The 56,193-nt window shown below is 72.7% G+C and carries 50 protein-coding genes; 35 read left to right on the forward strand and 15 right to left on the reverse strand.

The window, feature by feature from the left end:
• A partial coding sequence (locus tag U874_RS0100005) for a 2-oxo acid dehydrogenase subunit E2 (protein WP_029987251.1) occupies nt 1–1,032 on the forward strand: 1,032 nt, incomplete at its 5' end.
• Here the strand turns inward: U874_RS0100005 and U874_RS14550 are convergent.
• Nucleotides 1,029–1,802 (reverse strand): TetR/AcrR family transcriptional regulator, encoded by a 774-nt coding sequence (locus U874_RS14550; protein WP_025132494.1) that lies wholly within the window; start codon nt 1,800–1,802, stop codon nt 1,029–1,031. The two genes, U874_RS0100005 and U874_RS14550, sit on opposite strands and share 4 nt — an antisense overlap.
• A 116-nt stretch (nt 1,803–1,918) precedes the next feature.
• On the opposite strand from U874_RS14550, the gene U874_RS0100015 reads away from it, so the two are divergent.
• From U874_RS0100015 to U874_RS0100030, 4 genes are all read left to right on the forward strand, one after another.
• Complete coding sequence (locus U874_RS0100015) at nt 1,919–4,789, forward strand: efflux RND transporter permease subunit (RefSeq protein WP_025132495.1); 2,871 nt, start codon at nt 1,919–1,921, stop codon at nt 4,787–4,789.
• Nucleotides 4,786–6,924 carry a hypothetical protein gene (locus U874_RS0100020; protein ID WP_025132496.1) on the forward strand — a complete coding sequence of 713 codons (2,139 nt, stop codon included), beginning with the start codon at nt 4,786–4,788 and terminating at the stop codon, nt 6,922–6,924. Before U874_RS0100015 ends, U874_RS0100020 begins: the two co-directional genes overlap by 4 nt.
• Before the next feature lie 232 nt (nt 6,925–7,156).
• A complete protein-coding gene (locus tag U874_RS0100025; RefSeq protein WP_025132497.1) occupies nt 7,157–8,122 on the forward strand; it encodes a quinone oxidoreductase in 966 nt (321 codons plus the stop codon).
• Between the two features lie 189 nt (nt 8,123–8,311).
• A complete protein-coding gene (locus tag U874_RS0100030) occupies nt 8,312–9,865 on the forward strand; it encodes an HNH endonuclease signature motif containing protein (RefSeq protein WP_081809829.1) in 1,554 nt (517 codons plus the stop codon).
• 43 nt (nt 9,866–9,908) lie between these two features.
• Here U874_RS0100030 and U874_RS0100035 read toward each other — a convergent pair whose 3' ends face one another.
• The gene (locus U874_RS0100035; protein WP_025132499.1) at nt 9,909–10,958 is read right to left on the reverse strand and encodes a biotin/lipoate A/B protein ligase family protein; all 1,050 of its coding nucleotides are present in this window, start codon (nt 10,956–10,958) and stop codon (nt 9,909–9,911) included.
• A 97-nt stretch (nt 10,959–11,055) separates the two neighbouring features.
• A complete protein-coding gene (locus tag U874_RS0100040; protein WP_025132500.1) occupies nt 11,056–11,718 on the reverse strand; it encodes a TetR/AcrR family transcriptional regulator in 663 nt (220 codons plus the stop codon).
• A 443-nt stretch (nt 11,719–12,161) separates the two neighbouring features.
• Between U874_RS0100040 and U874_RS0100045 the strand changes: the two genes are divergently transcribed.
• From U874_RS0100045 to U874_RS0100055, 3 genes are read left to right on the forward strand one after another with little or no spacing between them, the layout of a single operon-like run.
• The gene (locus U874_RS0100045) at nt 12,162–13,883 is read left to right on the forward strand and encodes an amidohydrolase (protein WP_025132501.1); all 1,722 of its coding nucleotides are present in this window, start codon (nt 12,162–12,164) and stop codon (nt 13,881–13,883) included.
• Between the two features lie 20 nt (nt 13,884–13,903).
• Nucleotides 13,904–15,412 (forward strand): APC family permease, encoded by a 1,509-nt coding sequence (locus U874_RS0100050; protein WP_025132502.1) that lies wholly within the window; start codon nt 13,904–13,906, stop codon nt 15,410–15,412.
• A gap of 2 nt (nt 15,413–15,414) precedes the next feature.
• Complete coding sequence (locus U874_RS0100055) at nt 15,415–16,605, forward strand: Xaa-Pro peptidase family protein (protein WP_025132503.1); 1,191 nt, start codon at nt 15,415–15,417, stop codon at nt 16,603–16,605.
• Nucleotides 16,606–16,626: 21 nt separating this feature from the next.
• Here the strand turns inward: U874_RS0100055 and U874_RS0100060 are convergent, their stop codons facing one another.
• From U874_RS0100060 to U874_RS0100070, 3 genes are all read right to left on the reverse strand, one after another.
• Complete coding sequence (locus U874_RS0100060; protein WP_025132504.1) at nt 16,627–17,496, reverse strand: alpha/beta fold hydrolase; 870 nt, start codon at nt 17,494–17,496, stop codon at nt 16,627–16,629.
• Between the two features lie 118 nt (nt 17,497–17,614).
• The gene (locus tag U874_RS0100065) at nt 17,615–19,255 is read right to left on the reverse strand and encodes an amidohydrolase (protein WP_025132505.1); all 1,641 of its coding nucleotides are present in this window, start codon (nt 19,253–19,255) and stop codon (nt 17,615–17,617) included.
• A gap of 104 nt (nt 19,256–19,359) precedes the next feature.
• The gene (locus U874_RS0100070; protein ID WP_051582723.1) at nt 19,360–20,565 is read right to left on the reverse strand and encodes an MFS transporter; all 1,206 of its coding nucleotides are present in this window, start codon (nt 20,563–20,565) and stop codon (nt 19,360–19,362) included.
• Between the two features lie 128 nt (nt 20,566–20,693).
• On the opposite strand from U874_RS0100070, the gene U874_RS0100075 reads away from it, so the two are divergent.
• Nucleotides 20,694–21,305 (forward strand): TetR/AcrR family transcriptional regulator, encoded by a 612-nt coding sequence (locus U874_RS0100075; protein ID WP_025132507.1) that lies wholly within the window; start codon nt 20,694–20,696, stop codon nt 21,303–21,305.
• A gap of 14 nt (nt 21,306–21,319) precedes the next feature.
• Here the strand turns inward: U874_RS0100075 and U874_RS0100080 are convergent, their stop codons facing one another.
• On the reverse strand, nt 21,320–21,850 hold the full coding sequence (locus U874_RS0100080; protein WP_025132508.1) for a flavin reductase family protein: 531 nt from the start codon (nt 21,848–21,850) through the stop codon (nt 21,320–21,322).
• Nucleotides 21,847–22,353 (reverse strand): NADPH-dependent FMN reductase, encoded by a 507-nt coding sequence (locus tag U874_RS0100085; protein WP_025132509.1) that lies wholly within the window; start codon nt 22,351–22,353, stop codon nt 21,847–21,849. The genes U874_RS0100080 and U874_RS0100085 overlap by 4 nt, the downstream gene beginning before the upstream one ends.
• 255 nt (nt 22,354–22,608) lie before the next feature.
• On the opposite strand from U874_RS0100085, the gene U874_RS0100090 reads away from it, so the two are divergent.
• From U874_RS0100090 to U874_RS0100125, 8 genes are all read left to right on the forward strand, one after another.
• Nucleotides 22,609–23,862, forward strand: a complete 1,254-nt coding sequence (locus U874_RS0100090) for an LLM class flavin-dependent oxidoreductase (protein WP_051582724.1) — start codon at nt 22,609–22,611, stop codon at nt 23,860–23,862.
• Nucleotides 23,859–25,313, forward strand: a complete 1,455-nt coding sequence (locus U874_RS0100095) for an NtaA/DmoA family FMN-dependent monooxygenase (RefSeq protein ID WP_025132511.1) — start codon at nt 23,859–23,861, stop codon at nt 25,311–25,313. Before U874_RS0100090 ends, U874_RS0100095 begins: the two co-directional genes overlap by 4 nt.
• Nucleotides 25,310–25,969: a GNAT family N-acetyltransferase gene (locus U874_RS13965; protein ID WP_025132512.1), complete on the forward strand. Its 660-nt coding sequence runs from the start codon at nt 25,310–25,312 to the stop codon at nt 25,967–25,969. The genes U874_RS0100095 and U874_RS13965 overlap by 4 nt, the downstream gene beginning before the upstream one ends.
• Nucleotides 25,966–27,033, forward strand: a complete 1,068-nt coding sequence (locus U874_RS0100105; RefSeq protein WP_025132513.1) for an amino acid ABC transporter permease — start codon at nt 25,966–25,968, stop codon at nt 27,031–27,033. The genes U874_RS13965 and U874_RS0100105 overlap by 4 nt, the downstream gene beginning before the upstream one ends.
• 78 nt (nt 27,034–27,111) lie before the next feature.
• Entirely contained in the window at nt 27,112–27,939 is an 828-nt protein-coding gene (locus U874_RS0100110) for an amino acid ABC transporter ATP-binding protein (protein ID WP_025132514.1), read from the forward strand.
• 102 nt (nt 27,940–28,041) lie between these two features.
• Entirely contained in the window at nt 28,042–29,049 is a 1,008-nt protein-coding gene (locus U874_RS0100115) for an ABC transporter substrate-binding protein (protein WP_025132515.1), read from the forward strand.
• A 41-nt stretch (nt 29,050–29,090) separates the two neighbouring features.
• The gene (locus U874_RS0100120) at nt 29,091–30,185 is read left to right on the forward strand and encodes a transporter substrate-binding domain-containing protein (protein ID WP_025132516.1); all 1,095 of its coding nucleotides are present in this window, start codon (nt 29,091–29,093) and stop codon (nt 30,183–30,185) included.
• Nucleotides 30,182–32,353: an FAD/NAD(P)-binding domain-containing protein gene (locus U874_RS0100125; RefSeq protein WP_025132517.1), complete on the forward strand. Its 2,172-nt coding sequence runs from the start codon at nt 30,182–30,184 to the stop codon at nt 32,351–32,353. Before U874_RS0100120 ends, U874_RS0100125 begins: the two co-directional genes overlap by 4 nt.
• On the opposite strand, the gene U874_RS0100130 is transcribed toward U874_RS0100125, so the two are convergent.
• Both U874_RS0100130 and U874_RS0100135 read right to left on the reverse strand, forming a co-directional pair.
• Nucleotides 32,354–33,010 (reverse strand): response regulator transcription factor, encoded by a 657-nt coding sequence (locus U874_RS0100130; protein ID WP_025132518.1) that lies wholly within the window; start codon nt 33,008–33,010, stop codon nt 32,354–32,356.
• Nucleotides 33,007–33,924 carry a hypothetical protein gene (locus U874_RS0100135; RefSeq protein ID WP_025132519.1) on the reverse strand — a complete coding sequence of 306 codons (918 nt, stop codon included), beginning with the start codon at nt 33,922–33,924 and terminating at the stop codon, nt 33,007–33,009. Before U874_RS0100135 ends, U874_RS0100130 begins: the two co-directional genes overlap by 4 nt.
• 170 nt (nt 33,925–34,094) lie before the next feature.
• On the opposite strand from U874_RS0100135, the gene U874_RS0100140 reads away from it, so the two are divergent.
• Nucleotides 34,095–34,835: a hypothetical protein gene (locus U874_RS0100140; protein ID WP_157834189.1), complete on the forward strand. Its 741-nt coding sequence runs from the start codon at nt 34,095–34,097 to the stop codon at nt 34,833–34,835.
• Nucleotides 34,836–34,846: 11 nt separating this feature from the next.
• On the forward strand, nt 34,847–36,061 hold the full coding sequence (locus U874_RS0100145; RefSeq protein WP_025132521.1) for a hypothetical protein: 1,215 nt from the start codon (nt 34,847–34,849) through the stop codon (nt 36,059–36,061).
• Here U874_RS0100145 and U874_RS0100150 read toward each other — a convergent pair.
• Nucleotides 36,024–36,863 (reverse strand): DUF1684 domain-containing protein, encoded by an 840-nt coding sequence (locus U874_RS0100150; RefSeq protein WP_025132522.1) that lies wholly within the window; start codon nt 36,861–36,863, stop codon nt 36,024–36,026. The genes U874_RS0100145 and U874_RS0100150 overlap by 38 nt on opposite strands.
• A 107-nt stretch (nt 36,864–36,970) precedes the next feature.
• Between U874_RS0100150 and U874_RS0100155 the strand changes: the two genes are divergently transcribed.
• From U874_RS0100155 to U874_RS0100170, 4 genes are all read left to right on the forward strand, one after another.
• A complete protein-coding gene (locus tag U874_RS0100155) occupies nt 36,971–37,600 on the forward strand; it encodes a GNAT family N-acetyltransferase (protein WP_025132523.1) in 630 nt (209 codons plus the stop codon).
• A 4-nt stretch (nt 37,601–37,604) separates the two neighbouring features.
• A complete protein-coding gene (locus U874_RS0100160; RefSeq protein ID WP_025132524.1) occupies nt 37,605–38,009 on the forward strand; it encodes a cytidine deaminase in 405 nt (134 codons plus the stop codon).
• Between the two features lie 127 nt (nt 38,010–38,136).
• Nucleotides 38,137–39,579 (forward strand): DHA2 family efflux MFS transporter permease subunit, encoded by a 1,443-nt coding sequence (locus U874_RS0100165; protein ID WP_051582733.1) that lies wholly within the window; start codon nt 38,137–38,139, stop codon nt 39,577–39,579.
• A gap of 50 nt (nt 39,580–39,629) precedes the next feature.
• Complete coding sequence (locus U874_RS0100170; protein WP_025132526.1) at nt 39,630–39,953, forward strand: thiamine-binding protein; 324 nt, start codon at nt 39,630–39,632, stop codon at nt 39,951–39,953.
• A gap of 60 nt (nt 39,954–40,013) precedes the next feature.
• Here U874_RS0100170 and U874_RS0100175 read toward each other — a convergent pair whose 3' ends face one another.
• Both U874_RS0100175 and U874_RS0100180 read right to left on the reverse strand, forming a co-directional pair.
• Nucleotides 40,014–41,036 carry an NADP-dependent oxidoreductase gene (locus tag U874_RS0100175; protein WP_025132527.1) on the reverse strand — a complete coding sequence of 341 codons (1,023 nt, stop codon included), beginning with the start codon at nt 41,034–41,036 and terminating at the stop codon, nt 40,014–40,016.
• Nucleotides 41,037–41,093: 57 nt separating this feature from the next.
• Entirely contained in the window at nt 41,094–41,480 is a 387-nt protein-coding gene (locus U874_RS0100180) for a DUF1304 domain-containing protein (RefSeq protein WP_025132528.1), read from the reverse strand.
• Nucleotides 41,481–41,581: 101 nt separating this feature from the next.
• Here U874_RS0100180 and U874_RS0100185 point away from each other — a divergent pair, with 101 nt between their 5' ends.
• From U874_RS0100185 to U874_RS0100240, 12 genes are all read left to right on the forward strand, one after another.
• Nucleotides 41,582–42,340 (forward strand): TetR/AcrR family transcriptional regulator, encoded by a 759-nt coding sequence (locus tag U874_RS0100185; protein ID WP_025132529.1) that lies wholly within the window; start codon nt 41,582–41,584, stop codon nt 42,338–42,340.
• Nucleotides 42,333–43,328, forward strand: coding sequence for a hypothetical protein (locus tag U874_RS14935; RefSeq protein ID WP_198525793.1), 996 nt, complete (start codon nt 42,333–42,335; stop codon nt 43,326–43,328). The genes U874_RS0100185 and U874_RS14935 overlap by 8 nt, the downstream gene beginning before the upstream one ends.
• A 111-nt stretch (nt 43,329–43,439) precedes the next feature.
• The gene (locus U874_RS0100195) at nt 43,440–44,111 is read left to right on the forward strand and encodes a GntR family transcriptional regulator (RefSeq protein ID WP_115651467.1); all 672 of its coding nucleotides are present in this window, start codon (nt 43,440–43,442) and stop codon (nt 44,109–44,111) included.
• 1 nt (nt 44,112) lies between these two features.
• Entirely contained in the window at nt 44,113–45,045 is a 933-nt protein-coding gene (locus U874_RS0100200) for an SMP-30/gluconolactonase/LRE family protein (RefSeq protein ID WP_025132532.1), read from the forward strand.
• Between the two features lie 346 nt (nt 45,046–45,391).
• Nucleotides 45,392–46,933: an ABC transporter substrate-binding protein gene (locus U874_RS0100205; protein WP_025132533.1), complete on the forward strand. Its 1,542-nt coding sequence runs from the start codon at nt 45,392–45,394 to the stop codon at nt 46,931–46,933.
• A gap of 1 nt (nt 46,934) precedes the next feature.
• The gene (locus U874_RS0100210; RefSeq protein ID WP_025132534.1) at nt 46,935–47,897 is read left to right on the forward strand and encodes an ABC transporter permease; all 963 of its coding nucleotides are present in this window, start codon (nt 46,935–46,937) and stop codon (nt 47,895–47,897) included.
• Nucleotides 47,890–48,759 carry an ABC transporter permease gene (locus U874_RS0100215; RefSeq protein ID WP_025132535.1) on the forward strand — a complete coding sequence of 290 codons (870 nt, stop codon included), beginning with the start codon at nt 47,890–47,892 and terminating at the stop codon, nt 48,757–48,759. Before U874_RS0100210 ends, U874_RS0100215 begins: the two co-directional genes overlap by 8 nt.
• Complete coding sequence (locus tag U874_RS0100220) at nt 48,756–50,486, forward strand: ABC transporter ATP-binding protein (RefSeq protein ID WP_025132536.1); 1,731 nt, start codon at nt 48,756–48,758, stop codon at nt 50,484–50,486. Before U874_RS0100215 ends, U874_RS0100220 begins: the two co-directional genes overlap by 4 nt.
• Complete coding sequence (locus U874_RS0100225) at nt 50,483–51,934, forward strand: hypothetical protein (RefSeq protein WP_025132537.1); 1,452 nt, start codon at nt 50,483–50,485, stop codon at nt 51,932–51,934. The genes U874_RS0100220 and U874_RS0100225 overlap by 4 nt, the downstream gene beginning before the upstream one ends.
• Before the next feature lie 95 nt (nt 51,935–52,029).
• Nucleotides 52,030–52,872, forward strand: a complete 843-nt coding sequence (locus U874_RS0100230; protein ID WP_051582725.1) for an SDR family NAD(P)-dependent oxidoreductase — start codon at nt 52,030–52,032, stop codon at nt 52,870–52,872.
• Nucleotides 52,869–53,969 (forward strand): mandelate racemase/muconate lactonizing enzyme family protein, encoded by a 1,101-nt coding sequence (locus tag U874_RS0100235; RefSeq protein WP_025132539.1) that lies wholly within the window; start codon nt 52,869–52,871, stop codon nt 53,967–53,969. Before U874_RS0100230 ends, U874_RS0100235 begins: the two co-directional genes overlap by 4 nt.
• A 99-nt stretch (nt 53,970–54,068) precedes the next feature.
• Nucleotides 54,069–54,887, forward strand: coding sequence for an SDR family NAD(P)-dependent oxidoreductase (locus tag U874_RS0100240; protein ID WP_025132540.1), 819 nt, complete (start codon nt 54,069–54,071; stop codon nt 54,885–54,887).
• 90 nt (nt 54,888–54,977) lie between these two features.
• On the opposite strand, the gene U874_RS0100245 is transcribed toward U874_RS0100240, so the two are convergent.
• Nucleotides 54,978–55,319 (reverse strand): nuclear transport factor 2 family protein, encoded by a 342-nt coding sequence (locus tag U874_RS0100245; protein WP_025132541.1) that lies wholly within the window; start codon nt 55,317–55,319, stop codon nt 54,978–54,980.
• Between the two features lie 65 nt (nt 55,320–55,384).
• Entirely contained in the window at nt 55,385–56,152 is a 768-nt protein-coding gene (locus U874_RS0100250) for an SDR family NAD(P)-dependent oxidoreductase (RefSeq protein WP_025132542.1), read from the reverse strand.
• Nucleotides 56,153–56,193 lie beyond the last annotated feature (41 nt).

The following is a 56,193-nucleotide window of genomic DNA, read 5'->3' on the forward strand; positions in this document are numbered from 1 at the left end:
GCTGCTGCTGCTGCTGCTGCGCCCGCCCCTGCCGCGCCCGCCCCTGCCGCGCCCGCCGCTGCTGCGCCCGCTGCTGCTGCGCCCGCCGCTGCTGAGGCGCGCGAGCCCGGTGCGCGGGTCTTCGTGAGCCCGCTCGTGCGGAAGCTCGCGCGCGAGCGCGGGCTCGACCTGTCGGCCGTGCGCGGCACGGGCCCCGGCGGGCGCATCGTGCGCCGCGACATCGAGGCGCTGGGGGCCGCGGAGCACGCCGCGGGAACGGCGCCCGCTCCTGCTGCCGCACCGGCTCCCGCGGCCGCGGGATCTCCCGTCGGGGGATCTGCCGTCGCGGGATCCGCGGTCGCCGGATCCGCCGCCTTCGAGGACGTGCCCCACACGGGGATGCGCCGGGCCATCGCCCGCCGCCTCACCGAGAGCAAGAGCACTGTTCCCCACTTCTACCTCGTGGCGCACTGCCGCGTGGACGCCCTCCTGGCGCTCCGCGCGCAGATCATCGAGACGACGGGCACCCGCGTCTCGGTGAACGACCTCGTGGTGAAGGCGGTCGGCGCGGCGCTCCGCGACGTCCCCGAGGCGAACGCGATCTGGACCGACGAGGCCACCCGGCGCTTCACCGGCGTCGATATCTCGGTCGCGGTGTCGGTGCCGGGCGGGCTCCTCACACCCGTGGTGCGCGGTGTCGAGCGGCTCTCGGTGGGCGAGCTCGGGGCCGCGATCCGCGACCTCGCCGAGCGCGCCCGCGCGGGCAAGCTCCGGCAGCAGGAGCTCGAGGGCGGATCCTTCTCCGTGTCGAACCTCGGGATGACCGGCACGAGCGAGTTCGCTGCGATCCTGAACCCGCCGCAGTCGGGGATCCTCGCCGTCGGTGCCGCCGAGCCGCGCCCCGTGGTTGAGGCCGACGGCAGCCTCGGCGTCGCGACCATGATGACCGTGACGCTCTCCGCCGACCACCGCGTGCTCGACGGCGTGCTCGCCGCCGAGTGGCTCGCGGCGTTCACGAAGCGGATCGAGCAGCCCCTGTCGCTGCTAGTCTAGGCGGGGTCCGCGTGCGCGCGGCGGGGGCGGTGCGCGCCCTCGCCGCCGTCCGCGTGCGGCTCGATCTCCTCGGTGAGGGCGAAGAGCAGCTCCGCGAGGCGATCGCCGAGCGCGTCGAGGGCGCTCGACGGGTCGGCGCCCTGCAGCGCCGCCGCGCGGAGCGCCTGCTCGTACACGCCGCTCAGCACGGGCATGGCCCGCTCCGCCGGGATCACGAAGCGGCGACCCGCCGCGGCGAGCACGCGCTCCACGACGCCGGAGATGCTCGCGTAGAAGTCGTCCATGAAGTCGTGGTGGCCGGGTGCGAGCGAGGGGTCGCGCATCGCGAGCAGCAGGAACTCGGCCTCGAGCACGAACCATGCCGTCGCGTCGTCCGAGGGGGCGAAGAACTGCACGATGTAGCCGGCGGCCTCCGTCGGTGAGACGCAGCCGTTGCGCTCGCGCAGGGTCGGCTCGAGCTCGATCGCCTTGTCCGCGAGGTCGACCGCCCGGCGCTCGAACTCCCGGGTGAGCAGCTCGAGGAACAGCTGCTCCTTGCTCTCGAAGTTCGAGTAGAACGCGCCTCGGGTGAACCCGGCGCGGGCGCAGATCGCCTCGACCGCCGCGCCCTGGAGCCCCTCCTCGGCGAAGACCTCGACCGCCGCGTCGAGCAGGCGGGTGCGGGTCTCCTGCCTGCGGGCGCTCGGCGCAGCCTCGCCCGGGGCCGGTGTCGGAGCCGCGGCCGCCGTGCGACCGGGGGTGGTCGCGGTGTGCTCGGGTGCGTGGGTCATGGAGGCTATTTTCTCACGTTCAGGATGCTTCAAGCGGGGTACGGATACATTAGTGTATCGAAACGGATGCACTCGTGTATCGAACCCCGTCAGCGACCGGAAGGCCCCTCCCGCTCATGTCGACCCTCCTGTACGCGATCGGCCGGTGGGCCACTCGCGCGCGCAAGCTCGTGCTCATCCTGTGGATCGCGCTGCTCGCACTGCTCGGGGCGGGCGCCGCCGTCTTCGGGCAGGGCGCGAACGCGCCCATCACGATCCCCGGCACCGAGTCGCAGGAGGCCATCGACGCGCTCGGCCGCACCTTCCCCGAGGTGAGCGGCACGAGCGCGACGATCATCGTCGTCGCAGCCGACGGCGCGAGCGTCGCCGACGCGCCCTACCGCGACCTCATCACCGACGCCGCGGATGCGCTCGCCGACGTCCCCACCGTGATCGCCGTGCAGACCCCGTTCAGCGAGCAGGCGAGCGGCGGCCTCGCCGAGGACGAGAGCGCCGCACTCATCCGGGTCCAGCTCGACGCGCCGTCCGGCAGCATCCCCGACGCGACCGTCGAGGGGATCGAGGACGCCACCGCCGACATCCGCGCGGCCCTGCCCGAGGGCGCCGAGACGTCCTACGGCGGCGACGCGTTCTCCGCCGCGATCCCTGGGATCTCGCCGACCGAGGCGATCGGCGTCGTGATCGCGTTCATCGTGCTCGTGCTCACCCTCGGCTCGCTGATCGCCGCGGGCATGCCGCTCCTCATCGCGATCATCGGCGTGGGCGTCTCGATCGCCGGTCTCTTCTTCGTGACCGCCTTTGTCGACCTCACCTCCACGACGCCGATGCTCGCGCTCATGCTCGGCCTCGCCGTCGGCATCGACTACACGCTCTTCATCGTGAGCCGCCACCAGGAGCAGCTGCGCTCCGGGGTGCCCGTCGAGGAGTCGATCGCGCGCGCCACCGCGACCTCCGGTTCCGCCGTCGTATTCGCCGGCCTCACCGTCATCATCGCGCTCGTCGGCCTGTCGGTCGCCGGGATCCCCTTCCTCACGGCCCTCGGTGTCGCCGCGGCTGCAGCCGTCGCCGTCGCCGTGCTCATCGCCGTGACGCTCACGCCCGCCGTGCTCGCGATGGCCGGCACCAGGATCCTCCCGAAGCGGCACCGCCGCGCACTCGCGGAGGGCGCCGGCGGAGGAGCAGACGCCGAGTCCGTCGCGCCCCCGAAGGCGTCGCGCGCCGACCGCTTCTTCGCCGGGTGGGTGCGCGCCGTCACGCGGCGCCCCATCGTTACGATCCTCGGCGTGCTCGTGGTGCTCGGCCTCGCCGCCGTGCCCGCCCTGCAGCTGCGCCTCGCCCTGCCGAACGCCACCTCGCTCGCCGTCGACGACCCCGCCCGCGTCACCTACGAGCTGACGGGCGAGCACTTCGGCGAGGGCGCGAACGGCCCGCTGCTGCTCACCGGATCCATCATCTCGAGCACCGATCCGCTCGGGCTCATGGAAGACCTCGCCGACGAGGTGCGCGCCGTCCCCGGCGTCGCGGAGGTGCCGCTCGCCACCCCGAACCAGGGGGCCGACACCGGCATCATCCAGGTCGTCCCCGAGGAGGGCCCCCACGCGGCCAGTACCGCCGACCTCGTGCACGAGCTCCGGGAGCACCACGACGAGTGGCAGGAGAAGTACGGCGTGAGCCTCGCCGTGACGGGCTTCACCGCCGTCGGCATCGACGTCTCCGAGATGCTGCTGCAGGCGCTCGTGCCGTTCGGGATCCTCGTCGTCGGGCTCTCCCTCATCCTGCTCGCCATGGTGTTCCGCTCCGTCTGGGTGCCGATCAAGGCGACGCTCGGCTACCTCCTCTCCGTCGGCGTGGCCTTCGGCGCGGTCGTCGCCGTGTTCCAGCTCGGCTGGTTCGCCGATCTGCTCCACGTGCCCTCCGCGGGCCCCGTGCTCAGCTTTATGCCGATCATCCTGATGGGCGTGCTCTTCGGCCTCGCGATGGACTACGAGGTCTTCCTCGTCGCCCGCATCCGCGAGGAGTACGTGCACGGCGCCGATGCGCAAACCGCGATCCAGCGCGGCTTCGTGGGAAGCGCGAAGGTCGTCACCGCGGCCGCGCTCATCATGTTCGCCGTGTTCGCCGCGTTCGTGCCCGAGGGCGACCCCAGCATCAAGGTGATCGCGCTCGGCCTCGCCGTCGGCGTCTTCGTCGACGCGTTCGTGGTGCGCATGACCCTCGTCCCCGCCGTCCTCGCGCTCCTCGGCGACCGCGCCTGGCAGATGCCGCGCTGGCTCGCGAAGGTGCTCCCCTCCTTCGACGTGGAGGGTGAGGGCCTCGCCCGCGAGCTCGCGCACGCCGAGTGGCCGGCCGACCGGCCCGACGCCGTGATCGCGACCGAGCGCGTCCAGCTCGCCGGCGGCCGCGCCGTGCCGGATCTCCGTGTCGCCGCGGGCGACGTGCTGCTCCTCGACCCGCGGGATCCCGCGAGCCTTCCGCTCGCCGAGGCGATCGCCGGCCGCGCCCCCGTCGTGCTCGGCACGGCGAAGGTGACGGGGCTCCTCCTCCCCGAGCGCGCCGGATCGGTGCGGGCCCGCTCCGGCTGGGCCGAGCCCGGCACGCTCCGAGACACGCTCCGCGACCGCCCGGCGCTCGTCGTCCTCGACCTCCGCTCGGCCGCGGAGGGCCCGATCCCGCTCGACACGGTCGACGGGATGCGCTCCGCCCTCGCGGCCCGCGCCTCCGAGACCGCCCGCGGCAGCATCTCCGAACTCGTGCTCGTCGTGCTCGGCGAGCGGGAACTCGCGGAGCGCGTGCTCCCCGACGGGGCCCGCCTGCTGCGGCCCGCCGATGCGGGACCCGCTGAGCCTGGGATCGCTGGTGCTGGTCCCGCTGGTGCTGGTCCCGCTGGTGCCGGGTCCGCTGGTGCCCCGCCCGCACCGGTGCCGCCGTCCCCGACAGATCCGGCCGCCGCCCCCACCACCACGATCCTCGAAGGAGGCGCGCGATGAGCGCCGCACTCGCTCGGCTCTCCGGGCGCAAGCCCGTCCGCTGGACCACCCTACTCGGGCTGATCCTCGTGCCCCTCACCGTCGCCGGCGTGCTGCTATGGGGGCTCTGGAACCCCACCGAGCGCCTCGACTCCGTGACGGCCGCCGTCGTCAACCACGACGAACCCGTCGAGGTGAACGGGCAGCTCGTGCCGCTCGGCCGGCTCCTCGCGGGCGAGCTGATCGACGCGGGCGGCGGCGCCGGCGCGGCAGAGGGCACGAGCGACTCGGGATCGACGGCGGACGACGCCGATGATCCCGCGCAGAACTTCACCTGGGTGCTCACGGACGAGGACGACGCCGACGCGGGGCTGCGGGACGGCCGCTACACCACGGTCGTGACGATCCCCGAGAACTTCTCCGCCGCCGCGACCTCGACCTCCGGGGACCCCGATGACGCCGAGACCGCGACGATCGACATCCAGGAGAGCGAGCGCGGCCGCCTCATCGACACCGCGCTCTCGCAGGCGGTCACCCAGACCGCGACGAGCCTGCTCAACCAGCAGCTCGGCGAGCAGTTCGTTGGCGGCGTGTTCGTCGGCATGACCGAGCTGCACCGCGGCATCGGAGACGCGGCCGACGGTGCCGAGCAGCTCGCCGACGGCGGCACGCAGCTTGCGGGCGGCGCGAAGGAACTCGCGGACGGCACCCAGCAGCTCGCGGACGGCACCCAGCAGCTCTCGAGCGGTGCGCAGCAGCTCGCGGGCGGCGCGGGCGAGCTCGCCGGCGGGGCCGGGCAGCTCGCGAGCGGCGTGGGCGAGCTCTCGGCGGGCCTCCGCAGCTTCGCGACCGGCGATGGCACGGCCGAGAACCCCGGCGCCGCGGGCTACGCTGCCGGAGTGCGGCAGTTCGTATCGGGTGACGGCACCGCGCCCGGCCTCACGAACTACCTCGCCGATGTCGACGCGTACTCGACCGGGATCGGCAGCCAGCTCGGCCTCGTGCGAGACAGCATCGAGCAGCTCGCCACGATCGACGTCAACGCGCTCGTCGCCGGCCTGCCGCTGCCCGAGGGCGTCGACCCCGCCGTCGTCGCCGCGGCGCTGCAGCAGGCGCTCGGCGCGCTCGATACGGAAGAGGTCAAGAACGGGCTCACCTCTCTCGACCAGCTCATCGCCGCGAGCGACGGGATCGCCCAGGGCGCCCGCGGCTACGGCGCTGCGGGTGAAGGCATCGCCTCCGGCGCTGAGAGCCTCGCCGGCGGTGCTGCAGGGCTCGCCTCCGGCGCCGAGCAGCTCTCGGCCGGCGCGTCCGCACTGGCCGGCGGCGCGTCCGAGCTTGCGGGCGGCGCGAACGGCCTCGCCTCGGGCACCGCCGCGCTCGCGGAGAACACCCCCGCGCTCGCGGAGGGCGCTGGCAAGCTCGCCGAGGGCGCCGACCAGTCGGCGCAGGGCAGCGCGGAGCTCGCGAAGGGCCTGGGCGAGGCCGCCAGCGGGATCCCGAACTACACCGAATCCCAGCGCGACAAGCTCGCCGAGGCCGCTATCGCCCCGGTGCAGTCGAAGGGCGGGAGCGACGAACTGTTCAACGCCTCGGGCGTTCCGCTCTTCGCGGGCATCGCCCTGTGGGCGGGCGCGCTCGCCTCGTTCCTCGTGCTCGCACCGCTCTGGCGCCGCACCCGGGAGGCCGCGCGCGGCATCGGCTTCATCACGCTGCGCAGCGCGCTGCCCGCGCTCGGGCTCGGCGCCGCTCAGGGCGCGATCGCCGGGCTGATCCTGCCGATCGCGCTCGGCTACGACTTCGCGCAGGGCGCCGGCTTCTTCGGACTCGCGCTGCTCGCGGGCATCGCCTTCGCGCTCCTGGTGCAGGGGCTCTCGGCGCTGCTCGGCGGATTCGGGCGCTTCATCGCCTTCGTGCTGCTCGTCGTCGCCTTCGCGGTCGGGATCGTCTCCACCGTGCCGGCGCCGCTCGCCGCAGTGGGCGACCTCAGCCCGATCGGGGCCGCGCTCGGAGGATTCCAGGCGATCGCGACCGGCGCCGCCGGGGCCGGTGGTGCTGCGGCGATGCTCATCCTCTGGGCGCTCGCCGGGCTCGCGCTCACCGCGTTCGCCGTGCATCGCGCGCGGAAGGCCGAGCGGGAGGGCGCTGCGGGGTAGGTGCGGGGTGGTTTCGGGGCGGACGCGGGCCGCAGTGAGGAGCTGCGGGGTGGTCGCGGGTCGCAGTGAGGAGCTGCGGCGCGGCCGCGGGCGTCGCGGGGAGCCGCGGAGCGGCCGCCGGTCGCCGGTCCGCATGGGCGTCCCGGCCGGGTGCCTCCGAGTGTTTCGGCCTGTTGCGCCCCGGATCGATGGTGCCTGGTCCCGCTGACCGACGGGGCGTATCCTCGGGAGCATGACGCGCGCGATCGTTGCCCAGGCTACCGGCGGACCCGAGGTGCTCACCCTCGAAGAGGTGACCCCTCCCGAGGCGGGAGCCGGCGAACTGCTCGTCGAGACCGCGGCGGTGGGGGTCAACTTCATCGAGACCTACCAGCGCTCCGGGCTCTACCGCGTCCCGTTCCCGTTCACGCCGGGGGCGGAGGCCGCTGGGCGGGTCATCGCCATCGGGGCCGGGGTGGCCGGCTTCGCCGAGGGCGACCTGATCGCCACCGCCGAGGCCCATGCAAGCTACGCCGAGCGCTTCGTGGTGGCGGCTGAGCGCGCGGTCCGTGTTCCCGAGGGCATCGCGCCCGAGACCGCGGCTGCCCTGCCCCTCCAGGGCCTCACCGCGCACTACCTCGCAACGTCGGCGGCGCGTCCCGAGCCCGGGGACACCGTTCTGGTGCACGCGGGGGCCGGTGGTGTGGGGCTGCTCCTCACCCAACTCCTCACCGCCCGCGGCGTGCGCGTGCTCACCACGGCCTCGACTCCCGAGAAGCAAGCGCTGAGCCGCGAGGCGGGCGCCGCCGAGGTGCTCGACTACGCGGGCTTCGCAGAGCGCGCTCGCGAGCTCACCGACGGGGCGGGCGTGGCCGTCGTCTACGACGGGGTCGGGAAGGACACCTTCGACGACTCGCTGCGCGCCCTCCGCGTGCGCGGCACGCTCGTGCTCTTCGGCGCGGCCAGCGGACCCGTGCCCCCGTTCGACCTGCAGCGGCTGAACGCCGGCGGCTCGCTCTCCGTGACGCGCCCCTCGCTCGGGCACTTCCTGCGTACCGCTGAGGAGCGTGCCTGGCGCTATGGCGAGCTGTTCTCGGCGATCGCGGCGGGGACGCTCGACGTCCGGATCGGCGCGCGCTTCCCGCTCGCGGAGGCCGCGGATGCTCACCGTGCGCTCGAGGGGCGCGCGACCACGGGCAAGGTGATCCTGCTGCCGTAGTGTGCGGGGGCGTGGTGCTGGTGCTGTTGCTCTTTTTGTTGTTGCTGGGCTGATCTGGTTCGTTCCGGTTCGTGCTCGGCGCCTCCGCGCCCCGCTCACAGGAGAGGGTTCGTAGGAACTGGCGGGGTGGGCCCGCGCAGCCTGTGGAGAGTGGCGGTGGGGGCCTGGGAGGTGTGGCTTACTCCTGGGATGGAACTGTTTGATCGTGCTGCAGCCTCTGGCCCCGCTCCCGCGCTGGCCGGGGCGGTCGTGGGCGCGGGCATGGCCGCCCCCGGGAGCGATCCAGCCGCACGCTCGGCGCGAATCGACCAACGCAGTGCTGCACTGAGCGAACTCGAGGAGATCGAGCGCGAACGGCGTCGGCTGGACGCCCGTCAGTTGCGCGTGCTGGCGGCGGCCCTCGATGCGGCGGTCGGAGCAACTCGTGATCCGGATCCGGAGGGGGCCGCCGGGTCAGAGGGAGCCGATGCTGCGGCTGGTGCGGTGCCCGGCGCGGTGCCCGTCGACCGAGAGATCGCGTTCCGCTCGCTCCGCCTCGAGATCTCCGTCGCGTTGCGACTGAGCGAACGGGCCGTCGAGCGCCTGCTCGACACGGCGCAGCGCATGACCACCCAGTACCCCGCCGGCACGCGGGCGCTCGAGAACGCGGAGGTCGCGCTCGCCCACCTGCACGTGATCGCCGAGGAGGGGCGGATCATCAACTCCGGTGAGCCCGAGGCCGATGCAGATCGGCGGGATCGCTACGCTGCGGAAGTCCTCACCATTGCGCCGCACGAGACTCCGAACCGGTTGCGCCCCATCGCGCGGCGCCTTGCCGCGGAGGTCGCGGGCGCGGATCTGACGGCCCAGCACACGCACGCGGTGCGCCAGCGCAGGGTCTGGCTCGTGGCGCGAGACGCCGGAATGGCCGATCTCACGGCCTATCTGCCGGCGGTTGAGGCTTCGGCCATCATGGACCGCTTGAACCAGCTCGCCCGCGAAACTGTGGTGGCCGAAGCGGAGGGGAGCGCGCCCCGCGCGTCCGGAGGAGGGCCGCAGACCTCCGGAGTTGCCGAGGCATCCGGCGCTGCGGCGGCTGTCGCGGCAGCCGGAGCTGCTGCGGACGCGGGTGCGGTAGGTCCGGCGGGTGGGCATGAGGCCGGGATCGCGACCCTGCCGCGACGGACGAGGGACGAGGTCCGCGCCGATGCGCTCGTCGACCTGCTCCTCGGGCGCCCGGGCGACACCGCCGAGCTCGCTACTCGTGTGCAGGGTCGCGTGCAGATCATCGTTCCCGGGAAGCTCGTGGGATTCCCCGGCGCTGGAAACGTTGCCGAACTCGTCGGGCACGGCCCCATCGATACGGACACCGCAGCTGAGGCGATCGCGTCCGCGACCTCAACGGAACGCATCCTGGTCGACGAAACGGGTGGCGTCCTCGCCGTCGACCGATACCGTCCGAGCCCTCGCATGAAACGGCTCCTCGCCGCCCGAGACCTCCACTGCCGCGCGCCCGGCTGCCGAGCCCCCGCATTCCGCTGCGATCTCGACCACACCATCGACGCCGCGCTCGGCGGCGCGACGAGCACCGACAACCTCGCCCACCTCTGCCGCGGTCATCACCTCGTGAAGCACCATGGCGGGTGGACGGTCACTCAGGATCCCGACGGAACCCTGCACTGGAAGAGCCCGACCGGCAGAGTCGACACCGACGTACCGCCGAGCCGGCTCAGATTCCGACGATCAGCGGGGCCGCCGGAATGACGCGTCGGCGTGGGAAGCCGGTCCCGTTCTCAGCCCCAGGAGCCTAGGGCACCCGGCGCACCCACTCCTCGGTCTCGAACTTCTGCTCCACCAAGCGTTCCGCCGCGTCCCACTCGCCCTCGGTGACCGCGCTCTCGGTGCCGCCGTGGCGGCGCTTGAACACATCGATCATCTTCGAGATGATCTCCTCGCGCGGAAGCCCGGTCTGGCTCCTGAGCGGATCGACGCGCTTCTGCGCACTCGTGGTCCCCTTGTCGGAGAGCTTCTCCCGCCCGATCCGAAGCACCTGGGTCATCGCCTCGGCATCCATGTCGTACGCCATGGTGACGTGGTGCAGCACTGCTCCGGAACCGAGCCGCTTCTGTGCCGCGCCGCCGATCTTGCCCTGCGGGCTCGTGATGTCGTTCAGCGGCTTGTACTGCGCATCGATGCCGAGCGACTGGAGCGCTTCGAGTACCCACTCGTCCAGGTAGGCATAGGAATCGGCGAAGCTCATCCCGCGGACGAGCTCGCCCGGCACGTACAGCGCGTAGGTGATGCTCGCCGCTGGCTCCATGTACATTGCGCCGCCGCCCGAGATGCGGCGTACGATCTGAGCGCCGTGCGCCGCCGCCTGCTCCTCGTCGACCTCGTTCTGCACCGACTGGAAGCTGCCGATGATCACTGCCGGTTCGTTCCACTCCCAGATGCGCAGAGTCGGGCCGCGCAGGCCCTCGCCAACGGCCGTCGTGAGCACCTCATCGAGTGCTGCGTTGAGCACTGGGGTGATCGGACGCTCATGCACGATCTGCCAGTCGTAGTCGCGCCAGTGCGCGGCGCCGGTGATCGCGCGACGGATCGCGACGCCCACAGACGCGGGGGTGAAGCCGAGGAGGTGGACCTCGCTCGGAAGCGCGTTCTGAATGGCCTCGCCGAACTGCTCGATCGTGCCATTCGGGCTCATCCCCTCGACCGCGCCATTGATGCACGCCAGCGCATCATCGGGCTCGAGGAAGAAATCGCCGGACAGGCGGAAGTCGCTGATCTGGCCGTCATTCAGTTCGAAGTCGACGACAACGAGTTTGCCGCCGGGGACCTTGTACTCGCCGTGCATGCTCATGCTCTCAGAGTACGCCTCCCGCGGGGTTCCGGCGAGGGCTTCCGAGGGGAGAAGCGCAGGACGGAAGCCTCAGAGTGGAACAGCGCGCAGGTCAGCTCGTGGAGGTGACAGCGCTCGCGCGCTCGGCGACCAGCTCGTCGAGGCGGTCTCGAAGGCCGGTCACGAGCACCTCGAGCCCGAGGTTGAAGGTGCGCCGGGCTCGACCGGAGTCTCCGCTGGATTCGGCGAGCAACTCGCGCAGGAGCGGCGTGTCCTGGTCCACATGTGGCTGCACCATCTGCACCGGCGCGACGAGGTCGAGCACGGAGCCCATGATGAAGCTCTCGATGATTGTGAGGACGGCGAGGATCTCGGTGCGCGGCCAACCGACCTCGAGCAGGGCCGCGGTGATTGTCTCGTACTGGGCGATCAGTTCGGGAGCCTGGACCGGATTGGTGGTGAGTAGCGGGATCGTCTCGGGGTGCTTCACGAACGCGTCTGCGTATGACCGGGCCCACGCCGTGAGTGCTTCGTCCCAGGGCTGGTCGTCGAATGCGCTGCAGTCGATCTCCGCAACGACGCGCGAGCGCACGCGTTCGATGATGTACTGCTTGCTCGGCACGTGGCTGTAGAGCGAGGGTGCGCTGATGCCGAGCTTCTTCGCGAGCTTCGCAAGCGTGAACGTGCCCGAGGGCTCATCGTGGATCAGGGCCAGCGCGGCCTCGATGATGCGCTCCTCGGTGACGTGCTGGCGCACCCGGCGGGGGCTCGTCATGGACACCTTCTTCGTCGATCGCTTCGGTCGCGTCCCACGCTAGCACCCGGTTCGGGCGGAGGATCCTTCCCCCGCAACCGGGGACTGCCGGGTTCCGGCCGTCGGGCGCGGCTGCTGCGGTGCCAAGCCCGCAGGACACTGCGATGCCCGACTCCGAGAGTTCTCCGGAGCGGGGCGGGGAGCAACTGCCAGAGCCCATCACGCTCCAGTCCACGCACCGTGTCGCACCCCGCAGCCACAAAGAACCTAACGACATTTGGAAAACCTAATCACGTTAGGTACACTGGCTCCCGACGCAACGCGCGGGAGCGCACGAGCGCACGAGCGCACGAGCGCACAAGCGCACGAGCGCACAAACGCACAAGCACAACCGCGCAGCGGTCCCGCAGCGCAAGAACACATCAACGCAACAACGCAATGACGCAACAAGAGAGCTGGGTGCGATGACGCAAACACATCGTGTGGTGACGGGTGGCCGAGTGTGGGACGGAACAGCGTTCGCACCCGCGACCCTGGTCCTGGAGGGCGCGCGCATCGCGCGCATCGTCCCCGCAGGGGAACCGTTGCCGCTGAGCCCTGAGACCCGGCAGCACGATGCCGCCGGTGCCGCGATCTTCCCCGGCTTCGTCGATGCCCACGCTCACCCGCTCATCGGCGGGACGGAGTTCGCGGGGGCGCCGGTGCGCGCGGCGGGGTCGGTCGATGAGGCCCTCGAGATCGTCGCGGCCTTCGCGGACGCGCACCCGGAGTTGCCGTGGATCGTCGGCGAGGGGTTCGACTTGAGTATCGCGGAGGGCGGCCTGTTTCTCGCGAGCGACCTCGATCGGGTCGTCCCGGATCGGCCGGTGGCGCTCCGATCGAGTGACATCCACACGATGTGGGCGAACTCGCGCGCACTGGCGGCGGCCGGAATCGATGCGGCGACCCCGGACCCGGAGGACGGGGTGATTGAGCGCGACGCGTCGGGCGCCCCCTCGGGCACGCTCCGTGAGTGGGGCGCGTTCATGCCCCTGTACCGCGCGCTCCCGCGCCGCACCCCGGAGGAGACTGCGGAGGCGCTGCTGCGCGGGCTGCGCGTGCTCAGCGCGGAGGGGGTCACCACGGCGCAGGACGCGTGGGTCGAGCTCGAGGATCTGGACGGCTACCTGCTCGCCGCGCGGCGAGGTCTCCCGCTCCGGCTCAACCTCGCGTTCCGCGCGACGCCGGAGGGGTGGCGCGAGCAGCTCGCGCACTTCGCGGAGGCCCGCGCGGTGATCGAGGAGCTCGGGGTGCCGGATCTGACCGCGCGCACGGTGAAGTTCTTCGCCGACGGGATCATCGAGGGCGGCACCGCCCACGTCTCCGAGGCGTACCACGGCACGTCGTGCTGCGGCCTCCCGGCCTGGGACCCCGAGACGCTGGCTGAGGCGGCCGCCGCCTTCGATCGGCTCGGATTCCAGCTCCACATCCACGCGATCGGGGACGCCGGGCTCACGAGCGCGGTGGATGCGATTCTCCGCGCGGACGAGGAGAACGGTGCGCGGGATCGCCGCCCGGTCATCGCGCACGCGCAGCTCGTGGAGGCGGCGGATCTCGCCCGGCTGCGAGAGGCGGAGATCACCGTCGCGATCCAGCCCTACTGGGCGAAGCTCGATTCCGTCGTGCGCCGGCTCACGAACGGCCGGCTGCGCGGGGAGCGCGAGCAGCGGCAGTACCCGTTCGAGACGATGCGTCGGGCGGGGGTGCGCCTCGCCTCCTCGAGCGATTACCCGATCACCACGCCGAGCCCGCTGCACGCTCTCGCCGTCGGAATGAGCCGGGACGAGCGGGGGGATCTCGCCGCGTCCTGGCTTCCCGCGGAGCGGCTGAGTTTCGACGACGCGCTCCGGGCGGCGACCGTCGATGCCGCCTACACCCAGTTCGCGGACGGGGTCCGCGGGCGCCTCGCCGCGGGATTCGACGCCGACTTCGTACTGGTGGCGGGGGTGTCGGATCAGCCGACTCCCGCGGAGCTCCTGTCCGCCCGCGTCGTCGCCACGTGGCGGGGCGGGATCCCGGAGACAGCCTCGCAGTCAGGGATCCCGGAGACAGCCTCGCAGCGAGGGATCCCGGAGCCCACCACCCCGCCCGTCCACCCCGTTCCCCCGGCGCTGCTCCCGCAGCCCGCCACCCTGCCGCAGCACTAACGGTCTCGAAGGAGAGCCCCATGTCCACATCAGTCGATGTCCACCGCAGTGATCCGGCGACCGCGTCGCCGCCCGAGGGGATGAAGCGAGAGTTCACCCTCTGGTCGGCGTTCTCGCTCGCGTTCGTCTTCGTCTCGCCGATCGTCGCGATGTACGGCATCTTCGGGCTCGGGCTCGAGACGGTCGGGCCGGCGTTCTGGTGGGGGTGGGTGGTTACCCTCACGGGCCAGCTCACCGTCGCGATCGCGCTCGGCGTGCTCGCTTCGCGCTGGCCGCTCGCGGGCGGCGTGTACCAGTGGTCGCGTCGCCTGGTCAGTCAGAAGTACGGCTGGTTCGCCGGGTGGGCCTACACCTGGGCGCTCCTGATCGCGCTCAGCTCGGTGTCATACTCGGGCTCGGTGTTCATCGCGATCCTGTTCGGGCTCGACGCGAGCTCGCCCGCGGTGCTCGTGCCGTTGTCGGTGGCCTTCCTCGTGGTGACCACGCTCGTGAATATCTCGGGCCGCGCCGTGGTCAAGGCGGTCGCTACGGCCTGCATCGTTGCGGAGATCGTCGGTTCGGTGGGTGTCGCGGTGTACCTGCTGCTGTTCGGGCGGGAGCAGGATCCGAGCTTCCTGACCGAGGGGCTCGCCGCCGCGCCGGAGACGCCGTTCATGATGACCCCGTTCGTGCTCCTCGTCGCGATCGCGGGCTGGTCGTTCCTCGGCTTCGAGAGCGCGAGCAGCATTGCGGAGGAGGTGAAGAATCCGCGCCACGCGGTGCCGCGGGCGATCGTGTTCTCCCTGCTGGGGGTCGGCCTCGTGATCCTCTTCACGAGCTTCGCGATCCTGCTCGCGATCCCGGATCTGCCGCAGATCCTCGCCGCGTCCGAGGGGGATCCGATCATCGCGGTGCTCGCGTACCATTTCCCGCCCGTGGTCGTCGATGTGATCCTCGTGCTCTTCATCATCGCCTTCCTCGCGAGCCTCGTGGGGATCCAGGCCGCGGCCTCGCGGCTCGTCTGGGCGAATGCCCGCGAGGATGAGCTCCCGGCGGCGGCGTGGCTGAAGCGGCTCCGTGGCGAGGGCGGGCTGCCGGTCAACGCGATTCTCGTGACGGGGCTGGCCGCGATCGGGGTGCTCCTCGTGCTGCAGAACGACTACGCGAACACGCTGCTCGTCTCGTTCACGACGGTCGGCTTCTACGTCGCGTTCGCCTTCCCGGTGGTCGGCCTCGCCTACGCGCGGATCCGCGGCACCTGGCACCCGGGCGAGCGCCTGTTCATGGGGCGCGCGGGCACGGTGATCTCCTGGATCGCGCTCGTGTGGCTCGCCCTCGAGATCACGAACGTCCTCTGGCCGCGCGAGGCGCCCGAGCTCTGGTGGGTCAACTTCGCGCCGCTGATCGCCTCGGTGGTGGTCGCGGGAGCGGGGGTGCTCGTGTACCGGCTCTCCCCGGTCGGCCGCGGCCACGTCGCGCCGTCGTCGGAGCTCTCCGCGCGCACCGATTTCACGCCGACCGTCCCGAACACCTCACGAGAAGGAGAATGACCATGAGCCGTCTGTACCGCTGGCCGGAGTACGATGCCGTCGCCCTGCACCGGGCACGGTTCGCGCGGGTGGAGTCCGTCATGCGGGAGCAGCGCGTCGATGCGCTGCTTCTCGTCGGGCCGGATCACATCCGCTACGCGACCGATTTCCGCGCGCACCTCACGAACGAGTCCGAGTGGTTCGCGGCGCTCGTCCACAGCGATGGCGAGGCGGAGCTCTTCCTCCCCTACATCGATGAGACGGCGAGTGCGCCGTACCCGGATCTGCCCTGGATCTCCCGGGTGCACGCGATCGCCTCGTGGTCGGCCGCGACGGCGAATCCGCGCACGTGGGTGCGGGTCGTCGCGGGCGCGCTCGCGGCGCTCGGCGGCGCTCGACGCATCGGCGTCGACGGGGTGGATCAGACGCTGCTCGCGGGGCTCTGCGAGGCGCACCCCGATCACGAGTTCGTGTCGGTGACGACGGCGCTCCACCGCGTGCGACGGGAGAAGCACCCGATCGAGGTGGAGCTCCTCGAAGCGGCGTCGCGGGTGAACGCGGGCGCGATGGAGGCGGCGCTCGGGGCCGCCCACGTCGGCGGGACGGATCACGATGTGCTCGCCGCGGCGATGAACTACCAGCAGGCCGCTGGCGTCGAGTTCGTCACCCACTCCGTCTGTAACCTGCGCAACGGCAGCGGCGACTGGTTCGCGGCCGGCCGCCGCTTCGCGGAGGGCGACCCGTTCTTCTTCGACATCGGCTGCTACGGCGCGGGCGGCTACGCCTCGGACGCCGGGCGGAGCGGCTTCGTGGGGGAGGGGCGGGAGGAGCACCTCGCCGCCTACGAGCACCTGCTCACGGCGCACCGGATCGCTCAGAGTCTCGCGGTCCCCGGCGCGAAGGCCTCGACCCTTCTGGCCGCCTGCAACGAGTACCTCGAGGGGCACGGCCTCGGGCGCACGCCGTACGCGATCGGGCACGGGGTGGGGCTGCGGATCTGCGAGCTGCCGACGCTCTTCTCCCCGGGGCTCATGGATGAGGACGTCGAGCTGATCGAGGGCGAGGTCATCGCGCTCGAGCCGGAGACCACCGTCGTGGTCGACGGGGTCGAGACGGTCCTGAAGATCGAGGACAACTTCGTCGTCGAGGCCGCGGGGCTGCGACAGCTGACGAACGTTCCGGACGCGAGCGAGTTCGTCGGCGCGGACGGCTGACCGACCGGGTCGCGGCGCGAGCTATTCCGCCGCGACCCGCTCGAGCATCCAGGTGGTGATATCCGCGATGATCTCGTCGCGGTTGGTCTCGTTGATGATCTCGTGCCGCGCCTCGGGGTACAGCCGCAGGGTGACGTCGCGAAGGCCGCGCGCCCGGTAGGCGGCGGCGAGGCGCTGCAGGCCGTCGGCGCGGCTCAGCGGGTCGGCCGCGCCCGCGGTGATGAGGAGCGGCAGATCGGGATCGAGTCCGGCCGCGGGGGTGCCGAAGAGCCGGAGCCCGTCGGCGATCCCGAACAGCTTGATGATGTCGGCCTCGAAGCACAGCGGGTCGGCGATGAAGGCGTGGGCCACGGCGGGCTCGCGGCTGAGCCACTCGAAACCGTTCGCGGTGGCGCCGGCCCAGGAGGCGTTGAGGTCGCCGCTCTCCATGAACCGCGGCGTGCGGTACGCGGAGCCGGAGAGCACGAGGGCGTCCCAGGCGCGCGGGTGGGCGTTGAGGATCCGCTGCGCCATCAGGGAGCCCCAGGAGTGGGCGAACATGATGAGCGGCACGCCGGGGGTGCGCTCGCGCGCGAGGTCGGTGAGCTGGAGGATCTCGGCCTCGGTCGCGCGGAGGCCGCCGGGCCCGAGCTTGCCGAGGCGGCTGAGGTCGCCGCCGTGCTGGCGGCGCCCGGTCTCGCCGTGGCCGCGGTGATCGTCGGCGACGACGGTGAAGCCAGCCTGCGTGAGGTGGCGGGCGAAGGCGTCGTAGCGCAGCGCGTGCTCGCCGATGCCGTGGGCGATCTGCACGATGCCGATCGGCTCGGCGGCCGCCCACTCGTAGGCGCTGATGGTCACGCCGTGCGCGTCGTCGTAGCTGAACTCGGTGGGGCCACTCGCTGCTGCGCTCATGCCCCCATTCTGCCCCGCGCGGGCGCGGTGCGCACCCCGGGATCTCCCGTGCGCGCGCCCCGGAAACCCCGGGGTGCGTGCCCCGGAACCCCCGGGTGCGCACCCGCCCGAGTACCCCCTACCGCTGGTGCGCGACCGCGCCGTCGACGAGCGTGAGCGTCGCCCCGGTGCCGAGGAGTTCGGCGGGCGCTCCGACGAGCGGGTCCGCCGCCCACACCGCGATGTTGGCCCGGTACCCGGAGGCGATGCGGCCGAGCTCGTCGGCACGGCCGGTCGCGGCTGCGGCCCCGAGCGTCAGCGCTTCGAGCGCCTGCGCCGGGGTGAACACGCGCTCGGGCTGGTAGGCGGCGCGGCTGCGGTCGAGGGCGGATTCCGCGGTGAGCGCGATGAACAGGTTGTCGGGGGCGACGTGCGGCGCGGTCGGGGCGTCGGTGCCGAGCGCGAGCGCGACGCCGGCCTCGCGGAACTTGTGCCACGGGAAGCCGGTGTGCGCGCGCTCGTCGCCGAGCACGGCCTGCCAGTTGTCGAGCACGGCGGGATCGCAGTGCACGGGCTGCATCGACGCGGTCACGCCGAGTGCGGCCATGCGGGCGATCGTGTCGTCCGCGACGTACTCGAGGTGCTCGACGCGCGCGCGGCGGTCGGCGCGCGGCCCGTTGACGCGGATGCACTCCTGCACCATGTCGAGGGCGATCGTGCTGGCCTCGTCGCCGATGGCGTGGAGCGCGAGCTGGAGCCCGGCGGCGTCGGCGGCCACGGCGACGGGGAGGGCGAACTCTCGCTCCCAGATCGGGCGGGGCAGCGCGCCGTTGGCGTACGGGGCGCGCATGCTGGCCGTGCACGCATCGATCACGCCGTCGAGGATGAACTTCACGCCGACGATGCGCAGCCAGGTGTCGCCGTAGGCGGCCGAGATCTCGTCGCGGATGCGGGCGATCTCGGCGATCTGCGCGACGTCGGTCTCGAGGTCGCCGGAGGCGGTGAGCAGCCAGTGCGCGTTCACGGGGAAGGGGAGCCGCCCGTCGCGGTCGAGCAGGCGGCGGTAAGTGACGACCTCGGCTTCGCCGAAGGACATCTCGGTCGCGCCGGTCACGCCGGTTTCGAGGTACGCGTCGAAGGCGGCGGCGAGGTAGGTGTCGCTGTCCTCCTGGCTGCGGACCGCGTCGAGGTAGCCCCAGGCGTAGGTCATGGCTGCGGTCTCGAGGAGGAACCCGGTGGCGTCGCCGTTCGCGTCGCGCACGATCTCGCCGCCGACGGGGTCGGGGGTCTCGCGCGTGATCCCCATGGCCTCGAGCGCGGCGGAGTTCACCCAGACCGAGTGGAGGTCGTTCGCGTCGAGGATCACGGGCACGTCGGAGACGACGGCGTCGATCATCGCGGCGGTGGGCTGGGCGCCGTCGGTGAAGATGTCGAAGAGCCAGCTGGTGCCGAGCAGGCGCGGGGCGTCGGGGGCGGCGGCGCGGGCCGCGGCGAGGCGCTGCTGCACCTCTTCCAGGGTCTTCGCGTCGCGCAGCTGCACCTTCGAGAGCGATTCGCCGAGCATGAGCATGTGCGCGTGGCCCTCGACGATGCCGGGCGTCACGACCGCGCCGCCGAGGTCGACCTCGGCGGCCTCGGGGCCGGCGGCGAGCCGCACGGAGGCGAGGTCGCCCGCCGCGAGCACCCGGTCGCCGCGCACGGCGAAGCACTCGCGCGGCGCGACCGCGGCGTCCCCCGTGAAGACGGTGGCGTTGCGGTAGATGGTGGTCTCGGAGCTCATGTGTCTCGCTTTCGTTCGATCGGGATCGGGCGGGCGCCGGGGTGCGGCGCGTCCGCGGGTGAGGAAGGGCCTGCTGCGATCGTACGCGGTACGGCCGTGCGCGGTCAGGCCGCGCGCTCAGCGGCGCGGGCGAGCGCCTGCTCCGCGCCCACGGACACGCGGGCGATGAGCACGGTGGGCACGATGACGAGGAAGCTCACGAGCCCGGTGATGAGCGTGAAGCCGGGGATCCCGATCCCCTCGATGAGCGCGCCGCCGATGAGCGGCGCGAAGCTCGAGCCGACGAGGTAGGCGCCGAGTAGCGGCCCGGACCAGCGGCCGCGCGCGTCGAGCCCGGCCGCGGTCGCGATGAAGAGCGCGAACGCGAAGGCGTAGATCGTGTTCACGGCGATGATGAGCGCGGCGAGGAGCAGGGGGTCCGTGGCGAAGCCGATGGCGATCTTGCAGGTGCCGCCGAGCGCCAGGGCGACCGCGAGGGGCACGGCGCGGCCGATCCGGGCGCCGAAGATGGACACGATGAGCATGCCGAGGATGCCCCCGGCGGCCGCGAGGCTGAGGGCGAAGCCGAGGGGCTGCTCGCCGAGGCCGACCGCATCGCCGAGCACGGGGGCCATGGTCCAGATGGCGTCCTCGCTCGTGCCCCAGAGCGGGAACACGACAAGCACGGCGATGCCCGCGATCGTGATGCGTCGGGGCTCGGCGATCTGGAGGCTCGTGGTCACGTCGACGGGGGCGGCGTGCTCGGGGGAGTCGGGGAGCCAGGCGGCGAGGGCGAGGCCCGCGAGCGAGATGAGGGCGAGCGTGCCGAAGACGCTGCCCTGCGAGATGCCGATGATCGGCACGAGGGCGAGGATCACCGTGATGAGGATGCGGTTGACGAGGCCGCTCGTCGCGGAGACCCGGTTGGGGTTGCGGAGCGCGGCGATCGCGGCGCCCGAGGTGGAGATCGCGGCGCCCACGCCGGCGCCGCCGACGATGAGCCCCGCGACGGCGGGCCCCGCGGCGGGGACGAGCGCGGCGACGCCGAACGCGAGCGCGGCGACGGCGAGGCCGGCGATCGCGAGCGGGCGGCGCGCACGGCCGGCCGCGAGACGGGAGGTGCCGAGCCCGACGATGGCGGAGGCGAGGAGCGCCCAGGTGAGGATGTTGCCGCTCGCGATGACGTCGAAGCCGAGGCCGCCGAGCGCGGTCATGACGAAGGGCGCGAGGTTCGCCATCATGAGGCTCGCGAGGGCGATGATGAAGGTCGCGCTCCCGTTGCGGAGGGTGAGCGGGTGGCGCGGGTCTGCCGCGATGGGGGTGGTGGTCACGAGGGTTCTTCTCCGGCTGCACTGGCGGTGAGTCGTGTCGATGCAATTAATCGAAACGGTTTCGGTTTTCGTGAACATCGTGCCCCGTGTGCGAGGATCTGTCAAGCAGCACCGACGAAGGGACCCCCGTGGCGAGACCCCGCACCGCCCGGCTCAGCCGGGAGATCATCGGGCGTGCCGCGCTCGAGTACGTCGAAGCGGGGCACGAGCTCCAGCTCGTGCCGCTCGCGCGGCGGCTGGGGGTGAGCGTGTCCTCGCTCTACCATCACGTCGACGGACGCGACGGTGTGATCCGCGCGATGCGCCAGGTGCTCGTCACCGAGTACATCGCGGTCGCCCCGGAGCACACCGACTGGGAGAGCCGGATCCGCAGCGAGGTCGAGCTCACCTGGCGCATGTACGCGGACCACCCGCGGGCCCTCGAACTCATGCTCACGGTCGTGATCGATGAGCCCGATGTCCTGCGCTTCTACAGCGCGCTCGCCGCAGCGCTCGGCGACGCGGGCCTCCCCGAGGACGAGATCCTCACGACGATCGAGGTGATCGACGCGTTCACCTTCGGGGCCGCGCTCGACGCCCTGTCGCCCGAGGCGATCCTCGACCCCGAGCGCTCGGGGGAGCTGCTCGGGCCGCTGCTGCGTGCGCACCCGAGCGGCGCGGAGCGCAACCGCCGCGTGTTCGATCGAGGGCTCGATTTCATCATCGCCGGAGTACGCTCGCGCGCCGCGGCGCGCGGCTGAGGGTCGTGCGCGGCTCAGATCATGTACTCGAGCTCGTGGTACGCCCCGCGGTAAAAGAGCAGTGGCGCACGGCTCGGATCCGTCGAGATCCCGCTCACGCGCACGAGGAAGATGAGGTGGTCGCCCGCCTCGACCTCGCGCTCGATCTCGCCGGCGACCCACCCGGTGACCCCGTCGATCGTCGGCGCGCCGTTGCTCGGCGAGGGCGACCAGGCGACGCCGCGCCACTTGTCGGTTCCGGAGCGCGCGAACTGGCCGCTCAGGTGCTGCTGCTCGGCGCTCAGGAAGTTCACGACGAGGCGCCCGTGCGCGCGCACCGCGGCGAGGCTCCGGGAGGTGCGGGCGATCGAGAAGGTGATGAGCGGCGGATCGATCGAGACGCTGAAGAACGACTGGCAGGTGAAGCCGACCGGCCCGTCCGCGCCGTGCGTGGTGATCACGGTGACGCCCGATGCGAAGCCGCCCATCGCGTCGCGGTAGCTGCGCTCGTCGAAGGCGGGCGCGGCCTCCACCGCAGGCGCGCCCGGCGCCGCTGCGGCGCTCATGCCGCGCTCCCGGAGCCGAGGAGGGGCAGCTGGGTCTCCGACCAGGCGTCGAGTATCTCGTCTCGGCGGTCGAAGCGCGGGGTGGGGAAGGCCAGGCCGCGGGTGGGCACGCTCGCGCCGAGCTCGACGAGCAGGGGGCGCAGCGTGAACTCGACCGCGAGCGCGTGCTCGTCCGAGGCGGTGGTGAAGACCGGCACGGCGGTGACCCCGGTGAGCGCGCCCGCGGGGGAGCGGTCGAGGAACGCCTTGAGGAGACCCGTGTAGCTCGCCTTGTAGGTCGGCGAGGCGATCACCGCGAAGCGGGAGGCCCGCAGCTGGTCGAGGAGCGGGTCGAGTTCGGGCGAGGGCCAGGCGAAGAGTGAGCCCGCGTGTTCGATGAGGTCGACGGTGGGGAGCGGGGCTGCTCCCGTGCGGGCCGCGATGCGCGCGGCGAGGTCCTCGGCGATGCGCCGAGTGCGGGATCGCGGCTTGGGGTTGCCGACGATCACGGAGATGGTGGACACGATGATCCCTTTCCGGCGTCGTCCGCGCGGTAGCGCGAGCGGCGCCCGTGCGTGGGCGGCGCGGAGGGCGCCGCGGCAGACGGGGGCATGATCCACGGTGTGATGTCGCGGAGCGGCCGGGGATCTCATCCCGCGGAACTGGTGCCAGTGTAGGTCGCTCGGCGGCGGGCCCCCGCGGCCGCGCAACACGGCGTAATGGTCATTTTTCGTCACAGAGGTGGACAGCCACCCGGGCCGTAAACATAAGCTCCCTGCATGTCTCCCATAACTACAGCTGCTGGATTCACGGTCGGCGTCGAGCTCGACGGCGCGGGATCGCACCCCGCCGCCTGGCGTGAGCCCGACGCGCGCCCCGACGCGCTCTTCTCGGCCGGCTACTGGACCGAGCTGCTCCGGATCGCCGACGACGCGGGGCTCGACTACGCCACCTTCGCGGACGCCCTGAGCCTCCCCGCGCCCCCGCGCGCCGACCGGGTCGCCGGACGCCTCGACGCGCTCCTCACGGCGAGCTGGGTCGCCCCGCGCACGACGGGGATCGGCCTGATCCCCACCGTCACGACCACGCACACCGAGCCCTTCCACGTGGCCACGAGCCTGCAGACCCTCGATCACATCTCCGAGGGCCGCGGGGGCTGGCAGCTCCGCGTCTCCGCCGAGCCCGAGGCCGCCGCCGCGTTCGGCCGGCGCACCGCTCCCGACATCGATGCGCGCCGGGTCGGCGCGGGGGAGTCGGATCCCGGCCTGGACGAACTGCTCGCCGAGGCCGCCGAGGTCGCCGAGGTGGCGCGGCTGCTGTGGGCGAGCTGGGACGCCGACGCGGAGATCCGCGACGCCGAGACCGGCCGCTTCCTCGACCGCGATCGGGTGCACCACGTCCGCTACGCGGGCGAGCGCTTCTCCGTCGCGGGGCCGTCGATCGTGCCGCGCTCCCCGCAGGGACAGCTCCCGATCACGGTGCTCTCGCACTCGCCCCGCGTCCACGAGCTCGCGGCCGACGCCGCCGACGTCGTGTTCATCACCCCGGAGAGCGCCTCCGCGCGCGCCGGGGCCTCGCGGGGCCGCACTGCCGCCGAGCTCGTCGCCCAGGTGCGCGAGGCCGAGACCGCCCGTGAGCGCGCCGCGAGCGGTCGGGCGCCGCTCCGGATCGTCGCCGACCTTATCGTCGCGCTCGACGCCCCGGAGGAGACGGGGGCCGCCCGCCTGGCCCGCCTCGACGCCGCCGACGGGGAGGTCTACGAGAGCGACGCCCGCATCGCCTCGGGAACCGCGGCGGAGCTCGCCGAGCTCATCGCCGCGTGGCGCGACGCGGGAGTCGACGGGGTCCGGCTGCGGCCGCTCACCCTGCCGGGCGACCTGACCGCGATCGCCGACGAGCTGCTGCCCCTGCTCCGCGAGCGCGGCCTCGCCCCCGCGCCGGGCCGCCGCTCGCTGCGCGAGCGCTTCGGCCTCGCCCCCGCGCCCCTGCGCGGACCACTCACCCGCACCGCACCCGAGGAGAACGCCGCATGAGCACCGCATCGCACCGCGCCGGGGACGCCGCCAAGCGGCAGGTCCACCTGGTCGCGCACTTTCCCGGCGTGAACAGCGCCACCGTGTGGAGCGACCCGGCATCGGGCAGCCAGATCGACTTCGCGTCGTTCCGCCACTTCGCCCAGACCGCCGAGCGCGGCCTCTTCGACTACGTCTTCCTCGCGGAGGGGCTCCGCCTCCGCGAGCACGGCGGGCGGATCCACGATCTCGATGTCGCCGGGCGCCCCGCGACCCTCGCCGTGATCACGGCCATGGCCGCGGTGACCCGGAGCATCGGCGTCGTCGGCACGCTGACGAGCACCTTCAACGAGCCCTACGAGCTCGCCCGCCAGCTCGCCACGATCGACCACCTCTCGGGCGGCCGCGTCGGCTGGAACGTGGTCACCTCGCCCGATGCGTTCCACGGGGGCAACTTCCGCCGCGGCGGCTTCCTCCCCTACGCCGAGCGCTACACGCGGGCGGAGGAGTTCGTCGCGCTCGCGAAGGAGCTCTGGAACTCCTGGGATGCCGACGCGGTCCTCGCCGACCGGGCCGCGGGCCGCTTCATCGATCCCGAGCGCGTGCGCGCCGTGCATCACAGCGGCCCCCAGTTCACGGTCTCCGCGACGAGCACGGTGCCGCGCAGTCCGCAGGGCTTCCCCGTGATCGTGCAGGCCGGCGACTCTCCCGCGGGGCGGGACTTCGCGGCCGCTAACGCCGAGATCATCTTCTCGCGGCACACGAGCTTCGCCGAGGGCCAGGCCTTCTACCGCGACGTGAAGGGCCGGCTCCCCGGGGTGGGCCGCAGCGAGGACTCGCTCCTCATCCTCCCCGGCGCCAGCTTTGCGCTCGGCGACACCGATGGGGATGCGCGCGAGCGCGCACGAGAGATCTCGCTCGCCCAGACGAGCCCGCAGACCGCGATCGCCTGGGTCGAGGCGATCTGGGGGCACGAGCTCCCCGGCCTCGACCCGGACGGAGCGCTGCCCGAGTCCGAGCCGAGCGCGGGAGCGCAGCGGCAGGGACAGGTCTCCACGCAGGTCGCGGATCGGGTGGCGCGCGCGGCGCAGCTGCGTGACCGCGCGCGCCGCGAGGGGCTCACGCTGCGCGAGCTCGTCGCCGCGGAGACCGCCTCGCACACCTTCGTGGGCTCCCCGTCGAGCGTGGCCGCGCAGATCGACCGCGCCGTGCAGGAGCGCGCATCGGACGGTTTCGTCCTCGTGCCGCACCTCACGCCGGGCGGGCTCGACGAGTTCGTCGACCGGGTGGTGCCGCTGCTGCAGGAGCGCGGCGTGTTCCGCACCGGCTACGACGCGGATCCCGAGACCGGCGCGGGCCCCACGCTGCGCCGCACCCTCGGCCTGCCGCGCCCGCCGCACGTGCCCTGGCGCGCGCCCGCGGAGCCAGCTCCGGCGGCGGAGGCCGAGCCCCGCGCGGAGGTCCTGGCATGAGTGCGCCGCAGCCCGCGGTGCCCGCCGCGCAGTCCGCGGCGCAGCCCGCCGCGCAGTCCGCCGCGCAGTCCGCCGCGCGGTCCGCGGGACCCACCGTCGAGCCCGCGGATGGCGAGCTCGTGCCGCGCATCGTCCACCCGAGCGACCCGCTCGCCGCCCCGCTGCTCGCCGACCTCGAGCGCGAGTACGACGCGCGCTACGGCGTCGAGGTGTTCGGCGAGCCGGCCTCGGTCGAGCTGAACCGCTACCCCGCGGAGGCCTTCACGGCGCCCGAGGGCGCGTTCCTCCTGCTCCTCTCGGGCGGCGAGGCGGTCTCGGGCGGCGCGTTCATGCGCTTCGACGAGCGCACCGCGGAGTTCAAGCGGATTTGGACCCGCGCCGACGTGCGCGGGCGAGGCCTTGCGAAGCGCGTGCTGGCGGCTCTCGAGCGCGAGGCCGGACGCCTCGGCTACGAGCGCATCTACCTCACCACGGGGCCGCGCCAGCCCGAGGCGGTCGCCCTGTACCTGAGCACGGGCTACACGCCGCGCTTCGATCCCGCACGCCCCGCCGCGGAGGTGGGGGTGCACCCGTTCACGAAGGAGTTGGGGCCGGGGATCCGCCGCCCCGCCGCCCGCGCTCGCGCGGGGACGACGAGCAAGGAGACCCGATCATGACGACGAACACCGAGACCGCGAGCCCGGAAACCGTGAGCTCAGAGACCGCGAGCCCGGAGACCGCGAGCCCGGAGACTGCGAGCCCCCCGCCCGTCGTCGTGGCGCGCGCGGCTCCCGCCCCGCACTCCGCGGAGCACGTCGTCCCGCTGCGGCACTGGTGGCGATGGGCGTTCAGCGCGATCGCCGTGTTCGTGCTCGCGCAGCTCGTGTGGACCTTCTTCTCGAATCCGCAGTGGCGCTGGCCGGTGTTCGCCGAGTACTTCTTCAACGAGGCGGTGCTCCGCGGGCTGTGGCTCACGCTCTGGCTCACGGCGGTGTCCGCGGTGATCGGCTTCGCCCTCGGGGGCCTCCTCGCCCTCGCCCGGCTCTCGGGGTCGGGCCTGCTCAGCTCCTTCGCATGGGGGTTCATTTGGTTCTTCCGCTCGGTGCCCCTCGTCGTGCAGCTCGTGATCTGGTACAACCTCGGCTACCTCTTCCCCACGCTCGGGATCGGCTGGCCGTTCAGCTACGACTTCTGGCTCGTCGAGTTCGACACGGTGCGCCTGCTCTCCTCGACGGTCGCGGCGATCCTCGGCCTGTCGCTGCACCAGGCGGCCTACTCCGCCGAGATCATCCGCGGCGGACTGCTCTCCGTCGACCAGGGGCAGATCGAGGCGGCGAAGGCGCTCGGGATCCCGCGCGGCCGGCGCTTCTTCCGGATCGTGCTGCCGCAGGCGGCCCGCGCGATCCTGCCGAACGCGTTCAACGAGGTGATCGGGCTGCTGAAGGGCACCTCGGTCGTGTTCATCGTCGCGCTGCCCGAGCTGTTCTACACGGTGCAGGTGATTTACAACCGCAACCAGCAGGTGATCCCGCTGCTGCTCGTCGCCGCCGTCTGGTACACGATCTTCACCACGGTGCTGAGCATCGCCCAGTACGGGATCGAGCGCCGCTTCGCCCGGGGCACGGCGCGCGAGCTGCCGCCCACCCCGCTCCAGCGGATCCGCCGCGCGCTCAAGGCCCGCCCGCAGTCGCGCCCGCCGGCGGCCCACACCGTCGCGGCGCTGAACACGAGCGCTCACTGAGCCGCTGATCCCGCTGCGCCCGCCGGGCACGGCACCGCCGCACCCCGCAGACTTTCGATCCCATCAGAGGAGACCGCCATGACCACCGCGCCACTCGCGCCACCCGCGCCAGCGCCCACGCCACCCCCAGCAGGAACCCCCGCCCGCCCGGGCCTCGTCGAGATCACCGAGGTCTCGAAGTCGTACGGCGCCCACGAGGTGCTCCACGGTATCTCGCTGCGCATCGAACCGGGCCAGGTGGTCACCCTCCTCGGCCCCTCGGGATCGGGGAAGTCGACGCTGCTCCGCGCGATCAACCACCTCGAGACGATCGACTCCGGATCGATCACGATTGACGGCGACTACATCGGCTACGAGCTGCGCGGCGGGCGGCTGCACGAGCTCCCGGAGAAGCAGGTGCTGGAGCGGCGCACCCGCGTCGGCATGGTGTTCCAGAACTTCAACCTCTTCCCGCACCTCACGGCGCTCGAGAACATCATCGAGGCACCCATCGGGCTGAAGCGCGCGAGCCGCTCCGAGGCGATCGCGCAGGCGCGCGAACTCCTCGCCCGGGTGGGGCTCGCCGACCGCGCCGACCACTTCCCCCGCCAGCTCTCGGGCGGGCAGCAGCAGCGCGTCGCGATCGCCCGCGCGCTCGCCCTGCAGCCCGACGTGCTCCTCTTCGACGAACCGACGAGCGCGCTCGATCCCGAGCTCGTTGCGGAGGTGCTGAGCGTGATCCGAGACCTCGCGCAGAGCGGCACGACGCTCGTCATCGTGACCCACGAGATCGGCTTCGCCGCCGAGATCGCCGACCACGTCGTGTTCCTTGACGCGGGCCGCGTGGTCGAGGAGGGCCCGCCCGAGCGCGTGCTCCGCGAGCCCGAGCAGGCCCGCACGCAGGAGTTCCTCGACTGGGTCATCTGACCCCACGATCGTTCTTCCCCGAGCTGTCCCGCACGTCCCTCCCCCCCTCCCGCACGTCCCTCCCGTACCTCCCGTACCCGTCACTCACCGAAAGTCACCATCATGATCCGCTCTTCCCGCCGCCGCTCCGGCGTCGCTCTCACCGCCTTCGCCGCGCTCGCCCTCACGGGGCTGGCCGCGTGCAGCTCCGCCGCCCCCGGCACGGGGGACGGCGCCGACGGCGCCGTCGCGCCCGGCGTCGCCGAGTCGCCCTTCGACCTCTCGAGCGCCAACGCCGACGCGCGGCCGCGGATCGACCCGATCCCCGAGGCGGTCGCCGCGCTCGAGCGCAGCGGCTTCACCCCGATCCAGGAGGGCAAGCTCACGGTCGCGCACTCGGCCTACGAGGCGCCGCTCAGCTTCCTCGCCGAGGACGACAACCGCACGCTGCTCGGGGTCGAACCCGACATCGCCCAGCTCGTGGCCGACGGCCTCGGCCTCGAGTACGCGCCCGAGAACGTCGCCTGGGCCGACTGGCCGCTCGGCGTCGAGTCGGGCAAGTACGACGTCGTCGTGTCGAACGTCACCGTCACCGAGGAGCGCAAGGACCTCTTCGACTTCGCCACCCACCGCAACGACGTGCTCGCGTTCTCCGTGCAGCGGGACAGCGAGATCGAGCAGATCAGCGAGGCGAAGGACGTGGCCGGCCTGAAGGTCGTGGTCGGCAGCGGCACGAACCAGGAGAAGATCCTGCTCGATTGGTTCGCGCAGAACGAGGCGGCCGGGCTGCCCGCCGGCGAGCCCGTCTACTTCGACGACAACGCGGCGGCCCAGCTCGCCCTCGCCTCCGGCCGCGTCGACGCGCTCTTCGGGCCGAACCCGACCGCGGCCTTCGCGGCGGCGGTCGGCGGCGAATCGAAGGTCGTCGGCACGCTGAACGGCGGCTTCCCGGAGAACGCGCAGATCGGCGTGACCACGGCGAAGGGCAACGGCCTCATCGAGCCGGTGGCCATCGTGCTGAACGCGATCATCGCCGATGGCACCTACGCGACGGCGCTCGACCGCTGGGACCTCAGCGACGAGGCCGTCGACGAGTCGCTCGTGAACCCGCCGGGGCTTCCGCGCCCGTAGTTCCCGCGCCACCCCGCCCAGCCACTCTCGAAAGGACACCCATGCCCGCGCCCCAGGCCCCTGCGGCCCCCGCGACTCCGTTCCCTACTCCGCCCGCGTCCCCGGCCCGCCCGCTCGCCCGCACTCGCCCGCTCCGCCGCTCCCGATCGCGCCTCGCCGCGGCGGCCACCGCGGCAACACTCACCGCGGCGCTCGCGGCCGGGCTGGCCGGCTGCAGCGCGGCGGCGGCCCCTGCGGCCCCCGCCCCCGCGGGCGGGGAGACCTCCGGCGCGGTGTTCGACCTCACCACGGGGAACCTGGAGACGCGGCCGCACATCGAGGCCGTCGCCGACGCGGTGGCCGAGCTCGAGGCCAGCGGCTTCACCCCCGTGCAGCCGGGCAAGCTCACGGTCGCCCTCGGTGGTGCGGGATCCCCGCCCACCTCCTTCTTCGCGGAGGACGATGCGCAGACGATCATCGGCAGCGATGCCGACTTCGCCTCGCTCATCGCGGAGGGCCTCGGCCTGGAGTACGCGCCCGAGAACGTCGCCTGGGCCGACTGGCCGCTCGGCATCGAATCGGGCAAGTACGATCTCGCGCTCACCAACGTGGGCGTCACCGAGGAGCGGAAGGAGCTGTTCGACTTCGCGAGCTACCGCGACGCCGTCATGGGCTTCTCGGTCGCCGCGGGCTCCGACATCACCGAGATCGCAGAGCCCGCGGATGTCTCCGGGCTCCGCGTCATCGTGGGGAGCGGCACGAACCAGGAGAAGTTCCTGCTCGACTGGTTCGCGCAGAACGAGGCGGCCGGGCTGCCTCCGGGGGAGCCCGTCTACTACGAGGACTCGGCTGCCGGATCCCTCGCCCTCGCCTCCGGGCGCGCCGACGCGAGTATCGACCCGCACGCGCTCGCCGCGTTCCGCGCCGCGACGCTCGGGGAGACCCGTGTGGTGGGCAGTTTCAACAGCGCCTACCCGGTCGACGGGCAGGTGGGCGCGGTGACGGCGAAGGGCAACGGGCTCATCGAGCCCGTGCGCACCGTGATCCAGTCGCTCATCGACTCGGGCGTCTACTCCGAGGTGCTCGGCCGCTGGGGGCAGGAGGAGGAAGCCGTCACCGAGTCGCGCGTCAACCCGCCCGGGCTGCCGAAGCCATGACGGCGACCGCCGCCGCTCCCCGCGATCCGGGGGCACCGGTCGAGATCGTGACCGTCGGGGCGGGGCCCGCGGCCGCGATGGTCCTCGAGCGGATCGTCGCGAACCACGCGCGGGACACGCCGGAGCTGCCGCTGCGGATCCGGCTCGTCGACCCGTACCCGCCGGGCGGCGGGCGGATCTGGCGGCGGGATCAGTCCCCGCTGCTGAAGCTGAACTCGATGCTGCGCGACGTCGCGTTCTTCACCGACCCGTCCTGCGCGTTCGAGGGGCCCGTGGCGCCCGGGCTCTCGCTCGCCGAGTGGGTGCGCGCGGTGCGAGCGGGGAGCGTCCCCGCGCCCGAGTGGGCCGACGCGCGGCTCCGCCGCGAGATCGCGGAGATCGCGGACGACGGCTTCCCCACGCGCCGCCTCAACAACGCCTACCTGGAGTGGGCGTTCGCGGAGACGCTGCGGCGGGCGGCGCCCGCCGTGCGGGTGAGCTGGGAGGAGGATCGCGTCGTCGCGGTCGAGGACCCCGCGCACTCGGTGGCTTCGGGCGCGCGCCCCGGCCCGGCTCCCGGCCCCGAGCAGCACCTCGTGCGTCTCGCGTCCGGGGGCGTGCTCGCGGCGGACATCGTCGTGTACGCGGTGGGCCACACCGGCGCCGAGCCCTCGGCGGACGCGGCGCAGCAGGCGGCGTTCGCCGAGCGGCACGGGCTGCGCTACGTCGCCCCGGCCTTCACCGCCGACGTCGACCTCGCGGACGTGCCCGCGGGCGCCGACGTGATCGTGCGGGGCATGGGCCTCGCGGCGATCGACCTGGGGGTACTCCTCGCGGAGGGGCGCGGCGGCCTGTTCGTTCCGCGCGCCGACGGCTCGCTCCGCTACGCGCCGAGCGGGCGGGAGCCGATCCTCCACTTCGGGTCCCGGCGCGGGGTGCCCTACCGCTCGAAGATCACGAGCCAGGTGGTGGGCGACCCGGTCGAGCTCGCCTACCTGGGCGCCGGATTCCAGGCGGAGACGGCCGTCCGTGCGGAGCCGCTCGACTTCGAGCGCGATGCCTGGCCGCTCGTCGCCGCCGAGCTGGTCACGGGCTACTACCGGGAGCTCTGCACGGGGCACCGGGATCGTGTGCGCAGCTCGTGGACGGCGTTCGCGCCGCGGCTGCGGGAGGCGCTCGCCGAGCCCGATCCGGCGGTGCTCGCCCGCCTCATCGCGGAGCAGGTGCCCGATCCCCAGGATCGCTTCGACCTCCCGGCCTTCGACCGCCCGCTGGCAGCGGCCCCTGCCGGGTCCGATCCTGCCGGTTCCGATCCCGTGGGATCCGATCCCGCCGGTTCCGATCCCGCCGCGCCGGATCGCGCGGGACCCGTGCACGAGCGCGTGCTCGCGCACATCGCGGAGGACCTCCGGCTCCGCACGAGCCCGGAGCACAGCGCCACGCAAGCGCTCTTCCTCACGGGCCTCTACGCGTTCCTCGCGCTCGCCGAGATCCCGCCCGAGCGCTGGAACGCGCGCAGCCGCACCCGCGCGCTGCCCCGCCGCTGGTTCAGCTTCTTCAGCTACCTCGCGAGCGGTCCGCCCGGCCACCGGCTGCACGAGCTCCTCGCACTCGCCGAGGCCGGCGTCGTCCGCTTCCTGGGCGGCGACCTCGTGCTCGAGCGCGACGAGCGGGCCGGCCTCTTTCGCGCCACGGGCTCGGCCGTCACGGGAATTTCTGCCACGGGCGCCGTGACGTTGCCCACGGCCACCGCGAGCGTGAGCGCCCGGATCCTGATCGATGCCTGGCTGCCGGAGGCGCGCGCGGCCGAGAGTGACAACCCGCTCCTCCGCCAGCTCGTGGCGAGTGGGCGGGCGCGCGAGCTCGCCGTCGCGGATCCCGAGCGCGGCACGATCGCCACGACCGGGCAGATCGAGGCGGAGCGGGACGGGAGCCTGCCCGGGGCGCCCCGCCAGTTCGCCGTCGGCCCGTTCGTCGCCGGCCTCACCGGCGGGGCGTTCACGCGGCCCGGGCTCAACTCGCTCCCCTTCCGCACGCACGACCGCTGCGCGCGCGCGATCCTCGCGGCCGCGGCGGAGCTCGCCGCACACCGCGATTCGGCGCGAGTCGCGGCCGCGGGTGGTGCCGCGCCGGTGCCGGGAGCGGTGGATCCGGTGCGCCCGCCGGAGCGCGGCCGAGTGCACCGCTGATCAGGGCGCGTAGAAGCGGAACTGCAGCGCGCGCACGACGAGCTGGGCGAGGTTGTCCGCGACGAGCTTGTCGCGGAGATTCTTCGTGTGCGACCTCGCAGTCCACACCGAGATCCCGAGCCGGTGCGCGATCTCGTCGTAGCCGCGGCCCTCGCAGACGAGTGTGAGCACTTCGAGTTCCCGGCGAGCGAGCCGGGGCGCGACGGCGGGGGCGCCCGGCAGCGGGTCGCCGCTGATCACGATGTCCTGGGCGAGACGTCGGAGCGCGCGGGGATCCTCGCCGCGGGCGAGCCGGGTGATGCTCGCGCGCAGCTCGCCGGGCGGCGCGCCCTTGGAGCAGACCGCCAGCGCCCCGGCCTCCAGGGCGCGGGCGATCCCCGGCCCGGGCGCCAGCGTGGTGAGCACGACGACGCGCACCTCCGGGAGGAGCAGGCGGAGCTGCGCGATGGCCTCGATCCCGGACATGCCGGGCGGCATCGTGATGTCCATCAGGACGAGCTGCGGTGCGACCCGCGGCGCGAGCTCCAGCGCACGGTCCCCCGAGTGCGCGATCCCGACGACGGAGATCTCGGGATCCGGATCGAGCGCGTGTGCGAGCGCGGTGGTGGTCCACGGGTCGTCGTCGACGATCATCACCCGCACGGGCTGCGCGATCATGCGGGGATCCCGTGCGGCGAGTGAGCGCCGCCGCACTGCGCGAGCGGCAGCAGGACGTCGATGGCGACGCGCTCGTCACGCTCCCGTACGGTGCACGTTCCCCCGCTCGTGCGTGCGCGGAGCGCGAGGCTGCGGGGTGGTCCGTCCGCACGGAACGTGCCGGGATTCCTGCTGCTCAGGTGCAGCGCGGTGCGGTGCTGCACGGGGACGGAATCCACGGCGATCAGGCAGCTCGACCGAGCGGCCGAGTGCTTCACGATGTTCGTCGCGAGCTCTTGGAACAGGAACAGGCTCGTTTCGAGGTCCCGGGAACTCGCCCGCTGGGGGAGCCGCTCGAGGCGGAGCTCGACCTCGAAACCGCCCGCGCCGAGGATCGCCGCGCGGGCCTCCACCGCGGTGCGGAACTCGATATCGAAGGCGACATCGGTGTCCGGGTGCCGGGCGGACCCCGAGAGCCGCGCGAGGAGCGCGCGCAGTTGCTGCTGCGTGTGCGCGGTGACGAGAGCCAGCTCGGTGAGCTGTGCCGGGCGGGATCCGTCCCGGGCGGTGAGCACGCTCACGATCGCCGCCTGCGTGGTGAGCCCGTGCGCGATCGTGTCGTGCGTGTCGAGCGCGAAGCTCCTGCGCAGCTCCTCGATCGCCCGTCGGTGCTCCTGCGCTGAGCGCAGCCGCCTCGCCGCTTCACGACGGGCCCGGCGCTCCGAGGCCACAGCCGTGAGCCCGAGCACCGCGGCCAGCGCCCAGCCCGCGACGTGCCCGGGTTCCGGGCCCGCGACCGTGGAATGGAGCAGCCCGGCGAGCGCGACAAGGAGGAGCGCGGCCCGAAGGAGCGGCGCGATCCAGCGCGGCCCTCTGAATCGGGCCAGGCCGGTTCGGCTCCGGGAAGCGTTCGGAACCGGATGCGTGCGGTTCATGGCGTCGACCTGCTCTCGTTCGCCCCCCTGTGTACGGTACGTGCCCCGGGCGACTTCGCGTCGCTACCCACTCCCTCAGATGAGTGAGTGCTCCGGGGCCGTGATGGGTCAGGCTGGGGGCGTCGGACGGACCGACCCGCCACGCGGCGGAGCACGGAGAAGGGCCTGTCATGAAACGAGTTACTGGAATCCTGGCGGCGGCGGTCGCTGCGGCATTCGTGTTCGCCGGTGCGGCGCCCGCGCTCGCCGCCGGGCCGGAGGATCCGGCCGAGGTGATGCGCGAGCTCGTCGCGCTGAACCCCGGTGCGACCGAGGCGCAGCTGCACGCGGCCGCGGAGGAGGCCGCGCGGGAGAGCGGCCTGAGCACGGAGGAGACGCTCCTGCGGGCCCTCGAGGAGGCGAAAGCCTCGGTCGAGGCCGCGAGCGCCGCGGAAGTCGAGTCCGCGCCGCGCAGCTCGGGCAACAAGACTGTCAGACTGGGCGCAGCGAGGCACGCAGGCGACATCTTTGTCTCGCCATCGGCGACGCTCTTCGTGCAGCACGGCCACACAGGGATTTACCATACAACGACGAGTGTTGTAGATGCTCCGGGGGTCGGGCAGCGGAGCCGAGCGAGTGATGCTCGCTGGTTCAAGGTGGGGCGCGGCGCCGTGAAGCAGTCTGTGTCCGTGAGCACCGCGAAGCGGAACGCCGCGGCGCGCTACGCGTACAACCGGCTGCGCGGGAAGGAGTACAACATGAACTTCGTGTTCAATAAGAGCACCACCGGTGCACAGATGAACTGCTCCCAGCTCGTGTGGGCCGCCTACAAAGCCGGGGCCGGGATCGATCTCGACTCCAACGGCGGTGGGGGCGTCTACCCGTACGACATCAAGCACTCACCGCTGACCCGGACGTACCAGACGCTGTGAGGGCGAGCGCGATGCGGGCCACGGCGGTGGCCGTGCTCCTCGCGGGCGCGCTCGCCCTCTCGGCGTGCAGTGCGGTCGCAGACTGGTTCCGCACGATCGAGATCGTGCCGCACGACGCTGCGGCGCTCGGTGACACGGAGGTCGCGGTCTACCTGAGCGAGCAGTGGCGCGATTTTGACGCGCGCGGCCTCGGCACGGGATACGTCGTGCTCATCGACGGGGACGGGGGCGTCCGCGCGATCCGGACCGCTGGGATGGATGAGGGCCTGCTCCTCTGGACCGAGCGGGGGCTCGCGTTCTCCGATGTCGAGAGCGACTTCCTGCTCGCCGACTCGCTGCGCGTCACCGCCTCCCCGAAGCGGGGCTCGCAGCAGGCGCTCATCTCCGGCCCGGACGACTCGATGATCGGCCTCTACAACGAGGGCTTCACGGAGACGGGCTACCTGGAGCACGCCGTGACGACGACGGACACGGGTGCGATCTCGCGCGAGGTCGAGGGCTACTACCAGGTCACCGGAAGCTGCGACGGCACCCTGTTCGGGCTCGCTGAGCCGATGGGCGAGTACGCCGAGGCCGCCGCCCGGCTCGGTCCGCTCCAGGCTGACGCACAGTACGGCTACCCCACGCTCATGCTGTCGCAGCTGAGCGGCACGAGCGACGGGCGGGAGCGCGTCGTCGACATGGAGGCCGTGAAGGAGTCGAATCAGTGGGGCTCCGACGCGCCGTGCCGCGACGGCGAGCTCGTGTACCTCGCCATCACGTACGACACCGACGGCACGCAGCGGGCGAGCCTTCGGGTGTGGAGCACGCGCACCGGCGAGCAGGTCGAGCGGACCCTCGTGACGCCGGACGGCGAGCCGATCCCGGTCGATGAGTTCGCCGGCTTCGATCTGCGCCCGACCGCCCTGGCGCTGCGGGGCGAGCAGCTCGATTGGCTCGGCGTGGACGGGGTGCTCTCCTCGACGAACCTGGCGACGGGCGTTACGGAGGCGTTGTTCGCGGTCGAGACGTTCGGCCTCACACCCACGTACTACTCGCCGTCACACACCTTCACCGAGGACACGCTCGCGATCCTCACCTGGGAGCCGGAGAACGTGCACTTCGCCGAGTACGACCGGCTCACCGGCGAACTCCTCCGCGAGATGCAGCTGCCCGAAGTGCACGCGATGCTGCACGACGGCTCGCAGGTTATGCGAGGGATGGCGACGCGGCCTCCTCAGGAGTGAGCGATACCCCGGGCCGCAGCTCGCCGGCCTCGATGCGCACGGGCAGGCGGTTCTCGGGCGGAGGGAACGGGCAGGTCGCGCTCGCGGAGTACGCGCACGGCGGGTTCGTGGTCCGCGTGAAGTCGATCCGCACCGTCTCCGGGTCGAGGAGCCGCACATCGACGAAGCGGGCCGAGGGGAACGTGAGATCGGTTCCCGTCGCATCGGCGAAGACGGCGCGGAGATCGCCCGCCTCCGCGGAACCGAAGAGGGTGAGCGCGAGATCCTGCCCCGCGATCGTGAACTCGGCCGTGCCGGGCGACGCATACTCCTGCGTGCGATCGGCGCCGGCGGCGGACGCGACCTCGACGGCCGCACGGGGCGCGGGCACGAAGCGGCCCGTCACAACCCAGGACTCGTCCGCGGGGAACGTCGCCGTGCCCGCATAGCCCGTGCGATCCGTGGAAGCGGGATCCCGGGGCCGCACGATGATGCCGCCGCTGCGCGCCGCGACCTCGATCTGGATCTCGCCCCACGCGAGCGCGGTGCCCGCCGTGCCGCTCAGCGGCCCCAGTTCGACCGTGCCCGAGACGGGGGATCCGCCGCGGGTCACCCCGTCCTCCGCGGCGAGCTCGACCGTGACCAGACCGTCAGCGCCAGCGGACCACGTGCCCGGCAGATCGGGGAGGCGCTGCGGCTCCGCGCCCAGCCAGTGCAGCGCGGTCGCGCTCAGCGGGCCGTACGGCGCGGTGCGCGCCGCCTCGACCTCGGCGTGCCAGGCAGCGTGCGCATCGGTGAACGGGGTCGAATCGTGCTGAGACATGGGGCTCCCTCCGTCAGGTGGTGCGTCCACTCCATCACGTGCGGGTGGGAAACGGGTCAATGTGACCGGAGGTTTCGCTGCGGGCTGCACCGCGGCACAATGGGGCCATGAGTCTTGCGCACCCCGGAACCCTGAGCGGCCGCCTCGTCACGCTCGAGCCGCTCTCGCCCGAGCACCACGACGGCCTCGTCGATGCCGTGCGCGACGGGGAGCTGTGGCACCTCTGGTACACGCTCGTGCCGCAGCCGGAGCAGATGGCCGCGGAGATCCGGCGCCGCCTCGAACTGCAGGAGCAGGGCAGCATGCTGCCCTTCACCGCGCGCCGCACGGACACCGGGCGGATCATCGGGATGACCACCTTCATGAACATCGAGGCGGAGGTGCCGCGCGTCGAGATCGGTTCCACGTGGAACGCCGCGAGCGCGCAGGGCAGCGGGACGAACGCCGAATCGAAGCTGCTGCTGCTCACGCACGCCTTCGAAGTCTGGGAGTGCCCCGCCGTGGAGTTCCGCACCGACTTCCACAACCACCAGTCGCGCGCCGCGATCGCCCGGCTCGGCGCGAAGCAGGATGGCATCCTCCGTGCCCACCGGCGCGCCCCCGGCTATCTGCGCGACACCGTCGTGTTCTCGATCACGCAGCCCGAGTGGCCCGGCGTGCGGCGCGGCCTCGAGCACCGCCTCACCCGCGCCTATGCGCGCCTGAACAGCCCCGACGCGGGCTTGCGGTTGGGGTGATCGCATGAGCAGCGAGCACACGATCGACTGGGAGGCCCTGCGCGCGGCGGCGCTCGCCGCGACCGAGCACTCGTACGCCCCCTACTCCGGCCTCGCCGTCGGGTGCGCGGCGCTCGTCGACGACGGCCGCGTCGTCGTCGGCTGCAACGTCGAGAACGCGAGCTACGGACTCACGCTCTGCGCCGAGTGCACGATGCTCGGCGCGCTCCACCTCGGCGGCGGGGGCCGACTGCGCGCCTTCGTGTGCGTCGACGGCGCGGGCGCCCCGCTCACCCCGTGCGGGCGGTGCCGGCAGCTCCTCTTCGAGGCGGCGGCGCCCGGCATGCTGCTCGCCACGGCGAGCGGGCCGCGCACCATCGACGAACTGCTCCCCGACGCGTTCGGGCCGAGCGCGCTCCCCGCGCGCTGATCCCGCGCGGCCCGCGCTCCGGGGTGGGTATCCCGCCGCTGTCGGAGGCCGGGAGTAGGCTGTCCGGGTGAGTACCGAGCAGGCGAAGCAGACCCCACCGATCCGCCCCTGGGCCGCACTCTGGTCGATGGTGCTCGGCTTCTTCATGATCCTTGTGGACACGACGATCGTGTCGGTCGCGAACCCCTCGATCATGCAGAGCTTCGAGACCACGATGGTCGCGACGCTCTGGGCCACGAGCGCGTACCTCCTCGCCTACGCCGTCCCGCTCCTCATCACGGGACGCCTGGGCGATCGCTTCGGCACGCGCCGCATCTACCTCTCGGGCCTTGCGGTGTTCACGATCTCGTCGCTCGCCTGCGGGCTCGCGCACAGCATCGAGATGCTCATCCTCGCGCGCGTCTTCCAGGGGCTCGGCGCGGCCCTCATGACGCCGCAGACGATGGCCGTCATCACGCGCATCTTCGCGCCGCGCGAGCGCGGATCCGCCATGGCCGTGTGGGGCGTCACCGCGGGTGTCGCCACCCTCGTCGGCCCGATCCTCGGCGGCTTCCTCCTCGATGCCTGGGGCTGGGAGTGGATCTTCTTCATCAACGTGCCCGTCGGCGTGATCGGCTTCGTGCTCGCCCTGCGTTTCGTGCCGAAGCTGCCCACGAACGCGCACCGCTTCGACTGGCTCGGCGTGATCCTGAGCGCGCTCGGCATGTTCCTCCTCGTCTTCGGCATCCAGGAGGGCCAGAGCTACGAGTGGGGCACGATCTGGGGGCCGATCAGCGTCTGGGGGCTCATCATCGCGGGCGTCGTGATCCTCGCGCTCTTCGTGGTGTGGCAGCGCGTGCAGCGCGGTGAACCCCTGATCCCGCTCCAGATCTTCCGCGATAGGAACTTCTCCGTCGGCTCGGCCGCGATCGTGATGGTCGGGTTCAGTATCACCAGCATGAACCTGCCGCTCATGTTCTTCCTGCAGCTCGTCATGGGGCTCACGCCCACGCAGTCGGCGCTGCTCATGATCCCGATGGCCGTGCTCTCGATCGCGCTCGCACGCCCCGTCGGCCTCCTCATCGACCGACGTGACCCCCGCCGCATCCCCGTGATCGGTCTGCTCCTCGTGGGCATCGGCGTGCTCGGCTACGCCCTCCTGCTGAAGCCGGACACCCCGATCCTGCTCTTCCTGGTCCCGAGCGCGATCCTCGGCGTCGGCAACGCCTTCATGTGGGGCCCGCTCTCGTCGATCACCACGTTCAGCCTGGACCCGCGCCTCGCGGGAGCGGGATCCGGTGTCTACAACACCAGCCGCCAGGTGGGCGCCGTGCTCGGTTCCGCCGCGATGGCCGTGCTCATGGAGTCGCGGCTCACCGCGTTGCTCGGTGAGCAAGGCGCATCGCACTCGATGGGTGGCGCCGGGGGACTCACACAGCTTCCCGAGCCCGCACGCGAGGCGTTCAGCCAGGCCATGATGCAGTCGCTCATCATGCCGATGTGCGTCATCCTCGTGGGCGCGTTCATCGCCGTGTTGTTCGGGCCCCGGCCCACGCGCACCGGCGAGGTGCGCGTCGTGGCGGCAGACTAGCCTCCGAGCCCGTGCCGCGGGCTCGCCCACCGCACCCGAAAGGACCCCTCATGATCCTCGCGTTCTCCGTCGCTCCGAGCGGCGTGGGCCCGGCCGGCCCCGCTATGAGCGAGACCGGCTCCGTGTCCGAGGCCGTCGCCGCGGCGATCCGCGTCGTGCGCGCCTCCGGTTTGCCGCACCGCACCTCCTCGATGTTCACCGAGATCGAGGGCGAGTGGGACGAGGTCTTCGACGTCGTGAAGCGCGCGACCGAGGCCGTGCTGCCGTTCGGCTCGCGGGTGTCGCTCGTGATGAAGGCTGACATCCGTCCGGGCTTCGAGGGTGAGCTCGACGGGAAGCTTGAGCGGCTGGAGCGGGCGGTGGAGGGGGCGTAGCCACCCGCCAGCGCCGATGCCCCGGGCCCGGCGTGCCGCGGGCTGCGCCGGGCCCGCGGCCTACGCCTCGGGGGCCACTCGCACGAGCATCTTGCCGGTGTTCGCGCCGCGCATCATGTCAAGGAACGCGTCGACGGTGTGCTCGATTCCGTCCACGATGGTCTCGTCGTAGGCGATGCGGCCCTCCGAGAACCACTCGCTCATGCGCGCCTGGAACTCGGGGGCGAGGTGCCAGTGCGCGCCGATCGTGAAGCCGCGCAGCGTGAGCGCGCGGGTGATGAGGTTCGCCATGTTGTCGGGCCCCACGGGCGCCGCGGCGGAGTTGTAGCTCTCGATCGCGCCGCAGAGCGCCGCGCGCCCGCCGTCCCGGAACGCGTCGAGCGCGGCCTCCAGGTGGCTGCCTCCGACGTTGTCGAAGAACACGTCGATGCCCTCGGGGGCGGCTTCGGCGAGCAGCTCGCGCACGTTGCCGCGCTTGTAGTTGAACGCCGCGTCGTAGCCGTACTTCGAGGTGAGGAGTGCGACTTTCTCGTCGGACCCGGCGGAGCCGATCACGCGCTTCGCGCCCAGGAGCTTCGCGATCTGCCCGGCCGCGGTGCCCACGGCGCCGGCGGCGCCGGAGATGAACACGGTGTCCCCCTCCCGCATGCGCGCGATCTCGGTGAGGCCGACGTAGGCGGTGAGCCCGGTCATCCCGAGCACGTGGAGGTGCAGCGAGAGCGGCACGCCGGGAAGCTCGGGGAGCAGGCGGAAGGTCGCGGCGTCGCCCTGCGCGAGGTCGCTCCAGCCGTGCTGGTGGAGCACGGCGGCGCCGACGGGCAGCTCCGCGACCGTCGAGGCGACGACGCGGCCGACGGCCCCGCCGGTGATGGTCTCGCCCAGCGCGTACGGTGCAACGTAGCTGCGCACATCGTTCATGCGGCCGCGCATGTAGGGGTCGACGGAGACGAACTCGTTGCGCACGCGGACCTCGCCGGGTGCGAGCTCCGGGAGGACCTCGGTGACGGTGCGGAAGTTCTCCGCGCTCGGCCACTCGGCGGGGCGCGAGACGAGCTGGATCTGGGTGCGTGACGGTGCGGTCATGGCGTGCGGGCCTTTCGGTGCGTGACGGTGCGGTGCGGTGCTGTTGTGGGTGGTGGGTCAGAACGCGAGGCTGAGCGCGAGCGCGAGGACGCTGAGCAGCGGGAGCGCGCCCTGCTTGGTGGCGGCGGAGCGCTTGTCGGGGCTGGAGAGCGCGAGCACGAGCGCGGCGGCGAGCATGGATCCGACCCCCGTGAAGACGAGCGTGAGGCCGACCGCGGTGTGGTCGAGCGCGGCGAGCAGCACGCCGAGGAGCGCGGCGATGGCGAGGAACAGGTTGTAGAAGCCCTGGTTGAAGGCGAGCTCGCGGGTGGCGTGCGCCCCCTCCTCGGTGGTGCCGAACACGGCGCGAGCGCGGGCCGAGGTCCACGCGATGGACTCGAGATAGAAGATGAAGACGTGCAGGAGCGCGGCTGCTCCCGCGAGTACCAGTCCGGCGATGAGCATGTGCGAGTCCTCTCGGGGTCGAGCGCCGAGCGTTCCTCCGCGCTATTCCGTAACGATCGTTCCAATATATACTGGAACGACCATTCTGGAAAGGGGCGGTGATGGCGAGGACTCCGAGCTTCGATCGCGCGGCCGTCGTGCGCGCTGCGCGGGCGGTGTTCTGGCGCGACGGCTACGAGTCGGCGGCCGTGCCCCGGTTGGAGGAGGCGACGGGCCTCAGCCGTTCGAGCCTGTACGGCGCGTTCGGCTCGAAGCGGGGCCTCTTCGACGCCGCGGTGCAGAGCTACCTCGACGAGGTGGTGCGTCCGCGGCTCGCCCCGCTCGAGGCGCCCGAGGTCGCGCGCGATGCGCTGCGCGACTACCTCTCCGGGCTGCGCGCGGCGTTCGTGGGCGTCGACGCGAGTGCGCCCACTCCCGGCTGCCTGCTGATCAACACCGCGGCCGGCCCCGTGGGCGCCGATCCCGAGGTGGCGCGGGTCATCGCCGAGTACCGCGCGGAGCTGCACGCGGCGATCCGCCGGGGCGTCGACGCGCGGACGGCGGTCTCTCGCGATCCCGCGCACGCGGCACGATCAGCGCACGCAGCTCACGCAGCGCACACCGATTCCGCCGATTCTGCCGAACAGCTGGCCACCGTGATCGCGGGGCTTGTGGTCTCCGCGTTCGCGCTCGTGCGCGTGGACCCGGCGGCGGCCGTGGCGAGCCTCGACGCGGCGCTGCACGCGATCGACACCGAGCCGGCGGGCAGCGACTCGGCGGGCAGCGACTTGGAGGGCAGCGACTCGGCAGCCACTACCCCGAATCCCGCGGGCGCGCCCAGCGCGCCCGGCGCCCCCGTGCCACACTGGCACCGTGACTGACGCGCGGGGTACGGACAACCGGGGTACGGGCAAGCGGAGTACGGACAAGCGGAGTGCGGACAAGCGGGGTGCTGGCGCAGAGGGTGATGCGCGGGGAGCGCCGGACGCGGCGCGGGATCGACCGGGGCTCGAACTCCGCGCGGGGGCGTCTCGCGCGGTGGTGGACCCCGAGCGCGGTGGGCGCCTCGCCTCGCTCCGTATCGGCGGGGTCGAGATCCTTGGCCGCGGCGTGCCGGGCGGCGGTGCGCCCGAGGCCTGGTTCGACGGATGCTTCCCGATGGCTCCGTTCGCTGGCCGCCTGACGGGCGATCGCGTGACGTACGGCGGGGTGTCGCACGCGCTGCCGCGCCCGTCGGCCGGGGTCGAGGCGGCCCACGGCGTCGTCGACCGTGTCCCCTGGGAGGTGCGCGAGGCCTCGCCGCGGCGCGTGCGGCTGCGCGCCGAGCTGGCCCGGCCGTGGCCTTTCGGGGGCTGGGCCGAGCAGGAGATCGAGCTGCGCGAGACGGGGATCGAGCTCGTTCTGCGCTGCGGCAACGAGGAGCGCGAGATGCCCGTGTCGCTCGGCTATCACCCGTGGTTCGCGCGCGAGGCGGCGGGGGAGCGGGCGCGGCTGCGCTTCGCCCCGGAGGCCCGCTTTGCCCCGCTCGCGCCCGGGCTCTTCGGCGAGCCGGTGCCCGGCCGAACCTCCGCAGACGCCTCCCGCCGAACCGCCGCGGACGCCTCCGGCCGCGCCGCGTCCCCCGATCCCGCCCCGGGGTCTCGCGACGACTCGTTCCTCCATACGGGGGATCCCGAGATCGCGTGGGGCGCCCTGCGGGTGACCCTCGTGTCGTCGAGCGACGTGTGGCACGTGTTCGACGCGCAGGAGCCGGCGTTCTGCGTCGAGCCGCTCACGGCGGCCCCCGACGGCCTCCGGCCGGAGCGGACGCGCATCGTGGGCCCGGGCGCGCCCGCCGAGCTCCGCTTCGGGCTGCGCTGGGACTCGTGATCCCCGGTCAGCGCGCGTGCTATAGCGATGGGGTAAACTGGGCGCTCGGGCTGCGCGTCCTGTGACCCGCCACCCCTGGGATGGTCACCGTTGACCCACGATTGGACCTACATGTCGCTGAGCAATCTGAAGAGTTCGAGCATCTCGGACACGGTGACCACCGAGCTGCGCGAGGCGATCCTCGCCGGCGATTTCGAGCCGGGGGCCCGGCTCGTCGAGCGCCACCTGGCCGAGCAGCTGGGGGTGAGTCACATCCCCGTGCGCGAGGCCCTCGCCCGGCTCACGGAGGAAGGGCTCGTGGAGCGCGAGCCGCGTCGGGGCGCACGCGTCGCCGAGCTCGGCGAGACCGAGCTCGAGGAGGTCTCCAGCCTCCGTTCGGTGCTCGAGCGCTTCGTCGTCGAGCGGGTGCAGGCGCGCTGGCAGCCCGAGCACGAGGCCGAGCTCCGCGCCATCGTCGACCGCATGGCCGAGGCGGCCGCGGCGGGCGACGTCGATCTGCTCTTCACGCAGGACCGGCGCTTCCACGAGGCGCTCTGGACGCTCGCCGAGCACTCGGTCCTCGCCGACATCGCGTCGCAGCTCCGCGGGCGCATCAACAGCTTCCTGAAGGCCGCGAACTCCGCTCTCGCGCGCGACGAGCTCGAACGCCACGTGCAGGCGCACGAGGACCTCATCGCGGCGATCGCGAGCGGCGATCTGGCTCGCGCACAGGACTCGATGACGCAGCACATCGAGGACGCCGTGACCCGCGTCTCGGCGACCGGCCGCGACGACGCGAGCTAGCGTGCGCACCGAGTGGCCCACCGCGGCCGAGGCCGTCGCGGAGGACCTCCCGGGACCCGCCGGGCTGCGGCTCGCGGAGTCTCCGCGCGTCTCCGTGGACGGGCGCACGCTCTGGTTCGTCGACATCTCGGATCGGCGGCTCTGGCGCGCACCGATCGCGCGGCTGCATGATCGCGCCGCCTACGTGTCGCGCGAGCTCCCCGCCGAGCCTGGTTTCGTCGCGCCGGATCCCGCCGCCCCCGAGTCGCCGCTCGTCGGCTTCCCGGACGGGCTCTTCCGCGTCGACTGGGCGACCGGGGAGCGCGAGCTCGTGTGCGCCGTGCCCCCGGCCGAAGCCCCCGTGCGCATCAACGACGGCGCCGTCGCGCCCGACGGGTCCGTGTGGTTCGGCACGATGAACCTCGGCGCGGAGGACGCGCCGGCGGGCACCCTCTTCCGGGTCGCGGCGGGGGGTGGTGCCGCCAGTGCCGAGGCTGCCACCGGAGCCGGTGCCGAGGCCGTGGCGCAGGCCCTCGACGGTCCTGCCGCCTGCTGGAACGGGATCGGCTGGAGCCCCGACGGCGCGGTGGCGTACGCCACGGACACGCTCGGCGGCGAGATCCGCAGCTACACGGCTCAGGGGGAGCCCCTCGGGCGGATCCCGGTGCCCGGGGCGGGCGCCGAGGCCCTGCCCGACGGCCTGCTCGTCGATCGCAGCGGCGCGCTGTGGAGCGCGATCTGGGGCGGGAGCGTCGTGCTGCGGCTCCGCCCGGAATCGGCGCACGCGGTGCGGTGCGTCGGGGCGATCCGGGTCGCGGGCGCCCGGCCGACGGCGCTCGCCGAACTGCCCGACGGCGGGCTCGTGATCACCCGGGCCGCCGACGCGGCGGGGAGCGGGGCGCTCGCGCACGTTCCCGCGGCCGCCGTTGCCCGCCTGCGCGAAGCGGAGGAGTAGCGGAAGGCTCGGGCAGCAGCAGCAGCAGCAGCAGCCGCAGCGGCCGGCAGCGGCCCGGAGCCTCGCGCGGCAGCGGTCCAGAGCCTCGCGCGGCAGCGGCGGGACGCTGCGCGCTCCGGATCCGCCCCCGAGGATCCGGTCGGGCCGGCCGACGCTCACCCCGCGCGATCCCCCCAGGCCCCGCGCGATCCCGCCAGGCCCCGCCTGATCCGGCCCGATCCCGCCGCGCGCGGGAAGATTTCACCCGCTGTTCCGGTCCGCGGATGGACACCGGAGGGCTTATGCTAGATACTATAGCGACGGCATGCAGTTGAGTGCCGGCCATCATCTTGGAGGAACAATGTTGTTGCGAAAGAAGCTTGCGACGGGCGCCCTGGCCCTCGCCACCCTGTTCACCCTGACCTCCTGTGCCGGCACTGGCGGCGGCACGCTCGGGTCGGGCTCAGGCGGGGACGCCCCCGCGGAGATCACCGTCGCGGCTGCGCAGGGGATCCCCCAGCTCAACCCCGCGATCCGCACCTTCGCGTGGGAGGAAGTGCTCTTCCCCCTGCTCTGGAACGGCCTCACGGAGACGAGCGAAAGCGGCGAGATCGAGGGCGATCTGGCCGAGAAGTGGACCGTCAGCGACGACCAGAAGACCTGGACCTTCTCGCTCCGCGACGGCGTCACGTTCTCCAACGGCAAGGCACTCACGGCCGACGACGTCGTCGCCTCGTTCGAGTACTACCTCGCGCCCGAGACCTCCACGCAGGAGAAGACGAAGATCGAGGCGATCACGAGCGTGACCGCCGTCGACGAGCGCACGGTCGAGTTCCAGCTCGACGCCCCCACCGCCACCTTCCCGGCCGGAATCGTGTGGGTCAAGGTGATGGACATGGACGCGCTCGACCAGATCGACAAGAACCCGATCGGCACCGGCCCGTACACCGTGAAGTCGTTCACCCCGGACAACTCCGTCACCCTCGTGCGCAACGACGACTACTTCGGCGATGCGCCCGCGCTCGAGACGATCACGATCGAGAAGGCCGCCGAGTCGACCGCCGCGGTCACCGGGCTGCGCTCGGGCGACATCGACGTGCTCTGGTCGGTGCCCCAGGGCGACGTCGCCCAGTTCGAGGGCGACTCGGCCGTCTCGCTCGTGCGCCCCGAGAACCCGAGCCAGTGGCCGAGCTGGGAGATGGACACCACCTCCGCCCCGTTCAACGACGTGCGCGCCCGCCAGGCGCTCGCCTACGCGATCGACCGCGACGCGATCCTCGAGGCCGCCTACGCGGAGCAGGGGCACCTCGCCCCGACAAACAACGCGCTCGGCGAGAACAACCCCTGGTACGGCGGCGACCTCACCGACTACAGCTACGACCTCGACAAGGCCAAGGAGCTCTTCGCGGCCGCGGGCGTCACGGAGGGCACCACGCTCACCTGGTGGGGCGTCGCCGGGCAGTACCCCGAGTGGAACACGAGCGCCGAGATCCTCCAGGCCAGCCTGAAGGAGATCGGGATCACGCTGAAGATCGAGAACAACGACATCGGCACCTGGGTCGAGAAGTTCTACCCCGCGGGGAAGAGCTACCCGGCGACGATCGTGCCGAACTTCCAGTCGACGCCGCCGGAGCCGGCGTACTCGCTGAACTTCTACCGCGAGGGCCGCTGCGAGTGCAACTGGGCGAACCCCGACTTCGAGAGCGCCTTCGACGCGGCCGTCGGCGAGCCCGACGAGGCGGCGCGCAAGACCAAGTGGGGTGAGGTGCAGACCATCATCAACCGCGAGGTGCCGCTCATCGTTCCGATCCAGGCCACCGTGGTGACCGCGACCGACAGCGCGCTCGGCGGGGTCTGGGTCGAGGGCGGCGGCCAGCTCCACCTCGAGAACGCCAGCTTCAAGGGATAACGTGACCAGATTCATCCTTCGGCGGGTGGCGATCAGCATCCTCATGCTGATCGCCACCTCGCTCCTCGTCTTCATCGTCCTCCGGCTCCTGCCGGGCGACCCGGTGATCACTCGTCTCGGCTCCACCCCCGGCGTCGACGCGGAGATGATCGAGCGGCTTCGCGCCGAAGCGGGGCTCGACGCCCCGATCTGGCAGCAGTACCTGAACTGGGTGGGCGGCATGTTCCGCGGCGACTTCGGCCAGTCGTACTTCAACCAGTTCTCCGTGAACGAGCTCATCGCGCAGCGCCTGCCCGCCACGCTCGAGCTCACGCTGATCGCGGTGCTGCTCGCGCTCGTGATCGCCGTCCCCACCGCGGTGTTCGCGTCGCTCAAGCCGCTCGGCTGGCTCGACCGGGTGCTCACCGCGATCTCCACCGCCGGCATGGCGCTCCCGCAGTTCCTCATCGGCATCGTGCTGATCGTGGTCTTCGCGGTGACGCTGCGCTGGCTCCCCGCCCGCGGTTACGTGCCCTTCTCGGAGGATCCCGCGCTCAATATCGTGGGCATGATCCTCCCGTCGATCACGCTCGCGCTCGCCTCCGCGCCGCTCCTCATCCGCTTCCTGCGGGCCTCGATGATCGAGACGCTCGCCGCGCCGTTCATCCGCACGGCGCGCGGCAAGGGCGTCGACCGGGCCGGTGTGGTCGTGGGGCACGCCCTGCGCAACGCGTTGATCCCGGGCCTCACGATGCTCGGCCTGATCGTCGGGTACACGCTCGGCGGCGTCGTCATCATCGAGTACGTGTTCGGCATCCCCGGGCTCGGCTCGCTCGCGATCGACTCAGTGTTCAAGCGCGACTACGCCGTGCTGCAGTCCGTCGTGCTCCTCATCAGTGCGATGTTCATCCTGACGTCGCTGATCGTCGACCTGCTGTACGGGGTCCTGGACCCGCGTCTGCGAGTGGGGAAGAACCGTGGCTAATCTCACCACCCAGAAACTGCTCCTGCCCATCATGCGCCGCGGGGGCGCCCTCCGCCGCACGCCGTGGCAGACCTGGGTCGCCGTCGGCGTGCTCGGCGTCATTGCGATCGCCTGCATCGCCGCCCCGCTCGTGGCCCCCTACGACCCGACCGCGCAGTCCTCCGACCGCTTCGCCGGGATGAGCGCCGCCCACTGGTTCGGCACCGACGAGCTCGGCCGCGACCTGCTGAGCCGCGTGCTCCACGGTGGACAGCTCACTCTCTTCATCGTGCTCGGCGCGACCGCCGTCGCGATGGTCATCGGCACGATCTGGGGTATGGCCGCCGCGTTCCTGCGCGGCTGGCTCGACGAGGTACTCATGCGCCTCGCCGACACGGTCATGGCGATCCCGCAGATGCTCTTCGCGCTCGTGTTCATCTCCGCGTTCGGGGCGACCCCCGTGAAGCTCGCGGTGATCATCGGCGTGCTCCTCACCCCGACGACGGCGCGCCTCGTGCGCTCCTCCGTGCTGGGCGAGATCCAGGCCGACTACTTCACGGCCGCCGTCTCGTACGGCGCCTCGAAGGGCCGCCTCCTCACCCGCGAGGTGCTCCCGAACGTCGCCGGCCCCATCACGGTGCAGGCCGCGATCAATGCGGCCAACGCGCTGCTGCTCGAGGCCTCGATGAGCTTCGTGGGGCTCGGGATCCAGCCGCCCGAGGCGACCTGGGGCACGCTCGTGCAGCAGGGCTACCAGAAGATGTACCAGTCGACGGGCTACGTGCTGTTCCCGGCCATCTTCATCTTCATCACCATCTGGATGCTCAACCTGCTGGCCGACCAGCTGGGCGAGACCGCGCAATCGAAGGGACGGAAGCGATGAGCCGCGCAGCAGCCCCCGACGCACCCGTGCTGACCGTGACCGACCTCACCGTGGGCTACGGGGAGGCGCAGCCCGTGCAGGGCATCAGCTTCGAACTGCGCCGCGGCGCGAAGATCGGCATCGTGGGCGAGTCCGGATCCGGCAAGTCGCTCACGGCGCTGTCGATCATGCGCCTCACCGACGGCGCCACGCTCGGCGGCAGCATCCGCCTCGGCGAGACCGAGCTCACCGAGCTCAGCCAGCGCCAGATGGAGAAGCTGCGCGGCGGCCGCGTCGCGATGGTCTACCAGGACCCGATGAGCTCGCTGAACCCGGTCATGACGATCGGCGCGCAGCTCATCGAGGCGATCCGCCTCCACAGCGCCGTGAGCAAGCGCGCGGCGCACGCGCGCGGGGTCGAACTGCTTACCGAGGTCGGCGTGCCGCTCCCCGAGCAGCGCATGAGCCAGTACCCGCACGAGTTCTCGGGCGGCATGCGCCAGCGGGTGATGATCGCGATGGCGATGTCCGGCAACCCCGAGGTGCTCATCGCCGACGAGCCGACGACCGCGCTCGACGTCACCACGCAGGCGCGCATCATCGACCTCCTCGACCGCCTCGCCGAGGAGCACGGCACGGCCGTGATCCTCATCACGCACGACCTCGGCGTCGCCGCGGGCTTCTGCGAGGAGATCCACGTGATGCGGCACGGCCGCATCATCGAGTCCGCGCCCGCCCCCGAGCTGTACGCGAACCCGCAGCACGACTACTCGCGCTCGCTGCTCGGCGCGGTCGTCGATCTCACCGTCGACGTGAACACGCCCATCCCCACGAGCGCCGACATCCTCGCCGCGGAGGGCGTGGCGCCGCGCCGGCTCGCCGCGCAGGCCGAGGTGGCCGGTCGTGGCGAGGTGCTCGTGAGCGTGCGCAAGCTGCAGAAGACGTTCCACCTGGGCGGCGGCCAGTCGGTCACGGCGATCAACGACGTCTCCTTCGACATCCGCCGCGGCGAGACCTTCGGCCTCGTGGGCGAGTCGGGCAGCGGGAAGTCGACCGTGTCGCGGGCCGTGCTGGCGCTCCAGGACGTCGACGCGGGCACCGTGACGATCGGGGGCCGCGACGTGCACGCGCTCCGCGGGAAGGAGCTGCGCAGCGCGCGGCGCGACATGCAGATGGTCTTCCAGGACCCCTTCTCGGCGCTCAACCGGCGCCAGACGGTCGCGCAGATCGTGGCGTCGCCGCTCGAGGCCCACGGCATCGGATCCCCGCAGGAGCGCCGCGAGAAGGTCGCCGAGACGCTCGAGCTCGTGGGGCTCGGTCAGGGCTTCAACGACCGGCTGCCCGGCACGATGTCCGGCGGGCAGTGCCAGCGCGTGGCGATCGCGCGCTCGCTCGTGCTCGACCCCGAGTTCATGGTGCTCGACGAGTCGGTCTCGGCGCTCGACGTGTCGATCCAGGCGCAGGTGCTCAACCTGCTCCGGGATCTGCAGGCTCGCCTCGGCCTCACGTACCTGTTCATCAGCCATGATCTGGCGGTGATCCGCTACATGTCGAGCACGGTGGCGGTGATGCGCCGCGGCACGATCGTCGAGCAGGCGAGCCGCGACGAGCTGTTCGCGAACCCGCAGCACGCCTACACGCGCTCGCTCATGGCGGCGATCCCCGTCGCCGATCCGACGATCGAGCGCGAGCGCCGCAGGGAGGCTGCGCGACTCGCGGCCGAGCTCCAGGCGGAGGCGGCGGCGTGAGCGCCGAGGTGGGCGCTGGCGTGAGCGCCGAGGTGAGCGCCGGGGTGCAGCCCGGGTCGACGCGGCTGGGGGATCGCCTGCGCGTGCCCCGCACGAGCGCGAGCCTCGGCATCGCGACGCGCGACATCACCCCGCCCGTGGGGATCCGTGCGAAGAACTGGGGCCCGGCCGATTGGGAGCGCGCCGAGGGCGCGCACCGCGAGATGACGCTGACGGCGCTCGCGATCGTCGCGCGTGACGGCGCCACCGCGCCGCGCGTGCTCATCACCGCCGATGGCACCTGGTGGCGTCGCGTGGCCGACGAGTGGGGCGTGCGCGGCCGGGTGCTGGCCGAGCTCGGGCTTCCCGCCGACGCGCTGACGCTCTCGCTCTCGCACACCCACGCCGGGCCCGTGCTGTGCGCGGCCGACGCGCACCTCGACGGCGGCGAGCTGATCCCCGGCTACCTCGACGCGCTCGCCGATGCCGCGATCGCGGCCGCGCGCGAGGCGATCGCGAACGCCGCACCCGGCCGGATCGAGTGGGCGACGGGACGCTGCGGGCTCGCCGCGAACCGCGAGCTCGACGTCGACGGCCGCGCCCTCGTCGGGTACAACCCCGAGGAGACCGCGGACGACACCGTGCTCGTGGGCCGGATCACCGCGGAGGACGGGGACGTGCTCGGCACGATCGTCAACTACGCCTGCCACCCCACGACGCTGTCGTGGCAGAACCGGCTCGTCTCGCCCGACTACGTGGGCGGCATGCGCGCCCTCGTCGCGGAGGCGACGGGCGCCCCCGTGCTCTTCCTGCAGGGGGCCTCGGGCGAGCTCGCGCCCCGTGAGCAGTACACGGGCGACCTCGACGTGGCCGACCGGCACGGGCGCTCGCTGGGGCATGCCGTGCTCGCCGCGCTCGACTCGCTGCCCGTTCCCGGCGCGGAGCTCGCACTCGGCGGCATCGTCGAATCGGGCGCCCCGCTCGCCGTGTGGGCGCCCGCGCCCGCGACGGGCGGCGCGGAGATCGCCGGCGTGACGGCCTCGGCCGAGCTTGAGCTCGTCGATCTCCCGAGCCTCGACGAGCTCGCCGCGAGCTGGGCCGACATCGACCCCCGCAGCCGCGAGGAACGGCTCGGCCGGGCACGCAACCTTCGCGACGGCTACATCGACGGCCCCACCGTGCAGCACCCCGTGTGGGCCTGGCGGCTCGGCGATGCCGTGCTCGTCGCGCACCCCGGCGAGGCCTACTCGCGCCTGCAGACCACGCTCCGCGCCCGCTTCCCGGGCACCCCGATCCTCGTCGCGAACCTCACGAACGGACCCGGCTTCGTGTACCTGCCCACGCAGGACGCGTACGATCGCGGGGCGTACCAGGCCTGGCAGACGCCGCTCCGCGCGGGATCCCTCGACCGGCTCGAGGAGCACGCCGCAGCGCTCGTGGCCGAGCTGCTCGACCGGCCAGCGGGCTAGCCGCCGCGCGCTTCTCGCACCACGGGTTCTCGCATCACCGCACCACCGCACCACCGCATCACCGCATCACCGCACCACCACCTCGAAAGGGCATCATGACGCAGCCGTCCGCTTCTCCCGCACCCCACACCGCCCCGGCGGGCCGCGCGCCCGTGGCGATCGTCACCGGCGGCTCCGGCGGGATCGGCTGGGAGATCGGCCGCCGCCTCGTCGCCGACGGCTACACGGTGATCGCCTGCGACATGGTGCCCGGGCTCACCGCCGAGCCGCTGCCCGCGGAGGACGCCGCCGCAGGGACCCCGGCCGCGGGCCGCCCCACGCTCTGGCGCGAGCTGAACGTCACCGACCACGCCGCCGTCGCGCGCGTTTTCGGCGATATCGCGGCCGAGTTCGGCGGGATCGACGTGCTCGTGAACAACGCGGGGATCCAGCGCCATCGCGGCATCGAGGATCTCAGCTGGGGCGAGTGGGAGGCCGTGGTCAACGTCAACCTGCACGGCGTCTTCAACGCGCTCCAGGCCGCGGGACGGCAGATGCTCGGGCAGGAGGCGGGCGGCCGGATCGTCAACATCTCCTCGGTGTCGGCACGCGGCTCGGCGGGCCGGGCCCCCTACTCGACCACGAAGGCCGCGGTGATCGGACTCACCTCCACGGCGGGAGCCGAGTGGGCCGCGCGCGGCGTGCGCGTCAACGCGGTCGCCCCGGGCTACGTCGACACGGGCGTGTTCCGGCAGGGCGTCGAGGCGGGCACGCTCAGCCTCGACACGATCCTCAGCCGCATCCCCGCGAAGCGCCTCGCTCAGGCGAGCGAGATCGCGAACGCGGTCAGCTTCCTCGTCTCCGACCAGGCCTCCTATATGAACGGCCAGACCCTCTACGTCGACGGCGGATTCATGATCGACTACGGGGTGCCGCTCGCGAAGAAGCCGACGCCGTGAGCGAGACGCCTGCACGCCGCGTGACCGCGGTGCGCACGGCCAACGCCGTGCTGCCGCTGCCTGCCCCGCTGCACCTCGGTGCGATGACGGTCACCCGGCGCGAGTACGCGGGCGTGCGGCTCGAAACGGCCGATGGCCTCGTCGGCTCGGCGTACTGCCTGAGCCGCGAGGCGCCCATGACCGAGATCGTCGACCGCCTCGTCGCGCCGCACGCGCTCGGCTCCGACAGCTCGGAGCCCGAAGCGGTGTGGGAGCGCATGCTCCGCGGATCGGCCATCGTCGGGCGGGTGGGCCTCGTGCGCCGCGCGATCGGGCTCGTCGACATCGCGCTCTGGGACGTCGCGGCGCAGCGCGCCGGCCGCCCCGTGCGCGAGCTGCTCGGCGCCGACGCGCGCCCGCGGGAGACCATGCTCGTCGCCGCCTACCCGACCCCCGAGCGGCCCGTCGCCGAGGTGGTCGCCGAGGTCGTGGAGCAGGCCGCCGAGGGCTGGCCGCTCGTCAAGATCTCGCGGGCGGCCGATCCCGCCTACATGGGTGAGCTGATCCGCGCGCTGAACCGCGCGCTGCCCGCCACCTGCGGGCTCGTCGTCGACGTCGGCTTCGGCTGGCGCGACGCCGACGCGGCCCTCGCCGAGATCCGCGCCTGGGGCGACATCGAGCTCGCCTGGCTCGAGGACCCGCTGCTGCCCGAGGACGTCGCGGGCTGCGCGCGCATCCGCCGGGAGACGGGGCTCACCGTGTCGGTCGGCGACGAGGTGACCGATCCGGCCGTGCTCCGCGCGCTCGTCACGGGCGGCGCCGTCGACGTGCTCAGGATCGACGTCGTCGCCGTGGGCGGGCTCACCCCCGCGCGCGAGCTGCGCGACTGGTGCGCCGAGCGCGGCGTGCCCGTCTCCTGCCACGTGTACCCGGAGATCAGCGTGCACCTGGGCGCGGGCGTCGAGACCTTCAACCGGCGCCCCGAGGGGAACCCCTACGACCCCTCGCCGCTGCTCACGACGGGCGGCCCGACGTTCGCGGGCGGCCGCGCCACGCCGCCGTCGGCCCCCGGGCTCGGCTTTGCCCTCCGCCCCGAGCACTTCGCCTTCGGGGCGTAGGCTCGGCGGCACGCGCCCCGATCCCTCACCCCGATTCCGCAGTTCTGCCCCACCCGCCACCCCTCCACCCAGTCACCAGCCACCCTTGAGGAGCCCCCGATGACCCCCACCACTCCGGCGCGCAGCGCCGTCGTCACCGGCAGCGGCAAGGGCATCGGCCGGGCGGTCGCCGAGCGGCTCACCGCCGACGGCTGGCTCGTCGTCGGCCTCGAGCGGAGCCCCGGATCCGGCACCCTCGAAGCGGGGATCTGCGCCGCAGTGGTGCTCGGCGACTCCCGGGAACGCTCCGCGCACGCCGAGGCTGCGGCCCGCGCCCGTGAGCTCGCGCCGCTCGGCGGCTGGGTGAACAACGCGGGGATCACGAAGACGACGCCCCTGCACCGCCTCGACGAGGCCACGGTGCGCGAGGTGATCGACATCAACGGCCTCGGCACCCTCTGGGGCGCGACGGCCGCCGTCGAGGCCTTCACGGCGCAGCGCTCGGGCGGCTCGATCGTCAACATCGGCTCGGTCCACGGGCGGGCGGCGTTCGCGGATCACGCCGCCTACGAGTTCACGAAGGCCGGGATCGACGCGCTGAGCCGCAGCATCGCCGTCACCTACGGGCCGCTCGGCATCCGGGCGAACACGGTCGCCCCGGGCGGCGTGCGCACCCCGCACCTCGAGGCGCAGATCGCGCGCGCGGCCGATCCCGAGGCGGAGGAGCGCGGGCTCGCCGAGGGGCCGCCGATGCGCCGGATCGCGCGCGCGGAGGAGGTCGCGGCGGTGACCGCGTTCCTGCTCGGCGACGAGGCGCCGTACATCAGCGGCCAGTCGATCGCGGTCGATGGGGCGTGGACGGCGTCGTTCGGGCGCCCGCAGGTCGATCCCGCGCTGCTCGAGGCCTACGGACTGGTGCGGGAGCGCCGCGACGCGTGAGCGCCCGGCAGCGCAGCGCCCGGCAGCGCAGTGCCCGGCAGCGCCGTGCCCCCGGTGTCCGCGGACGCCGGGGGCACTGCGCTTCGCGCCCTACGCCTTCAGCATCGAGGCGCGCGCGATGAGCCCGTCGACGACGTCGAACGTGGCGATCGTCTCGGTCGCGACGCCCGCGTTGATGACGCGCTCCTGCGCGACGACCCAGCGCTCGCCGAACAGCACGGTCGTGTCGATCTCGCAGCGGAGCTCGGGGTTCTCGAGCCGCGGCGCGTAGAAGGCGCGGATGGCCTCGCGGCCGACGATCGGCTCGGGGCCGACGCCGGTGATCACGGCGTCCTTCGCGTAGGTGCCGACGAAGGTGTCGAGGTCGTGGTCGTTGAACGCGTCGACCTGGGCGGTCACCGTGGCGAGCGCGGTCTGGCTGGGGACGGGCATGGCATGCTCCTTCGCAGTCGGGGAAAGTGGGGGAGGCGGGGGCGGGATCGGGCCCCGCGCCGCAACTAGTCGATCCGGACGCCGCCGTTGACGTCGTAGGTGGCCCCCGTGGTGAAGGCCGCCTTGGGGGAGGCGAGCGCCGCGATGATCCAGGCGACGTCCTCGGGCTGGCCGAAGTCGCCGAGCGGGATCGACGCCGTGAGCGCGTCGCGCGCGGGGCCCTGGAGGTGGTTCGTGATCGCGGAGACCACGGGGCCGGGGGTGACGGCGTTGACGCGGATCCCCTCGCCAGCGAGGTGGCGGGCGAAGGAGCGCGTGAGGGCGAGGATCGCGCCCTTGCTCGCGGCGTAGTGCATGCCGGTCTTGAGCGCGCCCTGCTGGCCGGCGATGGACGAGAGGTTCACGACCGCGCGGTCGACGGGCGCCTCGGGGGTGCCCGCGGCGGCGCGCAGCAGGGGGAGTGCGGCGCGCGTGAGCAGGAAGGTGCCGCGCCCGTTCGTCTCCATGACGGCGTCCCACTCGTCGATCGTGATGTCGTCGAAGGCGCGGTAGGGGCACACGCCGCCGTTGTTCACGAGCACGTGGAGCCGGCCCCACGTGGCCTCCACCTCCGCGACGAGGGCGTCGATCGAGGCGGGATCGCGCAGGTCGAGGCGGGAGACGCGGGCCTCGGGGGCGCCCGCGGCGATGCAGGCGTCCGCGGCTTCGCGGGCGGCGGCCTCGCCGCCCGTGTACGTGAGCCAGACGGCGTTCCCGTCGGCGGCGAGTGCGAGCGCGGCGGCGGTGCCGATGCCCGAGCTCGCCCCGGTGATGAGTGCGTATCGGAGAGTCATACTCAGAACGCTATAGCATTTTCGGGCCCGGCGCACCGGAG

The organism is Leucobacter sp. PH1c (assembly GCF_000633415.1).
Taxonomy (GTDB): domain Bacteria; phylum Actinomycetota; class Actinomycetes; order Actinomycetales; family Microbacteriaceae; genus Leucobacter.

What these genes read in the sequence shown, in the direction of transcription:
- U874_RS14550 (WP_025132494.1), bottom strand. Translation starts at nt 1,802, where the DNA reads ATGACCCACGCACCCGAGCACACCGCGACCACCCCCGGTCGCACGGCG.
- U874_RS0100015 (WP_025132495.1), top strand. Translation starts at nt 1,919, where the DNA reads ATGTCGACCCTCCTGTACGCGATCGGCCGGTGGGCCACTCGCGCGCGC.
- U874_RS0100020 (WP_025132496.1), top strand. Translation starts at nt 4,786, where the DNA reads ATGAGCGCCGCACTCGCTCGGCTCTCCGGGCGCAAGCCCGTCCGCTGG.
- U874_RS0100025 (WP_025132497.1), top strand. Translation starts at nt 7,157, where the DNA reads ATGACGCGCGCGATCGTTGCCCAGGCTACCGGCGGACCCGAGGTGCTC.
- U874_RS0100030 (WP_081809829.1), top strand. Translation starts at nt 8,312, where the DNA reads ATGGAACTGTTTGATCGTGCTGCAGCCTCTGGCCCCGCTCCCGCGCTG.
- U874_RS0100035 (WP_025132499.1), bottom strand. Translation starts at nt 10,958, where the DNA reads ATGCACGGCGAGTACAAGGTCCCCGGCGGCAAACTCGTTGTCGTCGAC.
- U874_RS0100040 (WP_025132500.1), bottom strand. Translation starts at nt 11,718, where the DNA reads ATGACGAGCCCCCGCCGGGTGCGCCAGCACGTCACCGAGGAGCGCATC.
- U874_RS0100045 (WP_025132501.1), top strand. Translation starts at nt 12,162, where the DNA reads ATGACGCAAACACATCGTGTGGTGACGGGTGGCCGAGTGTGGGACGGA.
- U874_RS0100050 (WP_025132502.1), top strand. Translation starts at nt 13,904, where the DNA reads ATGTCCACATCAGTCGATGTCCACCGCAGTGATCCGGCGACCGCGTCG.
- U874_RS0100055 (WP_025132503.1), top strand. Translation starts at nt 15,415, where the DNA reads ATGAGCCGTCTGTACCGCTGGCCGGAGTACGATGCCGTCGCCCTGCAC.
- U874_RS0100060 (WP_025132504.1), bottom strand. Translation starts at nt 17,496, where the DNA reads ATGAGCGCAGCAGCGAGTGGCCCCACCGAGTTCAGCTACGACGACGCG.
- U874_RS0100065 (WP_025132505.1), bottom strand. Translation starts at nt 19,255, where the DNA reads ATGAGCTCCGAGACCACCATCTACCGCAACGCCACCGTCTTCACGGGG.
- U874_RS0100080 (WP_025132508.1), bottom strand. Translation starts at nt 21,850, where the DNA reads ATGAGCGCCGCAGCGGCGCCGGGCGCGCCTGCGGTGGAGGCCGCGCCC.
- U874_RS0100090 (WP_051582724.1), top strand. Translation starts at nt 22,609, where the DNA reads ATGTCTCCCATAACTACAGCTGCTGGATTCACGGTCGGCGTCGAGCTC.
- U874_RS0100095 (WP_025132511.1), top strand. Translation starts at nt 23,859, where the DNA reads ATGAGCACCGCATCGCACCGCGCCGGGGACGCCGCCAAGCGGCAGGTC.
- U874_RS13965 (WP_025132512.1), top strand. Translation starts at nt 25,310, where the DNA reads ATGAGTGCGCCGCAGCCCGCGGTGCCCGCCGCGCAGTCCGCGGCGCAG.
- U874_RS0100105 (WP_025132513.1), top strand. Translation starts at nt 25,966, where the DNA reads ATGACGACGAACACCGAGACCGCGAGCCCGGAAACCGTGAGCTCAGAG.
- U874_RS0100110 (WP_025132514.1), top strand. Translation starts at nt 27,112, where the DNA reads ATGACCACCGCGCCACTCGCGCCACCCGCGCCAGCGCCCACGCCACCC.
- U874_RS0100115 (WP_025132515.1), top strand. Translation starts at nt 28,042, where the DNA reads ATGATCCGCTCTTCCCGCCGCCGCTCCGGCGTCGCTCTCACCGCCTTC.
- U874_RS0100120 (WP_025132516.1), top strand. Translation starts at nt 29,091, where the DNA reads ATGCCCGCGCCCCAGGCCCCTGCGGCCCCCGCGACTCCGTTCCCTACT.
- U874_RS0100125 (WP_025132517.1), top strand. Translation starts at nt 30,182, where the DNA reads ATGACGGCGACCGCCGCCGCTCCCCGCGATCCGGGGGCACCGGTCGAG.
- U874_RS0100130 (WP_025132518.1), bottom strand. Translation starts at nt 33,010, where the DNA reads ATGATCGCGCAGCCCGTGCGGGTGATGATCGTCGACGACGACCCGTGG.
- U874_RS0100135 (WP_025132519.1), bottom strand. Translation starts at nt 33,924, where the DNA reads ATGAACCGCACGCATCCGGTTCCGAACGCTTCCCGGAGCCGAACCGGC.
- U874_RS0100140 (WP_157834189.1), top strand. Translation starts at nt 34,095, where the DNA reads ATGAAACGAGTTACTGGAATCCTGGCGGCGGCGGTCGCTGCGGCATTC.
- U874_RS0100145 (WP_025132521.1), top strand. Translation starts at nt 34,847, where the DNA reads ATGCGGGCCACGGCGGTGGCCGTGCTCCTCGCGGGCGCGCTCGCCCTC.
- U874_RS0100150 (WP_025132522.1), bottom strand. Translation starts at nt 36,863, where the DNA reads ATGTCTCAGCACGATTCGACCCCGTTCACCGATGCGCACGCTGCCTGG.
- U874_RS0100155 (WP_025132523.1), top strand. Translation starts at nt 36,971, where the DNA reads ATGAGTCTTGCGCACCCCGGAACCCTGAGCGGCCGCCTCGTCACGCTC.
- U874_RS0100160 (WP_025132524.1), top strand. Translation starts at nt 37,605, where the DNA reads ATGAGCAGCGAGCACACGATCGACTGGGAGGCCCTGCGCGCGGCGGCG.
- U874_RS0100165 (WP_051582733.1), top strand. Translation starts at nt 38,137, where the DNA reads ATGGTGCTCGGCTTCTTCATGATCCTTGTGGACACGACGATCGTGTCG.
- U874_RS0100170 (WP_025132526.1), top strand. Translation starts at nt 39,630, where the DNA reads ATGATCCTCGCGTTCTCCGTCGCTCCGAGCGGCGTGGGCCCGGCCGGC.
- U874_RS0100175 (WP_025132527.1), bottom strand. Translation starts at nt 41,036, where the DNA reads ATGACCGCACCGTCACGCACCCAGATCCAGCTCGTCTCGCGCCCCGCC.
- U874_RS0100180 (WP_025132528.1), bottom strand. Translation starts at nt 41,480, where the DNA reads ATGCTCATCGCCGGACTGGTACTCGCGGGAGCAGCCGCGCTCCTGCAC.
- U874_RS0100185 (WP_025132529.1), top strand. Translation starts at nt 41,582, where the DNA reads ATGGCGAGGACTCCGAGCTTCGATCGCGCGGCCGTCGTGCGCGCTGCG.
- U874_RS0100195 (WP_115651467.1), top strand. Translation starts at nt 43,440, where the DNA reads ATGTCGCTGAGCAATCTGAAGAGTTCGAGCATCTCGGACACGGTGACC.
- U874_RS0100220 (WP_025132536.1), top strand. Translation starts at nt 48,756, where the DNA reads ATGAGCCGCGCAGCAGCCCCCGACGCACCCGTGCTGACCGTGACCGAC.
- U874_RS0100230 (WP_051582725.1), top strand. Translation starts at nt 52,030, where the DNA reads ATGACGCAGCCGTCCGCTTCTCCCGCACCCCACACCGCCCCGGCGGGC.
- U874_RS0100240 (WP_025132540.1), top strand. Translation starts at nt 54,069, where the DNA reads ATGACCCCCACCACTCCGGCGCGCAGCGCCGTCGTCACCGGCAGCGGC.
- U874_RS0100245 (WP_025132541.1), bottom strand. Translation starts at nt 55,319, where the DNA reads ATGCCCGTCCCCAGCCAGACCGCGCTCGCCACGGTGACCGCCCAGGTC.
- U874_RS0100250 (WP_025132542.1), bottom strand. Translation starts at nt 56,152, where the DNA reads ATGACTCTCCGATACGCACTCATCACCGGGGCGAGCTCGGGCATCGGC.